The sequence below is a fragment of the Salipiger sp. D13 genome (assembly GCF_003703915.1).
Classification (GTDB): domain Bacteria; phylum Pseudomonadota; class Alphaproteobacteria; order Rhodobacterales; family Rhodobacteraceae; genus Salipiger; species Salipiger profundus.
The window spans coordinates 227,170-282,545 of the sequence record NZ_RAPJ01000008.1; the positions used below are offsets into that span (position 1 = coordinate 227,170).

A 55,376-nucleotide genomic window follows, 5' to 3' on the forward strand; every position below is an offset into this window, starting at 1 on the left:
GAGGAGCTCGACCGGGTCCGGAGCCTGTTCGACGATCTCGAGCGCAAGCGGGACATCGCCGAGTTCCTCGAACTGGCCGAGACAGGCGACGGCGTGCGCATTTTTATCGGCTCGGAGAACAAACTTTTCTCACTTTCGGGTTCCTCTCTGGTGGTCTCTCCTTATATGAACGCGGATCGTAAGATCATCGGCGCGGTGGGCGTGATCGGACCCACCCGTCTCAACTATGGCCGTATCGTTCCGATCGTGGATTACACGGCACAGCTGGTCGGCAAGCTGATTGCCGAGCGGAGCTAGAGGTGAAGAATGGCAGACCAGAAAGACGACGAGTTTCTCGATGACATCGAATCCGCCGAGGCCGAGGCCTATGCGGACGACAGCGAGGACATGGACCCCGTCGAGGTCGAACTGGACGCGCTCCGCGCTGAGCGCGACGAGCTGAAGGACCGTTTCATGCGCGCGCTCGCGGATGCTGAGAACGCCCGCAAGCGTGCCGACAAGGACCGCCGCGAAGCGCAGCAGTACGGCGGCTCGAAGCTGGCGCGGGATCTTCTGCCCGTCTACGACAACCTGAACCGCGCGCTCACCGTCGCGCGCGAGGAAAACGGCGCCGACGCGCTGATCGAGGGTATCGAGCTGACCCTGCGGGAGCTGCTCAACACCTTCACCAAGCACGGCATGACGGCGATCTCGCCGCAAGTCGGTGAGAAGTTCGATCCGCAGCAGCACGAGGCGATGTTCGAGGCGCCTGTGCCCGGCACGAAGCACGGCGAGATCATCCAGGTCTCGGCCGAGGGCTTCATGCTCTACGACCGGCTGCTGCGTCCGGCGCAGGTGGGCGTGAGCTCGACCCCGGCAAGCTGATCGCGGTCGACTTTCGGGGATGAGGGGGCTCTGCCCCCGTCTGCCTGCGGCAGACTCCCCCGAGGGTATTTGCAAACCGGAGAAGACCGGGGCGGCGCACTCGTGGAGAGGCGCCGCCCTTTTTCTATTCGCCGAGCAGGGACTTCAGCTCGTAGAGCGCCTGCAGTGCCTCGCGCGGCGAGAGGTCGTCGGGCTGGAGCGCGGCAAGCCGTTCCTCGGCCGGGGAGGGGCCGGATTTCGCCGCGGGTTGCGGTGCCGGCTGGGCGGCGGCGGAGAAGAGCGGCAGGTCGTCGATGAGCGCCTTGGGCGCGGCGCGGTCGCGCTCGCCCTTTTCCAGCGCCTCGAGCACGGTGCGGGCACGCGTGATGACCGGCGCGGGCAGGCCCGCGAGTTGCGCCACCTGCACGCCGTAGGAGCGGTCGGCGGCGCCTTCGCGCACCTCGTGCAGGAAGATGACCTCGCCGTCCCATTCCTTGACCGCAACGGTCGCGTTGCGCACGCCGTCGAGCTTGCCCGCCAGCACGGTGAGTTCGTGGTAATGCGTGGCGAAGAGGCCGCGCACACGATTGACCCCGTGCAGGTGTTCGAGCGTGGCCCAGGCGATGGACAGCCCGTCGTAGGTGGCGGTGCCGCGGCCGATCTCGTCGAGGATCACCAGCGCGCGGTCGTCGGCCTGGTTGAGGATGGCGGCGGTCTCGACCATCTCGACCATGAAGGTCGAGCGCCCCCGGGCAAGGTCGTCGGAGGCGCCGACACGGCTGAAGATCTGGCTGACGAGGCCGAGGTGGGCGCGCCGGGCCGGAACGTAGCTGCCGATCTGCGCCAGCAGAGCGATCAGCGCGTTCTGCCGCAGGTAGGTCGATTTGCCGGCCATGTTCGGGCCGGTGAGCAGCGTCACCGCCGCGCCGTCGCCGGCCACCGTCAGCGCGCAGTCGTTGGCGATGAAGGGCCCGCCGCCCTGCGCCTGCAGCGCGCGTTCGACCACCGGGTGACGACCGCCGTCGATCTCGAAGGCGCGGCTTTCGTCGACTTGCGGGCGGCACCAGTCCTGCGCCCGCGCGAGATCGGCGAGGCCGATCGCGAGGTCGAATTCCGACAGTGCCAGCCCGGTCTCGGAAAGCGTCGGGGCCTCGGCGAGGATTGCGTCCCTCAGGCTGGAATAGAGCCGTTTCTCGATCTCCAGCGCCTCGTTGCCGGCGTTCAGGATACGGGTTTCCAGTTCGGTCAGTTCGACCGTGGTGAAGCGCACCTGGTTGGCGGTGGTCTGGCGGTGGATGAAGAGCTCGTTGAGCGGCGGCGACATCATTTTTTCGGCGTGGGTGGCCGTGGTTTCGACAAAGTAGCCGAGCACGTTGTTGTGCTTGATCTTCAGAGACGTGACGCCGGCCTTCTCGGCGTATTGCGCCTGCATCGCGGCAATCACGCCGCGCCCCTCGTCGCGCAGCTTGCGGGCCTCGTCGAGCCCGGCGTCGTAGCCGGGGGCGATGAAGCCGCCGTCGCGGGCGAGCAGGGGCGGTTCGGCGACGAGCGCGGCGTCGAGCAGGGCGAGCAGCTCGTCGTGGCCGCGCAGGGTGTCGCGGGCTTCGGAGAGCAGCGGCGGAAGCGAGAGACCCTCGAGCGTGTCGGCCAGTTCCTCGGCCTGGCCGAGGGCGTTGCGGACGGCGGCGAGATCGCGCGGGCCGCCCCGGTCGAGGCCGAGCCGGGACAGGGCGCGGTCGAGGTCGGGCACCTTGCGCAGCATGTCGCGCAGCGCCGCGACCGAGGCGGAGTCCATCGCCCAGTCGATGGCGTCGAGCCTGCGGGCGATCACCTCGGTCTCGCGCGAGGGCGAGGAGACGCGGCGTTCGAGCAGGCGCCCGCCGCCGGGGGTGACGGTGCGGTCGATCACCGACAGCAGGGAGCCCTGCCGGCCGCCGTTCATCGAGTGGGTAAGCTCGAGGTTGCGGCGGGTCGCGGCGTCGATCTGCAGAAGCCGCGAGACGGCGTCGCGCTGGGGCGCCCGCAGCAGCGGCAGTTTCCCCTTCTGGGTGATCTCGAGGTAATCGACGACCGCCCCCATCGCCGCGAGTTCGGGGCGGGTGAAGGTGCCGAAGCCGGCGAGCGTCTGCACGCCGTAGAGACTGCAGAGCCGGGTCTCGGCACCGCTGGAGTCGAAGGAGGCACGCCCCAAGACCGTGGGAAAAATTCCCAGATCAGAGAGAACAGCGCGCAGCTCTTCTTCGACCGAGTCCGAGACGAGCAGCTCCGACGGCGCCAGCCGGGCCAGTTCCGCGCCGATCCGCGACCGGCCGAGCGGCATCACGTGGAAGGCGCCGGTCGAGATGTCGCTCCAGGACAGCGCCCAGTCGTCGCGCACCCGGGACAGCGCCGCGAGGAAGTTGTGCCGTCGTGCTTCCAGCAGCGACTCCTCGGTCAGCGTGCCGGGGGTGACGAGCCGCACGACCTCGCGCTTCACCACCGATTTCGAGCCGCGCTTCTTTGCCTCGGCGGGGCTTTCCATCTGCTCGCAGACCGCCACGCGAAAGCCCTTGCGGATGAGCGTCAGCAGGTAGCCCTCGGCGGCGTGCACCGGCACACCGCACATCGGGATGTCGTCGCCGGCATGCTTGCCGCGCTTGGTGAGCGCGATGTCCAGCGCCTCGGCCGCGGCGACCGCGTCGTCGAAGAAGAGTTCGTAGAAATCGCCCATCCGGTAGAAGAGCAGCGCGTCGGGATGCTCTGCCTTGATCTCCAGATATTGCGCCATCATCGGCGTGACTGCGGTCATGTCTTTCCCCGTCTGCCCGTTCCGGCGAGACATACCAAAGCCCGCGCCGGAGACGAAAGGCGAAAACCGCGCTGTTGAGTGGTCGTTGACCCTGCGCTAAGAGCAACGACGCTGCAGCGCTGGAGAGGACGTCATGGCCAAGATCAAATTCACCCGGGAAGAGGCGCTTGCCTTCCACCTGGAACCCACCCCCGGCAAGTGGGAGGTGCAGGCCACCGTCCCGATGACCACGCAGCGCGACCTGTCGCTGGCCTATTCGCCGGGTGTCGCGGTGCCCTGCGAGGATATCGCCGAGAACCCCGAACTGGCCTACGACTACACCAACAAGGGCAACCTCGTGGCGGTGATCTCGAACGGCACGGCGGTGCTGGGTCTCGGCAACCTCGGGGCGCTCGGCTCGAAGCCGGTGATGGAGGGCAAGTCGGTGCTCTTCAAGCGCTTCGCCGACGTGAACTCGATCGACATCGAGCTCGACACCGAGGACCCGGACGAGTTCATCAAGGCGGTGAAGCTGATGGCGCCGACCTTTGGCGGCATCAACCTCGAGGACATCAAGGCGCCCGAGTGTTTCATCATCGAGCAGCAGCTCAAGGAGCTGTGCGACATCCCGGTCTTCCACGACGACCAGCACGGCACGGCGGTGATCTGCGCGGCGGGGCTCATCAACGCGCTCTACCTCTCGGACAAGAAGATCGAGGACGTGAAGATCGTGCTCAACGGCGCGGGCGCGGCGGGGATCGCCTGTCTCGAGCTGGTGAAGGCGATGGGTGCGACGCACGACAACTGCATCATGTGCGACACCAAGGGCGTGATCTACCAGGGCCGCACCGAGGGCATGAACCAGTGGAAGTCGGCGCATGCGGCGGTGACCGATGCGCGCACGCTCGAGGACGCGATGAAGGGGGCCGACGTGTTCCTCGGCGTGTCGGCCAAGGGCGCGGTGACGCAGGCGATGGTCGAGAGCATGGCCGAGAACCCGGTGATCTTCGCCATGGCGAACCCCGATCCCGAGATCACGCCGGAAGAGGCCCACGAGGTGCGCGCCGATGCCATCGTCGCCACCGGACGCTCGGACTATCCCAACCAGGTGAACAACGTCCTGGGCTTTCCCTATCTCTTCCGTGGGGCGCTCGACATCAACGCGCGGGCGATCAACGACGCGATGAAGATCGCCTGTGCCGAGGCGCTCGCGGCCATCGCTCGGGAAGATGTGCCCGACGAGGTCGGCCTCGCCTACGGCAAGCAGCTCAGCTTCGGCCGCGACTACATCATTCCCACGCCCTTCGATCCGCGTCTCATCCATCGCATCCCGCCGGCCGTGGCCAAGGCCGGAATGGACACCGGTGCAGCCCGGCGGCCGATCATCGACATGGAGGCCTACGAGGAGGCGCTGAAGGGCCGGATGGATTCCACCGCGCCGATGCTGCGGTCGATCAACAACCGCGCGCGCCAGGCGCAGGCCCGGATGATCTTCGCCGAGGGCGACGATCCGCGCGTGCTGCGGGCAGCGGTCATGTACCAGCGCAACGGGCTCGGGAAGGCGCTGGTCGTCGGGCGCGAGGACGACGTGCGCCAGAAGCTCGAGGCGACGGGTCTCGGGGATGCGGTGCGCGAGCTCGAGGTGATCAACGCCGCGAACACGCGTCATCTCGATACCTACAAGGACTTTCTCTACAAGCGCCTGCAACGCAAGGGCCGCGACCTGAAGGACATCCACCGGCTCGCCGCGCGCGACCGGCACGTCTTTGCCTCGCTGATGCTGGAGCATGGGCATGCCGATGGCCTGGTGACCGGCGCCACGCGCAAGTCGGCGCATGTGATGGAGCGGATCAACACGGTCTTCGATGCCGACGCGCAGCACGGCGCGGTGGGTGTCACGGCGCTGCTCCTGAACGGGCGGATCGTGCTGATCGCCGACACGCTGGTACACGAATGGCCCGACGAGAACGACCTTGCCACGATCGCCGAGCGGTCGGCGGGCGTGGCGCGGCATCTCGGGCTCGAACCTCGCGTGGCCTTCGTGTCGTTCTCGACCTTCGGCTACCCGGTCTCGGAGCGGGCACAGAAGATGCACAAGGCGCCCGAGATCCTCGACGCGCGCGGCGTGGACTTCGAGTACGAGGGCGAGATGACCGTCGATGTGGCGCTCAGCACCAAGGCGCAGGAGGCTTACCCGTTCCAGCGCCTGACCGGGCCCGCGAACATCCTCGTGGTGCCGGCGCGTCACTCGGCGTCGATTTCGGTGAAGCTGATGCAGGAGATGGCCGGTGCCACGGTGATCGGCCCGATCCTGTCCGGCGTCGACAAGTCGATCCAGATCTGCTCGACCAACATGACCGCGAACGACATTCTCAACATGGCGGTTCTGGCGGCCTGCAAGGTCGGGTAGGGTGGGCAATATTGCCCACCCTACGGGCGCGCCACGGTAGCAACAGGAAGGACGGACCGGCATGACGATCTTCAATCTCGGGTCGATCAACGCGGACCTGTTCTACGCGCTGCCCCACATGCCAAGCCCCGGCGAGACCATCGCCGCGGCCTCGCTCGAGCGTGGTCTCGGCGGCAAGGGCGCCAACATGTCCGTCGCCGCCGCCCGCGCGGCGTCCCGGGTCGTGCACATGGGGGCGGTCGGTGCCAACGGTGGCTGGGCGGTCGAGCGCCTGCTCGAATACGGCGTCGACACCCGCCACATCGTGCAGGTGGAGGCCGACACCGGCCACGCCATCATCCTCGTCGACCAGGCGGGCGAGAACACGATCATCATTCACCACGGCGCCAACCATGCCATCCCCGAGGACCTGTTGGGCCGGGCGCTGTCCGAATCCGAGACCGGCGACACGCTCCTGTTCCAGAACGAGACCCTGCTGCAGCCCGAAGCGGCTGCCATGGCGCGCAAGCTGGGCATGCGGGTCGCCTACGCCGCGGCCCCCTTCGATGCCGAGGCCGCGCGGGCGTTGCTGCCGCTGACCGACCTCCTCGTGCTCAACGAGATCGAGATGGAGCAGCTCAAGTCAGCCAGCGGTCAGGACCTGCGCGAGATGGCCGTGCCGACGGTGATCGTGACCGAAGGTGCGGCGGGCGGACGCCTGCACCGGGTCGAAACCGGGTGGGAGGCCGAGCGCTTTTCCTCGCCCGAGGTCAAGGCGGTGGACACGACCGGGGCAGGGGACACCTTCACCGGCTACCTCGTCGCCGGGCTCGACCGCGGGATGCCGCTGCGCCAGGCGGTCGCGCTTGCAAGCCAGGCGGCGGCGCTGATGGTCACCCGTCACGGCACCGCCGATGTCATCCCCGATCTGCGCGACGTGCAGGACGCGCGCTTCGGCTGATCCTCAGCCGCCGGCGAAGGGCGCATCGCCGCCCCAGAGCGCGCGCACCCGCTCGTCCCGGCCGCAGGCATCGCGATACCTCTTGTAGGCCTTCGCCATGCTGAGCGGCCCGAAACGGGTCAGCACAAGCGACGAGCTCTTGTAGTAATCCTGATGATAGTCCTCGGCCTTCCAGAATGGCCCGGCCTGCAGGATCGGGGTCACGATCCTTTGCCCGAGCGCCGCCTGCGCATTTGCCTTTGCCTTTTCTGCAGCGGCCTTTTCCGCAGGATCAGAGACGAAAATCGCCGTGCGGTAGCTCTCGCCCCGGTCGCAGAACTGGCCGCCCGCGTCGGTCGGGTCGACCGACCGGAAGAACATGGAATAGAGCTGGTCGCGGTTCACCCGGGCGCTGTCGTAGGTGATCTTCACCGCTTCGTAGTGGCCCGTCCCGCCACGGCTCACCTGCTTGTAGGTCGGGTTGTCGACACTGCCGCCGGTGTAGCCCAAGACCGCCTCGATGACCCCGGCGACCTTCTCGAAATCGGCTTCGACACACCAGAAGCAGCCACCGGCGACGACGATGTGGCGTCGTTCTCCGGCACTGGCGCGATGGCTCTGCGCGGCGAAGCCGGCAACGATGAGGACGGTCAACAACAGGCTGCGGAACATGGTCTTTCCTCCCTTTGATGAAAGGCTGCGCGAGATCCGCTGCCCGATCAATTGGCTGCAACGCCATTTCACCGCTTGGTGAGCGTGCGTTATCCCTTCCGTCCTGTGTGAAACGGTCCTAGCGTCAGGCGCATGGACAAGGTCACGACACATCAGGCGCAGGACGACGCCCGCAACGAAGAGATCCTCATCTGGGTCAATGGAACGCTCAAGCCCAAGGCCGAGGCGCTCGTCTCGGTCTACGATTCGGGCTTCATGCTGGGCGACGGCATCTGGGAGGGGCTGCGCCTCTACGACGGGCGCTGGTCCTTCATCGACGAGCACCTCGACCGGCTGTTCGAGGCGGCGCTTGCGGTCGCTCTCGACATCGGCATGGACCGGGCCGCGCTGAAGGCGGCGATCGCCGAGACGCAGGAAGCCAACGGCATGGTCACCGACGCCCATTGCCGGCTTATGGTGACGCGCGGGATCAAGACACGGCCCTTCCAGCATCCGGCGCTGTCGCGGCAGGGGCCGACGGTGGTGATCCTGATGGAGCATTCCACGCCGTCGATCCCCCGACCGATCCGGCTTGCCACGGTGCCGCACCAGCGCGGCCTGCCGATGACGCAGGACCCGAAGCTCAACTCGCACTCCAAGCTGAACTGCATCCTCGCCTGCATCGCCGCCGAGAAGGCTGGCGCGGACGAGGCGCTGATGCTCGACGTGCATGGCTTCGTGAACACCACCAACGCCTGCAACTTCTTCATCGTCCGCAAGGGCGAAGTCTGGACCAGCACCGGCGACTACTGCATGAACGGCATCACCCGGCAGAAGGTCATCGACATCTGCCGCGCGAACGACATTCCCGTGCACGAGCGCAACTATTCGCTGGTCGACACCTACGGCGCCGACGAGGCCTTTCTCACCGGAACCTTCGGCGCGCAGACCCCGGTGGGCGAGATCGACGGCCGGGTGATCGGCAGCGGCGAGATGGGGCCTGTCACCAGGCGCATCCGCGCGCTCTACAAGGAGCTCGTCGCCGCATGAGGAGCACGCCATGAAAATCGCCATGTGGTCCGGGCCGCGCAACCTGTCGACGGCGATGATGTATGCCTTCGGCAACCGCTCCGATTTTCACGTGATCGACGAGCCTTTCTACGGCCCCTACCTGCGCCTGACCGGCCTGCCGCACCCGATGGCAAAAGAGATCATGGAGAGCCGCCCGGAAAGCGCCGATCAGGTGGCCGAGGCACTGTCGGGGCCGGTCCCGGACGGCAAGCCGCACGCCTACCACAAGCACATGTGCCAGCACATGATCGACGGCATCCCGCGCGATTTCATGGCCGATTGCGTGAACGTCTTCCTGCTGCGCCACCCGGCGCGGGTGGTGGCGAGCTTCTCCAAGGGCTACGAGAATCCCACCGCCGCGGATATCGGCTTCGAGGCGCAGGCCGAGCTTTACGAGCACGTTCTGTCGCTGGGACAGACACCCTTGGTGATCGAAAGCGCGGACATCCGCCGCGCTCCGGAGCGCATGCTCCGTGCTCTCTGCGACGCGATCGGGCTGCCCTTCGACCCTGCCATGCTGGCCTGGCCGGCGGGCGGGCACCCGCAGGACGGTGTCTGGGCGTCGCATTGGTACGCTTCCGTTCACCGATCCACCGGCTTCGCCAGTGCCGAGGGACCGCTGCCGGAGCTGTCCGGAGCGGCCGCGCGGCTCGCGGAAGAGGCCATGCCGCACTATGAAAAACTGCGCTCAGGTTCGCTCATCGGACATTGAGATCGCAGCGCGTGAAACTCCTGTCCCACGACTTGCGTGGCTTCGTTCAGGTTGGGCGGCATGTCGCTGCCCGCACCTGCAACAGATAGGAGCGACACGATGAAATACATGATTGCCGCCGCCGCACTCTGCGCCGCAACCGGTGCCTACGCCGCATCCGACAGCATGACACCGATGGTCGAGGCGTCCGACCAGAGCGTCGCCAATGGCGTGGTCAGTGCCGACATGGTCAGCGCGCCCGAGAACGGCTGGCTTGTCGTGCATCGGACCGATTCCGACATGGCCCCGGGCCCGGTCGTGGGCCATGCGCCCCTGCGCGCCGGCGAGACGAGCGACGTGGCCGCGATCCTGACCGAAGATGTCGCCTCGGGCGACATGCTGATGCTCATGGTCCACAGCGAAGCCGGGGGTTCCGAGACCGGAATTTTCGAATACACCCTCGGGGCTTCCGAGGACGGGCCGATCAAGCCCGAGGGTGACCTCGTGATGACGGTCATCACCGCCGAGTAATATCGAGATTTCCCGCCGCCCCGGCCGCCGGGCAGGGGCGGTTTCAGGCGAGGGTGTCCCGGGTGACCGGGCACCGCTCACTTTCATAAAGATGGTCAAGCACCCGCCCGAACACGGGCGGCGCCCCCGACACGGACTCGAAGAGCGTCATGCAGGACCGCACCTTGAGCGCATCGACATGGCCGAGAATAGCCTCCGGTGTCTTGCCGTCATGGGTCAGCAGGATCTCGGAGACCTCGATCAGTCGCGGACCCAGCACGGGGTGCGCAAGATAGGATGCCGCCTCGTCCAGTCCCGACAAGCCGAAATGGCGCGCCATGCCCGAGCGGCCCAGCGTCTCGAGCTGTGGAAAGACGTACCAGATCCAGTGCGTCACCTTCCGGCCGTCGCGCAGCTCGGCGAAGATCTGCGGCCAGTGGCTGTCCTGCGCCTCAACGAATTCTTGCAGTTCTGCCATGTCTGCCTCCGGATGGTTCGGGGCGCTGCCCCGTCCGCGCGGCGCGCGGACTCCCCGGGATATTTTCAGCCAGAAGAAACCGGGGTGCAATTCAGCTCCCGGGATTTCTTCTGGCCAAAAATATCCCCGCCGGAGGCTGCTCCGACGGGGACGATGTCGCTTCGGTGCGGGGCCGGGCTCAGCCTTTCAGGCGGCGGGCCCGTGCGGCGAGAAGCTTGAGGCGCAGCGCGTTGAGCTGGATGAAGCCCTTGGCGTCTTCCTGGTTGTAGGCGCCGGCGTCGTCCTCGAAGGTCACATGCGCCTCGGAGTAGAGCGAATGCTCGGACCAGCGGGCGACCGTGCGGGCCGAGCCCTTGTAGAGCTTGAGGCGGACGGTTCCGGTGACATGCTCCTGGCTCTTGTCGATCAGCGCCTGCAGCATCTCTCGCTCGGGCGAGAACCAGAAGCCGTTGTAGATCAGCTCGGCGTAGCGCGGCATGATCGAGTCCTTGAGGTGGCCGGCGCCGCTGTCGAGCGTGATCTGCTCGATGCCGCGGTGCGCTTCCAGCAGGACGGCGCCGCCCGGGGTCTCGTAGATGCCGCGGGACTTCATGCCGACGAAGCGATTCTCGACGAGGTCGAGCACGCCGATGCCGTGCTTGCCGCCCAGCTCGTTGAGCTTCGTCAGGATCGTGGCGGGCGACATCGCCTCGCCGTCGATGGCCACGGCGTCACCCTTCTCGAAGGAGATCTCGATATACTCGGCTTCGTTCGGGGCCTCCTCGACCGGAACGGTGCGCTGCAGCACGTAATCGGGGGCCTGCTCGGCCGGATCTTCCAGCACCTTGCCCTCGGAGGAGGTGTGCAGCAGGTTCGCGTCGACCGAGAAGGGCGCTTCGCCGCGCTTGTCCTTGGCGATCGGGATCTGGTTCTTCTCGGCGAAGTCGATGAGCTTCGTGCGCGAGGTCAGGTCCCAGAGCCGCCACGGCGCGATGACCTTGATGTCGGGATTGAGGGCGTAGGCGGCGAGCTCGAAGCGCACTTGGTCGTTGCCCTTGCCGGTGGCACCGTGGGCGATGGCGTCGGCGCCGGTTTCCTCGGCGATCTCGACCAGCCGCTTCGAGATCAGCGGCCGCGCGATCGAGGTGCCCAGCAGGTAGAGCCCCTCGTAGACCGCGTTGGCGCGGAACATCGGGAAGACGAAGTCGCGCACGAATTCCTCGCGCAGGTCCTCGATGTAGACCTCCTTGGCCCCCATCATCTCGGCCTTGCTGCGGGCAGGCTCGAGCTCTTCGCCCTGGCCGAGGTCGGCGGTGAAGGTCACCACCTCGCAACCGTATTCGGTTTGCAGCCATTTCAGGATGATGGAGGTATCGAGGCCACCGGAATAGGCCAGGACTACTTTCTTGGGCGCCGACATGAGGGGTTTCCTTCCGTGAAATCTGGCAGGCGAGTTATAGCGTTTTGCCGTCAGGGGCAAGGATCGGGCGTTGACCGCCGGGCGCGCTGTGCTAGCCCTTCGCGCGAGGATGCAAAATTGATCAAGGGCGGGCAGGTCGATGGGCTGGAAGATGTTTCTGCACTCGGTGCGGATGGTGCTGGACAATCTGGGTGTCGCGCTGCGGCTGTCGCTGCTGCTCTACCTCGTCCAGGTGGTCTTCACGGTCTTCCTCTTCACCTCGCCCGGCGGCGGCGATCCGATGCAGCAGACCCCGGCCGGCGCGGGCGAGATGTTCCTGCTGTCGCTTTTCGCCGTGGTTTCGAGCCTGTGGATCGCGGTCGGCTGGCATCGGTTCGTGCTGACCGGTGAGACGCCCCCGGGCTTCGTGCCGCGCTGGCACGGCAGCGAGATGCTGTCCTATTTCGGACGGTCCCTGCTGATCGGGCTGCTGCTGATCGCCATCGCCTCGGTCATCGGCGGGCTGGCGCTGGGGCTCGCGGCACAGGTGCCGGCGCTGACGGGCATGGTCGTCTTCGGGCTTGTCGGCCTGTGCAGCTACGTCTTCTTCCGGCTCGGGCTGGTGCTGCCGGCGGCGGCGCTCGGCCAGTCGTTGAAGCTGCGCGAGAGCTGGGACGCGACCAAGCGCGACACCACCGCGCTGGTGCAGCTGGCGGTCATCGTCATGGGCGGGCGTCTGCTGATCGAGATCCCGGGCATGATCGACGGCACCACCGGCGGCGTGGTCAGCCTGGTCTACAACGTGGTGCTGAACTGGTTCGTCACGATGATCGGCGTGTCGCTGCTGACCACCCTTTACGGGTATTTCGTCGAGGGGCGCCGGATCGACTAGGCTTGCCAAGCGCGGCGCGATGGCCCAACTCTCCGACATGGACAGCTTTCACGACAGGGCTCGCGCCGCGGCGGTGGCGATGCGCGATGTTTTCCCCGAGACACCGCTTTTGCGCAACGCTCATCTGAGCGAGCGCTTCGGCGCGGATATCTGGCTGAAGCGCGAGGATCTGAGCCCGGTCCGCAGCTACAAGCTGCGCGGCGCGTTCAACGCCATGCGCAAGCGGCCCGACGCGGATCTCTTCGTGGCGGCGAGTGCCGGCAACCATGCGCAGGGCGTGGCCTTCATGTGCCGCCAGTTCGGCAAGAAGGGCGTGATCTTCATGCCGGTGACGACGCCGGACCAGAAGATCCAGAAGACCAGGATGTTCGGCGGTGACGCGGTCGAGGTCGTTATGACCGGCGACTACTTCGACGACACGCTGGCGGCGGCGCAGGCGTTCTGCGCCGAGAAGGGCGGGCATTTCCTGTCGCCCTTCGACGACCCGGACGTGATCGAGGGGCAGGCCAGCGTCGCGGTCGAGATCGAGACCCAGCTCGGGCGGCTGCCCGACCAGGTGGTGATCCCGGTCGGCGGCGGCGGGCTGGGCTCGGGGATGCTCAGCTACTTCGGGAACGATACGCAGTATACCTTTGTCGAGCCCACGGGCGGCGCCTGCCTGCGCGCGGCGCTTCAGGCCGGCAAGCCGGTGACGCTGCCCAGCGTGAACACCTTCGCCGACGGCGCGGCGGTGGCGCGGATCGGGGCGCAGACCTTCGAGTGCCTCAAGGGCGTGGGGCTCGCGAACACGCTGACCGTGGACGAGGACCGGGTCTGCACGACGATGCTCGAGATGCTGAACGTCGAGGGCATCGTGCTCGAGCCCGCCGGTGCCCTGTCGGTGGACGCGCTGCGCGACATGGGGCAGGCCATTCGCGGCCGGACCGTGGTCTGCGTCACCTCGGGCGGGAACTTCGATTTCGAGCGGCTGCCCGAGGTCAAGGAGCGCGCGCAACGCTACTCGGGCGTGAAGAAATACTTCATCCTGCGCCTGCCGCAGCGGCCGGGTGCGTTGAAGGATTTCCTCGACCTTCTGGGCCCCGAGGACGATATCGCGCGGTTCGAATATCTGAAGAAATCCGCGCGCAACTTCGGGTCGGTCCTGATCGGTATCGAGACGTCGGACCATGCGAATTTCGATGTGTTCTTCGGCAAGCTCGACGAGAGGGGCTACACCTACCGCGACATCACCGACGACGAGATCCTCGCCCAGTTCCTGATCTGAGCGCTGGTCAGGCGGCGAGCCTTTCGGGCTGTTCGCTCAGGAACGTGCCGCGCGAGCGGGCGTAGAGTGACAGGATGGCATCGACGTCGATCGGGGCGGTGGAGCCGCTTCGGGCGGCAATCTCGCCCGACTGGCAGCAGTCGGCGAGCGCCGAGAAGCCGAGGTTGAGCGCGCTGCCCTTCAGGAAGTGCAGCTTCTCTTCCATCTCGGCGGGCTGAGCCATGGCGCCGGGCAGATCGGCGAGTGTGGTTTCGACCTCTTTCAGGAAGAGATCGACCACTTCGTGAAAATTCTCTGCGCCGATTTCATCCCGCAGTTCCGCGATCCGGGTCCAGTCGATCATGGCGCACCTCCTGATCGTCAGGGGTAGGCGGGAAAGATGAAGAAAGTCTTTTCTCCCGACGAGATCCGGTTTGCGCGGCGAAAGCCCGCGTTAACCTGCGCGCGCTAGACCTGCCCCGGAACAGGCTGTCGATCAGGAGCGCGCTTGCACCCGGACCCATTGGATATTCGCGCTGCCGCCCCCTCGGCAGATGTGCTTCGCCGCGTTCTGGTGGTCGATGACAGCCCCGCGCAGCTCAAGATCCTCGTGGCGATGATGCGGCACTGGGGGTTCGAGGTCTGGCAGGCAGACAATGCCTCCGACGCCCTGGAACTCTGCCACCGGATTGCCCCCGACGCCGTGCTGTCCGACTGGATGATGCCCGGCATGGACGGGCTTGAATTCTGTCGCAGGTTCCGCGCGCTCGACCGTGACAACTATGGCTATTTCATCCTTCTGACATCGAAGAACGAGAAAGGCGCCATCGCGCGCGGGCTCGACGCCGGGGCCGACGACTTTCTTACAAAACCGGTCCACGCCGACGAACTGCGCGCCCGCATCAACGCCGGCGCCCGCATCCTCACGATGGAGCGGCAGCTGGGCGACACGCTTGGTCGGCTGCAGTCGGCCTACGACGCGATCGACCGCGACTTGCGGCAGGCGCGGCACATCCAGCAGGCGCTCGTGCCCGTGCGCAGCCGCGATTTCGGCGCGGCGCGGGTGAGCCTGCTACTCAAGCCCTGCGGCCACGTGGGTGGCGATCTCGTCGGTATGTTCGGCCCGAACGGGGGCAGCGTCGGGGTCTACGGTTTCGACGTCTCGGGCCATGGCATCACCTCGGCCCTGATGACGGCGCGGGTGGCGGGGCATCTCGGCAACGATTTCCCGGCGCTCAACATCGCGCTGACCCCCGGGGGCACCGCTCTGCGCCCGCCGGAGGACGTGGCGAGGCAGCTCAACGACCGGCTCGCCGCCGATCCGGGCGTGCTCGAATACCTGACCATGGCCTATCTGACGCTCGAGCTGGCCTCGGGGCGGATCGGTCTGGTTCAGGCAGGGCATCCGCCACCGTTGCTCATCCGGGCCGATGGCGGGCTGTCCTTCGTGGGAACCGGGGGGCTGCCCATCGGCCTGATCGGCGGCGCGCGCTATGACAGGATCGGCCTTAGCCTGAAGCCGGGCGACCGGATCCTGCTCTATTCCGACGGCCTGACCGAGGCCGAGCTGACCACCGGCGGCCTTCTCGATCAGTCGGGGCTTGCGTCGCTGGTCGCGCAATGTCGCGGGTCCGAGGGGACCGAGTTTCTCGACGATCTCTACTGGCGACTGAGCCAGGTCACCCGCCGGGGCACACGGCTGGCCGACGACGTGTCGGCGGCGCTGGTGGAATACGCCGGCCCCGAGGGCTCAGCGTAGCAGGTCGCGGACAAAGGCGCGGTCGCCGGGGTTGCCGAGCAGGTCCGCCGCAAGATCGGGGGCCATCCAGTGGGCGCTGTGACCGTCCTCCGACGGCGGGCCGAGCGGACGGACCGGATGCGCGACGTAGATGATGCAGAGCTTCTCGGCCCAGAGGTCGTATTCCGGCATGAAGGTGAAGCGCCGGAACGCCCCGAGCCGCCTTGGGCGCGCGATGCGCCAGCCGGTCTCTTCGAAGACCTCGCGGTGCAGCGCCGCCAGCGGCGATTCTCCCGGATCGATGCCGCCGCCCGGAAGCTGGAACTCGGGCCATGGCTCGTCCTGGTGGGTGACGAGCAGCGCGCCGTCGCGCGGAAGCACGGCGTAGGCCCCGGTGCGCTGCGTGTAGCGACGCCCGGCCTCGGGCGGTTCTCCGTAACGAGCGATCATCAGGCCCCCTTGGTTCAAGCCTTGTCCTGCCTATATGGTGCCGGTATGCCAACGCGCGGCAGATAAGGAAACCCCATGACCATCGGCAGCAAACTCGCCTGGGATGACACTGTCCTCCCGTTCCAGCTCGATCTTTCCGACATCCGGGGCCGGGTGGCGCGGCTTGACGGGGTGTTGAATGGCATCCTGAGCCAACACGACTACCCCGAGCAGGTGGAAACGCTCGTGGCCGAGATGGCGCTGCTCACGGCGCTCATCGGCCAGACCGTGAAACTGCGCTGGAAGCTCTCGCTCCAGGTGCAGACGCGCGGCGCCCTGAGGATGATCGCGACCGACTACTTCGCACCCTCGGAAGAGGGGGAGCCGGCGCGAATCCGCGGCTACGCCAGTTTCGACCGCGAGAAGATCTCGGACATCGCCGCCTTCGATCAGCTCGAAGACGGCTATTTCGCCATTCTCATCGACCAGGGCGAAGGCACCACGCCTTACCAGGGCATCACACCGCTCGCGGGAGGGTCGCTCGCGGCCTGCGCAGAGTCCTACTTTGCCCAGTCCGAGCAGATCCCGACGCGCTTCGCGCTGAACTACGGCAAGGTGATCGGCGCCGACGGCAATGGCGAATGGCGCGCCGGTGGCATGATGATCCAGTCCATGCCCAAGGCCTCGCCCTTCGCGCAGGGCGGCGGTTCGGGCGAGGGCGGTCTCCTGCGGCCCGAGGACGTGGTCAACGGCGAGGACGAGGAAGAGAACTGGCGTCGCGTCAACTTCCACGTCGACACCGTGGACGAGCTCGAGCTGATCGGGCCCGACATTTCACCGACGACGCTGCTCGTGCGCCTGTTCCACGAGGAACAGCCGCGGGTCTTCGACGCCCAGCCGGTGCGCTTCGGCTGCACCTGCTCGGAGGATCGCGTGCGAAATTCGCTGTCGATCTACTCGAAGCGCGACATCGAGAAGATGACCACGGACGACGGGCTCGTCACCGCCGACTGCCAGTTCTGCGGTGCGCATTACGAGCTCGATCCGGCGACGGTCGGTTTCGAGGCCGACGAGTGAGCCGCTCGGGGGAGCAGATCGAGGCCCTGCGCCGGGCAATGGCGCGCGAGGTGGCGCCCTCCTCGGATTTCGATCTGAACCCCGAAACCATTCTTCCGGCGGGCCGCAAGCTGCGGCCCGCCGGTGTTCTGGCCGCCTTCATTCCCGGTGATGACGGGCTCGAGCTGCTGCTGACCAAGCGATCCTCGCGGTTGAAGCATCACCCGGGGCAGATCGCCTTTCCCGGCGGCAAGGTCGATCCGGTCGATGACGGCCCGACGGATGCCGCCCTGCGCGAAGCGCGGGAAGAGGTCGGCCTGCCCGGCAGCGCGGTCGAGATCATCGGCACCACGGCCCCGCACGAGACGGTCACGGGTTTCCTCGTGACCCCGGTTTTCGGCATAGTCAGAGACACATTCACCCCGATCCCCGAGCCGGGCGAGGTGGCCGAGATCTTCCGCGTGCCCTTCGACCATGTCACCGACCCGGCGCGCTACAGCATCCAGGGACGGCGCTGGCGCGGGCAGCGGCGGCTCTATTACACCGTGCCCTATGGACCCTACTACATCTGGGGGGCGACGGCGCGGATGCTGCGCTCGTTGACGCAACGGCTGATGGAATGACGCGCGTCCGGGGGGAGTGGATCAGCTGCGCCTCGACGCAAGAGGTGCTGGCCATGCTCGAGGGCGGTGGCCATCTGGCCTATGTCGTCGGCGGCTGCGTGCGCAACGCGCTGATGGGCGTGCCGGTGAGTGATGTGGACATCGCCACCGATGCCCGCCCCGAGCGGGTCATGGCGCTGGCCGAGGCGGCGGGACTGAAGCCGGTGCCCACCGGCATAGACCACGGCACCGTGACAGTCGTCGCCGAGGGCATCGGCCACGAGGTCACCACCTTTCGTGCCGATGTCGAGACCGACGGACGGCGCGCGGTGGTGCGCTATTCGGACGACATCTCCGAAGATGCCGCGCGGCGCGATTTCACCATGAACGCGCTCTACGCCGATGCGCGGGGCGATGTGCTCGATCCGCTGGGTGGGTTGCCCGACCTCGAAGCGCGGCGGGTGCGCTTCATCCGCGACGCTGGCGAGCGCATCCGCGAAGATTACCTTCGCATCCTGCGCTTCTTCCGCTTCAACGCCTGGTATGGCGACCCCGAGCAGGGCGTCGACCCCGAGGCGCTGGCAGGCATCGCCGCCAATCTCGACGGGCTCTCGACGCTCTCGGCCGAGCGGGTTGGGCACGAGATCACCCGGCTTCTGTCGGCGAACGACCCCGCGCCCTCGGTCGGCGTTATGGAACAGGTCGGTGTCCTGCCGCAGGTGCTGCCGGGGGCGACGGCCCGTGCGCTCGGGCCGCTCGTCGCCCATGAGGCGGCGCTGGGCCTTGCCCCCGATCCGATGCGCCGGCTAGCCGGCCTGGGCTTTTCCGATGGCCGCAGCCTGCGGCTGTCGAAGGCGCAACAGAAGCAACTCGAGGCGTATCAGAGCCTCATTTCCGCCACCGCAGGCCCCGCCGAGATCGCCTGGCGCAAGGGGGCAGAGATGGCGCGCGGCGTGGTCGCCCTGCGTGCGGCAAGCTTCGGCGCGCCGGTTTCTCCCGATGCCGCCACCGAGATCGAAACCGGCGCGGCGGCGGTGTTTCCCGTGAAACCCCGCGACCTCATGCCCGACTACGAAGGGCCGGCACTGGGCCGGAAGCTCGAGGAGCTGCAGCGCCGCTGGATCGACTCCGGCTTTGCCCTGACCCGCGAGGACCTGCTGTCGTGATGCTCGATCCGCTCTACGGCTTCGTGTTCTTCGGCCTGTTCTCGCCGGGGCCGAACGTCATCCTGCTGACCTCCTCCGGTGCACGGTTCGGCGTGCGTCGGACCCTGCCGCATCTCTTCGGGGTCGTGCTTGGGGTGGGCATCACCGCGGGCCTCACCGGTCTTGGCATCGCGGCGCTGCTGCGGCAGGCGCCGATGCTGGAACTGGCGTTGAAGATCGCGGCGAGCCTGTGGATGCTCTACATGGCGTGGGGCCTCTGGACCGCCGATCGCCGTCGCGGCAAGGCCGATCGCGACCGGCCCATGACCCTGATCGAGGCGGCGCTTTTCCAGTGGGTGAACCCCAAGGTCTGGGCGGTGGCGCTGGCGGCGGCCTCGGCCTATCCCGGGCTCTCCGGTCCGTGGGGCGAGGCGCTGCGGCTTGGCAGCGCCTTTTCGGGCATCAACCTCGGGGTCTGCCTGTTCTGGACTTCGGCCGGGGCGCTGCTGACCTTCCTGCTCACGACGCCGGCGGCCTGGCGGGTGTTCACGCGGATCATGGCCGTCGCGCTGGCCAGCTTTTCCGTCATGGTCTTCCTGTAGGGAATCGAGGACACTCCGCGCTCGCGAGACAGGAGGCTCCGTTTGTTCCGCTACTTCGAAAACCTCGTCGATCCCTACACCGATTACCCGCCGACGGACCGTCCGCCGACGCGGCTGCTGCCGTTCCTGATGGACTACGCGCGGCCGTTCCGCCGGGTCTTCGTCTGGGCGGCGCTTCTGTCGGTGGTCGTGGCCGGGGTCGAGGTCGGGCTGATCTGGGCGATGGGCTGGGTGGTCGACATCCTGTCCGGCGACCCGGCGCAGGTGTGGGACACCCACGGCACCACGCTGATCCTGCTGGGGCTTTTCGTGCTGCTCGTCCGTCCGGTGATACAGGCGCTCGACGTGCTGGTGCTGAACAACGCGATCATGCCGAACTTCGGCACCCTGATCCGCTGGCGGGCCCATGCGCAGGTGTTGCGGCAGTCCATCGGCTGGTTCGAGAACGATTTCGCCGGGCGCATCGCCAACCGCATCATGCAGACGCCCCCCGCGGCGGGCGAGGCCGTGTTTCAGGTCTTCGACGCGCTGACCTTCTCGCTGGCCTATGTCGTCGGTGCGGCGGTGCTGCTGTTCGATGCCGACCCGCGGCTGCTTCTGCCGCTGGCGCTCTGGTTTGGCGGCTACGTGCTGCTCATGCGCTGGACGATCCGGCGGGTGGGGCCGGCGTCCAAGGCCGCCTCGGACGCGCGCAGCTTCGTCAACGGCCGGGTGGTGGACGCCTATACCAACATCCACTCGGTGAAGATGTTCGCGCAGGACCGGCAGGAGCTCGACTACGCGAAAGAGGCGATCGACCGGGCGCGCGACACCTTCCAGGGCGAAATGCGGCTCTACACAGTGATGGACGTGGCGCTCGTGGTGCTGAACGGTCTGCTGATCGTCGGCGTGGTCGGCTGGGGCCTGCTGCTGTGGATGCAGGGCGCGGCCTCGGTGGGCGTGGTCGCCGCGGCGACGGCGCTTACGCTGCGGCTCAACGCGATGACCGGCTGGATCATGTGGGCCACCACGACCTTCTTCCGGCAGCTCGGGGTGGTGTCCGAGGGCATGGAGACCATAGCCCAGCCGATCACCCTGACCGACGACCGCGATGCCGAGGATCTGGTGCTCGACCGGGGCGAAATCCGCCTCGACGGGCTGAGCCACCACTACGGGCGTGACAGCGGCGGCCTCGACGACATCACGCTGACCATCCGACCGGGTGAGAAAGTCGGGCTCATCGGGCGCTCCGGCACCGGGAAATCGACCCTCGTGAAGCTGCTTTTGCGGTTCTACGATGCCGAGAAGGGCCGCATCCTGATCGACGGGCAGGACATCTCGCACGTCCGGCAGGACAGCCTGCGGAAGCAGATCGGCATGGTCCAGCAGGACAGCACGCTGCTGCACCGCTCGGTCCGCGAGAACCTGCTCTACGGCCGTCCCGACGCGACCGAGGAACAGATGGTCGCCGCCGCGAAACAGGCGCAGGCGCATCACTTCATCCTCGACCTGCAGGACCCGCAGGGTCGCACCGGCTATGACGCGCATGTCGGTGAACGGGGCGTGAAGCTGTCGGGCGGGCAGCGGCAACGGGTGGCGCTGGCGCGGGTGATCCTCAAGGATGCGCCGATCCTGCTGCTGGACGAGGCGACAAGCGCGCTGGATTCCGAGGTCGAGGCCGCCATCCAGGACACGCTCTACGGCATGATGGAAGGCAAGACGGTGATCGCCATTGCACACCGTCTCTCCACCATCGCGCATATGGATCGCATTCTCGTGATGGATGGCGGGCGCATCGTTGAACAAGGCAGCCATGACGTGCTTTTGAGGTCCCAAGGCCTATATGCGCAGTTCTGGGCCCGCCAGTCCGGCGGGTTCATGGATCCGGACACCGAGGCAGCCGAATGACGCTTTCCGATATCATCGACCCCTTCGCCCGCGCCCAGACCCCGCCGCCGCGGACGCTTGGCCGCTTCATGGGCTGGGCGTTGCGCGGCGCATGGCCTGTGCTGATCCCGGCGGCGCTGTTCTCGATCCTCGGCGGCATCACCGAGGTGATCGCCGCGAAGCTGCTCGGCGACGCCATCGACCGCGCGCTCGGCAGCGAGGCGTCGCAGATCTTTGGCGAACACGGGCTGTTCCTGATCCTCTGCGTGGCCTTCTTCATCCTGCTGCGGCCGGCGATCCTCGGGCTTTCGGCCTATGCGCAGTCGGTGATGATGCAGCCGAACGTGTTCAACCTGATCCTGAGCCGCGTGCACCGCTACACGCTTGGCCATTCCGTGACCTTCTTCGACAACGACTTCGCCGGGCGGATCTCGCAGAAGGAGATGCAGACCGCGCGGGCAATGAACGACGTTGTGACCGAGCTCGTGCACTCGGTGCTCTTCGCGCTGGCCTCGGTGGTGGGCTCGGTGATGCTTCTGGGCGCGGTCGACTGGCGCATCGCCGGCGGTCTGGTGGTCTGGATCGTGGCCTACGCGCTGCTGATCCGGCATTTCATGCCGAAGATCCGGTCGCGCTCCAAGGCGCGGGCGGCGGCGCGGGCGATGGTGACCGGGCAGCTCGTCGACACGGTGACCAACATCAAGACCGTGAAGCTCTTTGCCCATGACGAGTTCGAGGACCAGGCCGCGCTGGGGGCCATGGGCACCTACCGCGACCGCTTCATCGCCTTCGGGCATGTCTCGGCCGCGTTCCGCTTCTGGCTGATGGCGCTGGCCGGCACGCTGCCGGTGCTGCTGATCGGTGGCGCGCTGTTCTACTGGTCGGTCGGGCTGGTGAGCGCGGGCGACATCGCCGCCACCGGCGCGGTGGCCCTGCGGCTGGCGCAGATGACCGGCTGGGTCAGCTTCACGCTCATGGGCATGTATGCCAACGTCGGCGAGATCGAGGACGGCATCCGCACCATCACGCCGGCGCACACGCTGCTCGATGCGCAGGACGCCGCGCCGCTCGAGGTGACCGATGGCCGGATCGAGTTCCGCGACGTGGGCTTTGCCTATGGCCGCGAGACCGGGGGCGTCGAGCATATCGCGCTCGACATCGCGCCGGGCGAGAAGGTCGGCGTGGTCGGTGCCTCGGGGGCGGGGAAATCGACGATGGTGGCCCTGCTGCTGCGGCTCTACGACACCGAGAAGGGCGGCATCTACATCGACGGTCAGAACATCTCTGACGTGACGCAGGAGAGCCTGCGCAAGCAGATCGGCATGGTCACGCAGGAAACGGCCATGTTCAACCGCTCGGCGCTGGACAACATCCGCTACGGTCGCCCCGGTGCCACGATGGACGAGGTCATCGCCGCCGCCGAAAAGGCCGAGGCGCATGAGTTCATCCTCGAGCTCGAGGACCACATGGGACGGCAGGGATACGACGCGCACCTTGGCGAACGCGGCGTGAAGCTGTCGGGCGGACAGCGTCAGCGCATCGCGCTGGCGCGTGCCATCCTCAAGGACGCGCCGATCCTCGTGCTCGACGAGGCGACGTCGGCGCTTGATTCCGAGGTCGAGGCCTCGATCCAGTCGGCGCTGGAGCGGGTGATGGAGGGAAAGACCGTGATGGCCATCGCGCACCGCCTGTCGACCCTGTCCGAGATGGACCGGATCATCGTGCTGGATCAGGGTCACATCGCCGAGCAGGGCACCCATGATGCGCTGCTGGCGCAGAACGGGCTCTACGCGCGCTACTGGTCGCACCAGTCCGGCGGCTTCATGTCGCCCGAGAGCGAGGCCGCAGAGTAGCGGCAGAGTAGGGCTTGCCAGAATGTGCCCATGCAGGGCATGAGCGGCGCATGAAACAGGTCACGATCGAACGGCTGGGGCACCAGGGGGACGGCATCGCGCCGGGCCCCGTCTTCGTCCCCGGCGCCCTTCCCGGCGAAACCGTCGAGGGCGAGGTTGAAAGCGGCGTCATGCAGGCGCCGCGCATCGTCACGCCGTCGGAGATGCGGGTGCGCGCGCCCTGCCGTCACGCGAAAAGCTGCGGCGGTTGCCAGTTGCAGCACGCGCGCGACGATTTCGTCGTGGACTGGAAGCAGGACGTCGTCCGGCAGGCGCTGGCCGCGCACGGGCTCTCCTGCGACTTCCGGCCCTGCGCCACGTCGAAGCCGCAGAGCCGTCGTCGCGCCGCCTTTTCCGCGCGGCGCACCAAGAAAGGCGCGCTGGCGGGCTTCCACATGAAAGGCTCGGACGTGGTGGTCTCGGTCCCGGACTGCCTGCTCGTCGATCCGAAGCTCGCCGCGGCGCTGCCGCTGGTCGAGGCGCTCGCCGTGCTTGGCGCAAGCCGCAAGGGCGAATTGTCGGTGCTGGTCACGGTGAGCCTCTCGGGGCTCGACGTGTCGGTGAAGGGCGGCAAGCCGCTCGACGCGCAGTTGCAGGCCGACCTTGCCGATCTTGCCCGCGAGCATGGCGTCGCACGCGTGGCCTGGGGCGAGGACGTGGCACTGACCCGGCTGCCGCCGCTGCAACGCATGGGCCGTGCCGACGTGGTGCCGCCGCCCGGAGCGTTCCTCCAGGCCACCCCCGAGGGCGAGGCGGCGCTGCTCGCCGACGTGCGCGAGGCCGTGGCCGGTGCGGCGCGCATCGTCGATCTCTTCGCCGGGTGCGGCACCTTCGCGCTGCCGCTGGCCGAGGACGCGCGGGTGCACGCGGTCGAGGGCGACCGGGCGATGACCGCCGCGCTCGACAAGGGCTGGCGCATGGCCGAGGGGCTGAAGCAGGTGACCAGCGAGTCGCGCGATCTCTTCCGCAATCCGCTGCTGCCCGACGAGCTCGAGCGGTTCGACGCCGCGGTCATCGACCCGCCGCGCGCCGGGGCCGAGGCGCAGGTTTCCGAGCTGGCCCGCGCCGGTGTCGAACGCATCGCCTATGTCTCGTGCAACCCGGTGAGCTTTGCCCGCGATGCGGCAACGCTCGAGGCGTCGGGTTACACGCTCGAATGGCTGCGGGTGGTGGACCAGTTCCGCTGGTCGACCCACATCGAGCTGGTGGCCTTCCTGCGCCGCGTCGACCGGTAAAATCTCGCGCGGGAGGCTTATCCCTCGCTATTCCGATGCCGCGAAATGGGCTATGATGAAGCCGCAGAAAAAAACCGACAAGAACAACGAGCGGACAGATGCGGTTTCTCAGGCTGATTCTCATCCTCGCCCTGGCGAGCGGTGTCGCTGCGTGCAGCAGCAAGTTCAAGACATACCACGGCCCCGAGGTCACCCATGTGGTGGTGCAGAAGAGCGCGCGGCGGCTCTACCTGCTGCACCACGACAAGGTGCTCGAAGCCTACGATATCGGGCTTGGTTTCTCGCCCGCGGGCGACAAGAAGATCGAGGGGGACGGCAAGACGCCGGAGGGGATGTATTTCATCGACCGGCGCAACCCGAACTCGAACTTCCACCTGAGCGTCGGGATTTCCTATCCGAACCCGGTGGATCGGGCCGAAGCGGCGGACCTGGGGAAAAGCCCCGGCGGCGACATCTTCATTCACGGGCGTCCGTGGAAGAACCGCAAGGGCGGGCGCGACTGGACGGCGGGATGTATCGCCGTGACCAACCGCGAGATGGAAGACATCTACGCCATGGTGCGCGACGGGACGCCGATCACGATCCGTCCGTGACCGGCGTCGGGCGCGTCGATCAGGATGCGCCCGCGCTTGTCGAGCCGGCCGAGGCGATCGGGCCGCTTCCGGGCGTCGGCGCTAGACCTGGTGCGCCGGTCACTAGCGTCCACCAGATCTTGCCGTTGTTCTCCTGGTACCAGGCAAAGCCCATCTCGCGCGCGGCCGGGTCGAGGATCACGTCGCGGGTGGGGGCATCCTCCATCCACGCGGCCAGCGTCTCGAGCTCTGTCTCGTAGGTCTCGGAGATGTTCTCGCCGACGAGCCGGCCCGAATAGCCGACGCGGCGCACCCGGTCGATCGGCGAGGAGCCGTCCGAGCCGAAGTGCCAAGGGCGGTTCTGAACGGACATGTCGCGCGAATGGGTCGCGGCGGCGGCGTTCAACTTGGCGTTGAGTGTCAGCGGCGACACGCCACGCGCCTGGCGCAGGGCGTTGACCGAATCGAGCATGCTGTACTCGATCTCGGCGCTCGATCCCGACGGGATGCGGTATGCGCGGGGCAGCGGCTTGCCATCCGGGCCGAGAGCGGGCGGCGCGGTGGTCGCCCCGCATGAGGCAACGACAAGCGCTGCGGCAACCGTAAGGAACGAACGTCTGAGCATTTTCCTGACTGTATCCTGATATGTCGTTGCGATTTCGACTGAAGTACCTTGCCGCACGTGTCTGTTCAAACCCACAACCCCGTGAGGCAGCGCTCTCACCGGTGTTTGACTTGTGACTGATGCTTTACGGCCATATGCTGAAAACGGTATTTCCGCCAGAAACTGGACTCCCTGACCGGGAGAATTCGCTGGATCTCAGAGGAACATGAACCATGGCCAAGACAGGTTTTGATCGCCGCGCCTTTCTTGCAGGGGGCGCCGCGCTTCTCGGAACGCCCGCGCTCGCGCAGGGAATGAACGCAAACGAAACCGTCGAGATCGAGCGGAACGTCTCGTCGGTGATACGCCGCAACGTGTCGAGCTTCCGCACGATGGACTGGCAGCCGTACTTCGACTCGCTCAACAATGGCGCGATCCTGGTCGACATCGACTCGCGTGCGCTGCACTTCTGGGAGCAGAACGGCGCCTACCATCTCTACCCGTGCTCGGTGCCGCTGACCGAGGATCTTACACGCCGTGGCCGCACCCGTGTCGTGCTCAAGGATCCCGAGCCCGACTGGCGGCCGACGCCCTCGATGAAAGAGCGCAACCCGGAGTGGCCCGACTACGTCGGCCCCGGCCCGGACAACCCGCTTGGCACCCGCGCCATGCACCTCAGCTGGACCTACTACCGGATCCACGGCACCCACGACACGCGCAAGATCGGGCGCCGCTCTTCGAACGGGTGCATCGGTCTCTACAACGAGCACATAGAGGCACTTTACGACATGTCGAAAGTCGGCACGCAGGTGTTGCTTATTTGACGAAAGCGTTGTGGCGGCGCGACACCCCAAGGCGAGTCTCGTTGCAATCGGGGCAAATTGTTGCTTAGACAGACTCACGAGGTAAGTCTTGGGTGCTTGACACGGAAAATCTCTCCGCGTCAGGCGATTATCTGGAGGATAACATGAAAAAACTCGCTCTCGCCGCCGTGCTCGCCGCCACCGCTTCGACCGCAATGGCCGGTTCCTACGCGAAGGACGACGTGGTCATGGAGCCCGTCGTTGTCGTGGAAGAAGCTCAGCAAAGCTCGTCGTCCGCCGGCATCCTGATCCCGCTGCTGCTCATCGCAGTGGTGGCAGCTGCCGCTTCGGCCGACTAAGCTTCGCGCTTCGGACTGAACAGGAAAAGGCGGTGCCTCGGCACCGCCTTTTTCTTTTGCCCGTTGATGTCTCGGGCTGACAGGCGGCCCTCGGGGGCCGCCTGATGGGGTGGTATCAGACCCAGCCGCCGAGGTTTTCCTCGATCACGGTGGTCAGCGCATCCACATGCGCGGGCTCGTCGTTGAGGCAGGGGATATAGGTGAACTGCTCGCCGCCGGCATGCTCGAAGGCTTCCTTGATTTCCTCGTTGATCTCTTCGAGCGTCTCGATGCAGTCGGCCGAGAAGGCCGGCGCGATCACCGAGATCTTCTTCTTTCCCTGTTTCGCCAGCTCGGCGACGTGCTCGACCGTGTAGGGCTTGAGCCATTCCTCGGGGCCGAAAACCGACTGGAAAGTGGTGGTGATCTGCGTCTCGTCCCAGCCGAGCCGCTCGCGCAGAAGGCGAGTCGTCTTCTGGCACTGGCAGTGATACGGATCGCCCTGCCGCAGGTAGCGCTGGGGCATGCCGTGGTAGCTGACCACGAGGATGTCGGGCTTGTCCTCGATCCCGGCGTAGCCCCGTTCGACCGACTGGGCGAGCGCCTCGATGTATTTCGGGTGCTCGAAATAGGGGTCCACCACGCGCGCCGTGGGCTGCCAGGTCTCTTCCATCAGGGCGCGGAAGAACTGGTCGTTCGCCGTGGCCGAGGTCGCCCCCGCGTATTGCGGATAGAGCGGGAAGAACAGGATCTTGCGGCAACCGGCCTTCACCATCGTCTCGACCTTGGACTTCGTCGAGGGGTTGCCGTAGCGCATGCAGAAATCGACCATCACCGCGTCGCCGTGGCGCTCTTTCACCTTGGCGGCGATGGCGGCGGTCTGCTGCTTGGTGATCGTCATCAGGGGGCTTTCGTTCAGCTCCTCGTTCCAGATCGACTTGTAGGCCTCGCCCGAGGCGAACGGCCGCTTGGTCAGGATGATGCCCTGCAGGATCGGCTGCCATTTCCACTTGGGGTAGTCGATGACGCGCGCGTCCGAGAGGAACTCGTTCAGGTAGCGCCGCATCGGCCAATAGGAATAATGGTCAGGCGTGCCGAGGTTGGCCAGCAGGACGCCCACCTTGGGCGCGGCGATCTTGGGGTGGTCCTCGGGCGCGTGTGCCGGCCGCTGGGCAGAGTTGGTGGCGTCGAGCATGGTCCTGTCGTCCTGTCCTGAACTGTATCCCTGATTGATTTACCTAGGTATCGCGTCCTTGGAATGATTCAATCGTCCAAAGACGTTTCCCGTGTATTCAGGGCGTCGGCGAGACGTTGCGCCGCAGACCCGGGGCGCAGCGGCTTCTGCTGGCTCTCGTCGGGGCTCCAGCCGGTGAGCGTGACGATCTCGAAAGACGCGGGCACCCGGCCATCGTCGCCGCCGTAGGTCTCGGCGTAGAGCTCGGCAGCACGCAGGATCACCGCGCGCCGCGTCGGGTGACGCAGCCGGCCCGTGAGCGCGTTGGTCTCGCCCATGGCGCGCAGGTCGCGCATCAGGTGCAGCGCCGAGGTGTAGCTTGCATTGATCGGGAAAGAATCGGCCACCGGCAGCGCCAGTCCCGCGCGCTGCAGCAGCGCGCCGAGGTCGCGGATTTCGCCCATCGGAACGATGCGCGGCGACAGGCCCCCGGTCACCTCGATCTCGGCCTGCCCGAGGGCGGCGCGGAGCTCCTGCAGGGTCTGACCGCCGAAGCACATGCCGAGGAACAGGCCGTCGGAGCGCAGGGCGCGGCGGCTTTGCACGATCTGCCCCACCGGATCGTTCGCCCAGTGCAGCGCCATCGCGTGAATGACAAGGTCATGCGCACCCTCGTCCAGCGCGAGGGTCTCGTCGTCGGCCACGATCGTGGCGTCGGGGAAGACCGGCTCCCAGACCTGAGGAAAGGGTGTGATGACGGCCGGCGCCGTAAAGCTTCTGTTAACCACCATGAGCCGATCCTGCACCTCGTCGCGGGCGGCTTCATGCAGGAAGAGCGCTGGGTCGCGGCTGGCGCGGGCGCGGTGGCGCAGCAGCGCCGGGCGGTCGGTGAGGGGGGCAGGGCTCGACATGGCGGATGATTAGAATGCTGCGGACGAGTTTGCAAACCTTGCTCCGCGTCGTCTACCCGCCACGCTGCCTGCTCTGCGGCGGATTGGTGGAAAGCGACTTCGGCCTGTGCGGGACCTGCTGGCGCGACACGCCCTTCCTGTCGGGTCTGGGCTGCGCCACCTGCGGCACGCCGCTGCCCGGCCAGTCGGACGAGGCCGAGTTCTGCGACGCCTGCCTTGCGATGCCGCCGCCGTGGAGCCAGGGCGCTGCGGCGCTGCTCTACCGCGACAACGGCCGCAAGCTGGTGCTGCTGCTCAAGCACGCCGACCGTCACGACATCGCGGCGGCGGCCTCGGTCTGGATGGCGCGGCAGGCCCGGCCGATGCTGCGCGAGGGCATGGTCGCGGTGCCGGTGCCGCTGCATCTGCGGCGGCATTTTTCCCGGCGCTTCAACCAGGCCGCGCTGCTCGCCTCGGGTCTGGCGCGGGCGCTGGAGATCGGGCACTGCCCCGACGCGCTGCTGCGGGCCCGGCACACGCCCCCGCTCGACGGCAAGAGTCGCGAAGAGCGCTTCGCCATGCTCGGCGAGGCGATCCGGCTGTCGCCCGCACGCGCCGCACTGATCCGCGACCGGCCGGTGCTTCTGGTCGATGACGTGATGACCTCGGGCGCGACGCTTTCGGCGGCGGCGGATGCCTGTCTTGCCGGTGGCGCGAGCGAAGTTTGCGTCTGCGTGCTGGCGCGCGTTGCAAAGGATGCCTAGATCCCCTGTGATACCTCGAACGTTCAGAAGGGATTGCCGATGCAACCGATCGAAATCTACACCACGCCCTACTGCGGTTTCTGCCATGCCGCCAAGCGGCTGCTGAATTCGAAGGGCGCCGCGTTCACCGAGATCGACGTGGCGGAAGAGCCTTCGCGCCGGCCCGAGATGGTGCAGCGCGCCAACGGCGGCCGGACGGTGCCGCAGATCTTCGTGGGGGAAACGCATGTCGGCGGCTGCGACGAGCTTTACGCGCTCGAGCGCGCGGGCAAGCTCGACACGCTGCTGGCCGGCTGACCGACCACCTCCGATCATGGTAACGGTTGACCTCGCGGGGTCTGCCGTTCAGAAAACCCGAACCCCGCTTTACCCCAGCAAACAGACCGAAGATTTCGCGGCCCCGAATGACTGACACACAAGATGCGCTTGCCATTTCGCTCTTCAGCGAGTTGCTGATGGCCGATCAGCTTCTGCGCAACCGTCTGACACGGGTGCTGCCGAACCGGATGGAAATCTCGCATTTCTCGGTGCTGAACCACCTTGCGCGGGTGCAGGAAGAACGGACGCCGGCGCAGCTCGCGCGGAGTTTCCACGTCACGCGCGGGGCAATGACCAACACGCTCGCGAAGCTCGAGGTGGCGGGATACATCCACATCCGGCCCGACTGGGACGATGCGCGCCGCAAGATGGTGGCGATCAGCCCCGCCGGTGTCCGCGCGCGGGAAGCGGCGCTTGCCGCCATGGCGCCGGTGATCTCCGAGACGGTGCGCGAGCTGGGCTCGGACAAGGTGCGCGCGGCACTGCCGGTGCTGCGCGACCTGCGGCTGAAGCTTGAGGTGAAGTAGCCGGGGCGGGCGCCGTGCGCGCCAAGGCGCTTTGGGTCGGGCTCAGCGTCAGGCCAGCGCCGGGTGCCGGTTGGACGCCGAGAAGGGCGTGATCGTTACCGTCACCACCCCGGCCTCGACGAAGGGATCGCGGGCCATCAGCGCCTCGATCTCGTCGCGCGACGGGCCGGTCGCGATGACGATGCCGCCGGTGCGGGGGTCTTTCGGGCCAGAGACGAGGAAACGACCCTCGGCGTAGCACTGCTTCACGAAGTCCATGTGCGGTGCCAGGACCGGCTCGATCTGCTCGAAGGGGACGGTGTACTCAATGTCGATCACGAACAGGCCGTGGCCCTCTGGGATAAGGCTCATGCCGCGGTCCCGGGGTTCAGCGCGGCCGTCACGTAGTTCACCGACAGGTCACGGTCCGAGATGTGCCACGACCAGCTCACCGGGTTGAAAACGTAGCCCTTGCGGTCGACCGGCTCGAGCCCAGCCCTGCGCATGAGGTCGTAGAGCTCGTCGGGCGTGATGAACTTCGACCATTCGTGCGTGCCCTTCGGCAGCCAGCGCATCACCCACTCGGCCCCGACGATCGCCATCGCGAAGCTCTTGGAATTGCGGTTGATGGTCGAGCACAGGTGCAGCCCGCCGGGCTTCAGCAGCGCGCGGCAGGCGGTGAGATAGGCGAGCGGATCGGCGACGTGCTCGACCACCTCCATGTTCAGCACCACGTCGAAGCGCTCTCCGGTCTCGGCCAGCGCCTCGGCGGTGGTGTGGCGGTAGTCGATCTCCAGCCCCGACTGCTCGGCGTGCAGCTGCGCCACGGGAATGTTGCGCTCGGCCGCGTCGACCCCCACGACCTCGGCGCCGAGCCGTGCCATCGGCTCGCAAAGAAGTCCGCCGCCGCAGCCGATGTCGACGATGCGCAGCCCCTCGAAGGGACGCTCGGACGACAGGTCACGCCCGAACTCGCCCGCCACCTGCCGGGTGATGTAATCGAGCCGCACCGGGTTCATCATGTGCAGCGGCTTGAACTTGCCGGTGGGGTCCCACCACTCGGCGGCCATCGCTTCGAACTTGGCGATCTCGGACGGGTCGACGGTTACGGTCATCGGTCACTTTTCCCCATGGTCATTCGGGTGCCCCTGAACATATAGATGGGACATGGACAAAATCCCGGGCCAGAAGCGCGCAGTGCAATATCTCTACCCAGCCCTGGACCCGTTCGATCAACGCATGATCGACATGGGCGATGGGCACAAGATCTATATGGAGCAGTGCGGCAACCCGCGCGGGATCCCCGTGATCGTGCTCCATGGCGGCCCGGGCGGCGGCTGTTCGCCCGCCATGCGCCGCTATTTCGACCCGCGCGTGTTCCGCGTGGTGCTGTTCGACCAGCGCGGGTGCGGCCGGTCGCGGCCCCACGCCAGCGTCACCGACAACACCACCTGGCATCTCGTCTCGGATATCGAGCGCATCCGCGAGATCCTCGAGATCGACCGGTTCATCGTCTTCGGCGGCAGCTGGGGCGCGACGCTGGCGCTGATCTATGCGGTCAGCCATCCCGAGCGCGTGCGACATCTCGTGCTGCGCGGCGTCTTCATGATGACCCGCACGGAGCTCGACTGGTTCTACGGCGGCGGCGCCGGGCAGTTCTGGCCCGAAGCCTGGGCACGGTTCAGCGAGCTGATCCCGGAGGACGAGCGCGGTGACCTGATCGGCGCCTATCACCGGCGGCTGTTCTCGGGCGACATGCAGGAAGAGACCCGCCACGCCCGGGCCTGGTCGGGCTGGGAGAACGCGCTGGCCTCGGTCTACTCGAACGGGCAGGGCGGCGAGGCCCCCGGCGACTACGCCCGGGCCTTCGCCCGGCTCGAGAACCACTACTTCGTGAACGAGGGCTTCCTCGAGGAAGACGGCTGGATCCTGAACAACGCCGACCGCCTCCACGGCATCCCCGGCGTGATCGTGCAGGGCCGCTACGACATGATCTGCCCGCCGCGCCGCGCCTGGGAGCTGGCGCAGGCCTGGCCCGACGCGAACCTGCGGATGATCCGCAACGCCGGCCACGCGCTCTCCGAGCCCGGCATCAGCGCCGAGCTGGTGCGCACCATGGACCAGATCGCCGAGGCCGAGGGTTTACAGGACGGGACCGGCCTCTAGTCTGGACCGGCTGCCGGATCGCGCCGGCACGGAGGAGGACGCGCCGCGATGAACGCCGAGACCGGATGCGATGCGCAGCAGGCACGGCTGTTCACGGTCTCGCCGCTGCGCACGTCCCTGAACTTCTACAGCCTTGGCAGGACCCAGGAAGAGTCCGCGCGGCTCGTCTCGGCGATGCGCCGGATCGACGCGGTCACCGAGATGTTCGATGTCGAGTATCCCGACTGGTCCTTCGGCTACGGGACCGTGCAGCACGACGCGCTGCCGGTGTTCTTCCAGCCGGTCGCGATCCTGCGCATGAGGCTGGGCTCCGGCCTGCCGGTGGTGCGCGACGACCGCAGCTTCACCGCCATCGGCGCCGAGATCCACCTATACGACGATTGCGTGGCCATTCTGTTCGTCGAGTGGGCGACCGACGTCGATGCCTGCCCGCGCGAGGATTTCGACAGCGCCTTGACCGGGGCCACCAAGAGCCTGTTCCGGCGCCACGTGCTGGGCTGTCTCGAGACAATGCAGGAGGCGTTGTCCCGCGACGACACGGCGCTGAAGGTGCTGCGGGCGCGCGACGAGTTTTCCGTCTTCACCCCGCTGCACGCGCTGCCCGACGCCCCCGACTGGACGGCGCGTTCGGTCCTCGTGACCGGCGGTCCGGAAACCGCCGTCATGCTGTCGGGCAAGCTGGGCGGCCTGCCGCCCGTGCCCGAGGAGTTCGACGGTGCCCGTGCCTGGGTCGGATCGGGCAACAGCCTCTTCGCGGTGACCTCCGGCCGGCTTGAGGCCTTCACGCAGGACTGGATGCGCTGCATGAGCCTCTGCCAGTTCTACGCGACGCTGCTCTCGCGCTACCAGGCCATGCTTCTGGGCGACCTGCGGCTGATGGAGAACGCCGGGGACCGCGAGATCAAGAAGACGATCCTGCGCACGCTGGAACGCAAGCTCGATCACCTCGATTTCATACGGCTGCAGCACGAACGGGCGCTCTACGGCTTGCAGGGCATCCGGCGCCCGCTCTGCCGCTACATCCACGAGGCGTGGGAAAGCGCGCTGCAGTTCGGCAATGTCGAGGGCTGGGCGGCCTTCCTGCGCAAGCAGATCGACCGCTACTACCGCCGCCGTCAGCTGGCGCAGACCCGCATTCTCAAGAGCATCGTTGCCGCCATCGGGAGCTTTTCGCTCTTCGATCTCTTCCTCGTGCTGCGCCATGAAAGCGACGAGCAGGAGGACGGAGGCCTGCCGGGCATTCTCGACATCTTCGCCGGCCATTCCGCCGATACGGTGCTTTACGGGGCGCTCGCGATCCTGCTCTTCCTCATGCTCATCACCTACCTGAACGAGAAGTAAATGACTGCAGACCAGACCCTCCCGGCCCGGCGCTGCCGGATCATCGTGCTCATGGGCAGCGCGTCGGACCGGCTGGAAGAGGCCGTCCCGCGCATCGCCCGCACGGTCTCGGAACGCTACGGGGGGCTCACCACGAGCTTTGCCACCGGTCACTGGACCCCGGACGGCGAGAACGCCAGCGGCCCCTACGACGTGTCCGCGCTGATGACCGAGCGGGTCCTGCGGCTCGACCTTCTTGTGATGCCCGAGCAGAAGGCAGAAGCGCTCGATCTGCTGCAGGAGGCCTGCCGCGAGGTGAACAGAACTCTTGCTTTGGGCTGTGTCCATCTTCACATAGAATGTCTGGAGGCCGAGGCGCATCATCGTCTCATCGCCTGACCCGGCGCGCGCCGCGTCGCCACACGGACCACGATCCGGCGGGCCACCGCCCGCCGCGCAAGACAGGGACACCACGCTGCCATGACGGCCTTTCGCCGCCGCCGCCTGATCCAATCCGCCCTCGCCGCCGCGGTGCTGGGGGCGTCGGGTCTTGCCGCCGCTCCGGCGCGGTCCGGCGGCACGTTGCGCGCGGGTCTCGGCGGGGCGCATCGCTCCGACAGCTGGGATTCGCGCACCCATTCCGATTTCTTCATGATCGCCGCCGCGCAGGGCGCGGTCTTCGACACGCTGACCGAGGTCGCCGCCGACGGCAGCCTGCGCGGCGAGCTCGCCACCGGCTGGGAGGCCAGCCCCGACGCCCGCGTCTGGACGGTGACCCTGCGCGAGGGCGTCCGATTCCACAACGGCAAGCCCTTCGTGGCCGAGGACGTGCTTGCCTCGCTCAAGCTCCATCTCGATCCGGCCGCCGCCTCGGGCGCGCGCCCGCTGGTCGAGTCCATCGCGACGATGGAGCGGCTCTCGGATCACCGCGTCCGCTTCACGCTGGAAGCCGGAAACGCCGATTTCCCCTACCTGCTCGCCGACTATCACCTGCTGATCTACCCCGCCGGCCAGATCGCCGAGGCGATGGCCCGTGGCATTGGCACCGGCCTCTACCGGGTCGAACATTTCGAACCGGGCGTGCGCTTCCTCGGCCGCCGGGTCGCCGGACACTACAAGGACGGGCAGGCGGGCTGGTTCGACGAACTTGTCTTCACCGCGATGAACGACGGCGCGGCGCGGGTCGCGGCGCTGCGCTCCGGGCAGGTGGACGCCATCAACCGGGTCGCCCCGCAGCGCGCGGCGCGGCTTCAGGGCGTCGCCGGTGTGCAACTGCAGGACATTCCCGGCAACCAGTATTACGGCTTCGCCATGCAGACCGGGGCGGCGCCCTTCGACGCGGTGCACGTGCGGCAGGCGATGAAGCATGCCATCGACCGGCAGGCGATCCTCGACCGGGTGTTGCTCGGCCACGGCCGCATCGGTGCCGACAGTCCGCTGGGACCGGCGAACCAGTTCGCCGCCGATCTCGATGCGCCGGGCTACGACCCCGACCGCGCCCGCTACCATCTGCGGCAGGCCGGGCTCGCCTCGCTGACCGTGCCGCTGTCGGTCTCCGACACCGCCTTCGAGGGGGCGCCGCAGGCCGCCGGGCTGTTCCGCGACACCGCCGCCGCAGCGGGGCTCGACATCCAGCCGGTGACAGAGCAGTCCGAGGGCTACTGGTCCGAGGTCTGGCGCAACCGACCCTTTTGCGCCTGCGCCTGGTCGGGCCGCGTGACCGAGGACTGGATGTTCTCGACCGCGCTGCAGCACGGTGCGCCGTGGAATGACACGCAGTGGGGCATGGAGCAGAGCCCGCGCTTCCAGTCGCTTCTGACCGAGGCCCGCTCCGAGCTCGACAGCGCCCGCCGCCGCGCGTTCTACGGCGAGATGCAGCAGATCCTGCGCGACGAGGGCGGGCTGCTCATCCCGGTCTTCGCGAACCACCTTCAGGCGGTCGGAGAGGGCATCGCGACGCCCGCCACGGTGGGCAATCTCTGGGCGATGGACAACGCGCGCTTCGCCGAGCGCTGGTGGCGCGCCTGAGCCCACCCGGTCGGGACCGATGATCCGGGATCGCCGCCGCAAGGGGCAACCCACCACCCGTCAGAGCTTGTCGTCGTAATCCGAGACCAGCAGGTGCAGCGGCGGCTCGTCCTCCTCGACGGTCGAGAACCGCCCGATGTCCATCTCGAAGATATTGTCGGTATGGTCGTCGTTGACCGTCGAGACCTCGCCGATCAGCACGTCGCTGCCCTCGCCCCAGAACGCATGCCACGTGGTCGGGAAAAGCGTCACCGACTCGCCGGGATCGAGCCTCAGGTGCCCCCCCGCCGGCAGAGTCCGGTCGATGCCGTCGCACATCACCGTCACCGGCGCCTTGCGGTCGATGTCGCCCTCGGGCGTGGCCGCGAACAGCTCGAGCACCAGCGTGCCTCCGCCGCGGTTGATGATGTCCTCGACCTTTAGGTCATGGCGATGGTTCGGGCTGAGCTGATCGCGCCGCGAGATCATGATCTTCTCGGCGTAGAGCATGGCGCTGCGCTTGCCGAGATCGGCATTCAGCCCGTTCCGTGTGGTGAACAGGAACAGGCCCATCCGGTCGAAATCGCCGCCGCCGTAGTCGGTGATGTCCCAGCCCATGCCGCGCCGCTTGATCTCGGCGTGATCGGCCGCGCGCAGCTCGTCGGGGCTCAGGTAGGCGAAGGGCGGCAGGCAGACGCCGTGGCCGCGGATGAAGGCATCGCCTTCGCGGATGATCTCGTTGATGCGCGAGCGTTTCATGGCATTTCCTCCCGTGGCCGGTCGCGGCGACGTTAGCGGGAGGTCTGCGCCGGTGGTAGGGGCCGGATGCCTCCGGCGGGGATATTTATGGCCAGAAGATGCCCCCGGGTGTGCCCGGCATGGGCATCTTCTGGCCTCAAGTATCCCGGGGAGCGCGAGGGGCTGGCCCCTCGCTGTCGTCCCGGCTCAGAGCACGTAGCGGCTGAGGTCGGCGCTGCGGGTCAGCTCGCCGAGGTAGGTTTCGACGAAGGCCTCGTCGACGGTGATCGTCTCCCCGGTCCGGTCGGGCGCGTTGAAGGAGAGCTCCTCGAACACCCGTTCCATCACCGTGTAGAGCCGCCGTGCACCGATGTTCTCGACGCTCTCGTTCACCTGCGCCGCGATCTTCGCGAGCGCGTGGATGCCCTCCTCGGTGAACTCGACGGTGACTTCCTCGGTCGCCATGAGCGCCGTGTACTGGCGGGTCAGCGCGTTGTCGGTCTCGGTCAGGATGCGCACGAAGTCCTCTTCGGTGAGCGCCCGGAGGTTCACCCGGATCGGCAGGCGGCCCTGAAGTTCGGGCAGCAGGTCCGACGGCTTTGCGATGTGGAAGGCGCCCGAGGCGATGAACAGGATGTGGTCGGTCTTCACCGGGCCGTGCTTGGTGCTGACGGTGGTGCCCTCGATCAGTGGCAGCAGGTCGCGCTGCACGCCCTCGCGGCTGACGTCGCCGCCGCGGGCTTCCTGCCGCGCGGTGACCTTGTCGATCTCGTCGAGGAAGACGATGCCGTTCTGCTCCACCGATTCCAGCGCCGCGGCCTTGACCAACTCGTCGTCGAGAAGCTTGTCGGCCTCTTCCTGGATCAGCACATCGTAGCTTTCGGAGACTCTCATCTTCTTGCGCGTGGTGCGGCCGCCGAAGGCTTTCCCGAACATCTCGGAGAGGTTCATCATCCCCATGTTCTGGCCCGGCTGGCCGGGCATTTCCATCATCGGGAAGGGGCTTTGCGTCTCGGCCACGTCGAGCTCGATCTCGGTGTCGTCCAGCTCGCCGTTGCGCAGCTTCTTGCGGAACATCTCGCGGGTCGATTCGCGCGCGTCGCTGCCGGCGATGGCCTCGATCACACGTTCCTCGGCGGCCTTGTGGGCGGCGGCCTTGACGTCTTCGCGCATGTGCTCGCGGGTCATGGCGATGGCACTGTCGATCAGGTCACGGATGATCTGCTCGACGTCGCGACCGACGTAGCCGACCTCGGTGAACTTGGTGGCCTCGACCTTGATGAAGGGCGCGCGGGCGAGCTTCGCCAAACGGCGCGAAATCTCGGTCTTGCCGACGCCGGTGGGCCCGATCATCAGGATGTTCTTGGGGTAGACTTCGTCGCGCAGGTCCTCGGAGAGCTGCTTGCGGCGCCAGCGGTTGCGCAGTGCCACGGCCACGGCGCGCTTGGCGTCCTTCTGGCCGATGATGAAGCGGTCGAGTTCCGAGACGATCTCGCGGGGGGTCAGGTCGGTCATGGTGGTCCTTTCGCGGCGGCTCAGGCCGAAATGCTCTCAACCGTGAGGTTGCCGTTCGTGTAGACGCAGATGTCGGCGGCGATGGCCATGGCGCGGCGGGCGATCTCCTCGGCGGAGTGGTCGCTCTCGTAGAGGCCGCGCGCGGCGGCCAGCGCGAAGTTGCCGCCCGAGCCGATCGCGGCGATGTCGTGCTCGGGTTCGAGCACGTCGCCGGCGCCGGTGATGACGTAGAGATCACGCCCGTCGGTGACGATCAGCATCGCCTCGAGCTTCTGTAGGTACTTGTCGGTGCGCCAGTCCTTGGCGAGCTCGACGCAGGCGCGCTGGAGCTGACCGGGGGTCTTTTCCAGCTTCCCCTCGAGCCGTTCCAGCAGGGTGAAGGCGTCGGCGGTGGATCCCGCGAAGCCGCAGACCACGTCCGAGCCGCCGGGCGAGAGGCGCCGCACCTTGCGGGCGGTGCCCTTGATGACGGTCTGGCCGAGGCTCACCTGCCCGTCGCCCGCGACGACCACCTGGCCGCCCTTGCGGACGCCGATGATCGTGGTGCCGTGCCAGCCGGGGAATTCCTGATCGGCCATGTCTGTCATCTCCTTTTCCGTGCTTGCCGCCATATGGGGGCTGGACATTGCCGCGACAAGGCGATGCCCTTTGGAGGTGGACATAGGGCACCGCGCGGCGGATGGAAATGCGTCGGCCGGGGCCCTTGCAGGCAACGGAGGGCGCCACATGGACGACACCGAACTCACGCGGTTGCATGACGCGGCGGCAGGTCTTCCGGCCGGGGAATTCCACCTGCCCGAGCTCTACGGCCCGGACTGGGACAGGCTCTGGATCGGCGACAAGGTGAAGACCGGGCGGGCCTTCCTGCAGGCGGTGCGCGCCGGCCGGCTTCCGGGGATCGAGGACACGGGCCGCAAGGCCGGCGGCGGTCGGATCTACCGCAAGCTCTGAGCCCGCCGCGCCGGGGGCTGGCGGTCAGGCAGGGGCGCAAACTAGGGCGCAAAGAAAAATGCGCCCCCGGATGGAGGCGCATTTCTGTCCGAAAGATCGGGCGTGGTTCAGATGGATTCCTTGATCCAGCTTTCCAGCGAGGCCTTGGGGGCGGCGCCGGTGCGGTTCGAGATCACTTCGCCGTCCTTGAAGATGAACAGCGCCGGGATGCCGCGCACGCCGAGCTGTGCCGCCATCGCCTGATCCTTGTCGACGTCGACCTTGGCGACCTTGATCTTGCCGTCATACTGTTCGGCCAGCTCTTCGAGCGCCGGGCCGATCTGCTTGCAGGGGCCGCACCATTCGGCCCAGAAATCGACCACGACGGGAACGTCGGAGTTCTTGACTTCCTCGTCGAAAGTCGCGTCGGTCACGTGAACGGTGGCCATGATACTCTCCTTGCGGGTTTGGCAGCTGAAAACTTGAGGGCCGAACGTAGGTAGGGGCCGCAGAATCGTCAAGCCGTTGTAGCGCGCGCCAGCGCGGCAGACACAAGATCGTGTGGCAGGGCCATGTAACTGCTGCGCTCGGTCCACAGGATGCCCGTCTCGATGGCACGGCCCGGCCAGATCTTTGCCAGCGCGGCGGCATAGGCGCCCATCTGCCGCAACAGCCCCTCGGGCACGTCCTCGGGGCGCTCGGGCACGGTGCGGTTGGTCTTGAAATCCACCGCCACGACCCGCTCAGGGGTGACCTGAAGCCGGTCGATGATGCCGTGGATGCGGCCAAGGCCGTCGATCTCGGCGGTCACCGGGACCTCGGCCAGCGTCTCGGGCGCGAAGATCGGGCGCAGCGCCTCGGCCGAGAGCACGTCGAGCGCGCTCTGCACCAGAGATTCCGTTTCCTCGGGCAGCTCCTCGGCGATGGCGAGCACATGCGGCGCGGCGGCGGCGCGGGCCTCCTGCGGCAGCGCCGAGAGATGTTCGAGCAGCAGGTGCAGCACCGTGCCGCGCAGCATCGCCTCGTCCTGGTCGAGCCCGTCCTCGCCGCCAAGCGCCTTCGCGCCACCAAGGTCCGAGGGGCTGACCGCGCCGGGCAGAGCCTCGGGCGGCGTGGCGGGGGTCTTGTAGACCTCGGGCAGCACCGGGGCGCTGCGGGCGTCTTCGGAGACGGTTTCGAGCGGCAGAGCCGACCAGTCGGCATCGCCGAGCCGCAGGCCTTCGTCGGCGCCCCAGCCGCCGAAATCGAAGCGGGCGGTCTCGGCACCCGAGCGCTCCATCCCGGCCTTCACCTGTTCGTACCAGGACAGCCCGTCCTTGCCGAGCTCGCCGGCGGCGGCGACCACGAGCCATTTCTCGGCCCGGGTCAGCGCGACGTAGAGCAGCCGGTCGCGCTCGCGGGCATCTGCGTCCTTGGCGGCCTGCAGGGCCTCGGCCTGAACCCTCGGTTGGGCCTCGGCGCCGGTCTTCCAGACTGTGCCGGTCTCGCCGTCGAGCAGCTGGTCGCGGATGTCGGTGCGGGGCTGGGCGCAATCGGGCAGGATCACGATGGGCGCCTCGAGGCCCTTGGCGCCATGCACCGTCATCACGCGGATGCGCTGCCCGGCGCTGTCCGGGGCGCGCTTGATCTCGAGATCGTCGGTCTGCATCCACTCGAGGAACCCGGTGAGCGAGGGCACCTCGGTCTGCTCGTAGGCCAGTGCCTGCCCGAGCAGCGCGTTGATGCCGTCCTCGGCCTCTTCCCCGAGCCGGCCCAGAAGCCGCGCCCGGCCGCCGTGCCGGGTCAGGATGCGCTCGATCAGGTCGTAGGGCCGCAGGAAGTCGGTCTGGCTGCGCAGGTCGTCGAGCACCGCCATCGCCTGCGGGAATGCGTCCCTGTTTCCGCGCAACGCGGCCCAGAGATAGCCCTTGCGCGGATGCGCGAGGGTGAAGAGATCCTGCTGCGACAGGCCGAACAGCGGCGAGCGCAGCGCCGTGGCAAGCGACAGGTCGTCCTCGGGCGTGGCGAGAAAGGCCAGCAGGGCGCCGATGTCCTTCACCGCGAGCTCGGACATCACCTTGAGTCGGTCGGCGCCCGCGATGGGCAGGCCGCGCTGCTTGCAGGCGCGGATGATCTCGGTGAAGAGCGTGCCGCGTCCGCGCACGAGGATCAGGAAGTCTCCGGCATGGGCGGGGCGCGCCCGGTAGGTGCCGCTGTGGCCGATCTCCTCGGGCAGCGGGGTGCCGATGGTGTCGTCGATGAAGCCGGCGATGCGGTTGGCAAGGATCACCGAATGATGCTGCGCACCGACCCGGTCCACCGGCTCGAACCAGTCGCCCTCTTCGCCTTCGTCCTTGGTCCGGTCCACGTGTGGCCAGAGGTCGACGCGCCCCGGCATCTCGCTCTTGAACGCCCGGTGGGTCTGGTCCGGCGAAAATCCGGCGGCCTCGCGGCCCTCGAAGGTGTTGTCCACGACCCGCAGGATCGGCGCGGCCGAGCGGAAGCTGTATTCCAGCATCATCCGCGACAGCGGCGCCTCGGTGCGCTTCAGCCGTTCCGAGAACTCGTCGCACATGCGGTCGAACTCGCGCGGGTCGGCGCCCTGGAAGCTGTAGATCGACTGCTTCTTGTCGCCCACCACGAAGATCGTGCGCCGCACGTCGGCGCGCGCGCCCTCGCCGCTGGTGAACTCGTGTGCCAGCCGCTCGATCACCTGCCATTGCACTGGCGAGGTGTCCTGCGCCTCGTCCACGAGGATGTGGTCGATGCCGCCGTCGAGCCGGTAGAGCACCCATTCCGCGACCCGGTCGTCCGACAGCAGGTCGCGCGCCCGCGTCACGAGGTCGTCGAAGTCGAGCCAGCCCCGGCGCTGTTTCTCGTCCTCGTAGGCGGGCAGGAAGACCTGCGCGAAGCGGTGCAGCGCCAGCTCGCGCCGGGCCGAGACCAGTGCGAGACGGGTTTCCCGCGCGGCTTCGACCCGCCGCATGAAGTCTTCGAGCCGGGGCATGAGCGGTTCGAGCGCGCCGGTGCGCAGGCCCTTGGTGGGGAAACTGCCCAGCTTCGCGGTGAACGGCTCCTTGGCGGACTTGCCGGTCAGGAACACCGACTCGAGGATCTCGAGCGCGGCGAAAGACGGCTCTGTCACGGCGGAAAGCGCGGCGCCGGCCTTGGAATCGTTGGCCCCGGAGCCCCGCAGGTGTGGCACGATTTCCGCGATGAACTCGATTTCGCCCCCAAGGAAGACCCGGTCGAGCAGGGTTTCGGCGTCGTCTTCGGGAGCAAGGCCGTAGAGCGCCAGCACCTCCTCGGGCGCGCGGGGCGGCAGGAACGCTTCGCGGGTGGCGCAGAGCTCGGCCAGCAGCGGATCGGGGTCGGCGGTGAGCCAGGTCGACAACTCCGCGACAAGGTGCCCGTGCGGACCCTCGGACAGCCGGTCGAGCACGTCGGCCCGCAGAAGCTGCGCGGCGCGGTCCTCCATCTCGTGGAACTGCGGCGACACGCCGGCCTCGAGCGGGAAGCGCCGCAACAGGCTCGCGCAAAACGAGTGGATCGTCTGGATGCGCAGCCCGCCCGGCGTCTCGATGGCGCGGGCGAAGAGCGTGCGCGCGTCGGCCAGCCGTTCCGGCGGCAGCGGACCGTCGAGGCCAAGCGTGCGCAGTTCGTCGCGCAGTGCCTCGTCGTCGCGCATGGCCCAGTCGCCAAGCCGCCGGAACAGGCGGTTCTGCATCTCGGTCGCCGCCGCCTTGGTGTAGGTCAGGCAGAGGATGTGCTCGGGCAGCACCCCGTCGAGCAGCAGCCGTGCCACCCGGTCGGTCAGCACACGCGTCTTGCCCGAGCCCGCGTTGGCCGACAGCCAAGTCGAGCTGTCGGGCCGGGCCGCGCGGACCTGCGCTTCGCTCGCCTCGTCGCGTTTCATTCCAGTTCCTCGCGGTCGGCCGGGTCGATCACGTCCCACTCTCCGAAACGGGCAAGGTGATCGTAGTCGGACACGTCCTTTTCCTTCAGCAGCGCGGCGCGGGCGGTGTAGCCCCGGTCGCGCTCGAACCAGCGGGTGATGAGCGTCTCGAACTCGGCCCAGACCTGCGCCGCCGGCACCTCGTCGAGCGGCGCGGGCACCTCTTTCGGGGTGCTGCCGAGCGCGACGAAGACCGCCCGTTCGGTGTGCCGAGGCTGCAACTCGCGGAAGGCGCCGCGTTCGACCATGGCGGCCTCGAGCAGAAGCTGCTTGTCGAAGTGCCGCTGTTCCTTGGCGCTGGGCGCGTTGCCGGTCTTGTAGTCGTAGAGATGCGCGTTGCCCCGCTCGTCGATGTCGATCCGGTCGGCCTTGCCGCGCAACGTGAAGCCAAGCGCCGGAATCTCGCCGTATCCCATCTGTTCGAAATGGGTCGGGTGCGCGATGGCCTGCCGCGCGCGCTCGGTCTCTACGAACCACTCGGCAACCCGGCCGATCCGCGAGGTCCACAGGTGGCGCGTGGTCGGGTAGGGCACGATCGCGGGATCGCCGAGGATCTCGCCGGCCATGCGCATCAGCTCCGAGACCTCGAGCCGGGCCGGATCAGAGACGCTTTCCTTGACGAACTGCTCCAGCACCTCGTGGATCAGCGTGCCGCGCAGCAGCGCGTCGGGGGCGCGTTGCAGCGGGTTCAGCTGCCGCAGCCGCAGCACCCTCTTGGCGTAGATGTGGAAGGGATCGCGGATCAGTGTCTTGATCTCGGTCACCGAGAGGCTGCGCGGCCGTGCCTCGACCGGCGGGGCGGGCGAGGGGCGCGTGGCGGGCGGGCTCGGTTCCGGTGTCTCGAGCGCGCGCACCAGCCCCAGCCAGTCGGCGCCACGGGTTTGCATCGCCCTGAGGGCCTGCGGGCCGTTCTGTCCGGGCAGACCGTTCATCAGGTTCATCAGCCGGTTCACCCAGCGCGAGGGGACGGTCTCGGCATCGTCCGACTTGAGCGCGCGGGTCAGCCAGACCTCGGGGGCGGCCACTGCCTGCTGGAAGTCATGCGCGGCCAGACCGATGCGGCGCTCGGGCACGAGCAGACCCGCCTTGTGCCGCATCCGCCGGTTGAGCCACGGATCGGCGCCGGGCAGCTCGGGCCACGAGCCTTCGTTGAGCCCGCCGAGGATCAGCAGGTCTGCGCCCATCACGCGCGCCTCGAGCGTGCCCCAGATGAGGATCTTCGGGTGCGGCGCATCGCGGTCGCGCAGCTCTTCGCGTGACAGGACCGCGTTGAACAGGTCGGCGTAGTCGCGGGCATCGAGATCGGTGCCGAAGCCCGCCTCGGCCTGCAGCCCCTCGACCACGGCGCGGGTCTTGCGTCCGGCGCGTTCCTTCCACAGCTCCGAGTCGGTGCCCTCCGGACCTGTGGCGATGGACTCGGCGCGGGCGACATGGGTGTCGAGCCAGTCGGACAGGGAGCGCGTGCCCGGCACCGGCGGCTGGCAGAAACAGTCGGCGACCCAGTCGGCCCAGGCACCCATCTCGTTGGCATTGCCCCATTCGCGCAGCTTCTCGGGCTGCGGATAGGGCCATGACTTGTCGCGGATGTGCAGCTCGAGCTCGCGTGTGGCGCGCAGGTGTGCGCCGCGATCGTGGCCGGAGTGGGTGAGCGGATGCTTGAGCAGGGTGAGCAGCGCCTCGGCGGAAAGATCCTGCTGGAACAGGCTCGCAACATGGCGCAGGAAGCGGCCCGGCGGGGTCAGCTGCAACGGCGTGCCGGCGCTGTCGTCGGGCAGGATGTTCCACCGGTCGAGCGCCGCCGTGACCTGCCGTGTCAGCATCCGGTCGGGTGTGATCAGCGCGGCGGTCACACCCTCTTCGGCGGCCTTGCGCAGGCGCATGGCGATGGCCGTGGCCTCGTCGCGCTGGGTCGGCGCCTCGAGCAGCGTCAGGTCATCGGTGGCGGCCACGAGATCGGGCAGTTTCGGTCCCTCGTCGCGCCACTGGTCAGTGACCGGCGCGGGCCGCAGCGCCAGCGAGACCAGCCGGTTGCGCCCCGGGTTCGGTTCGGGCGTGTCGGACCAGCGCGGAAGCGTGTCCGCGGTGAAGCCGAGATCGTGCATCAGCCGGGCAAAGCGGAACTGCGGGTGATCCTCGCCCGAGAGCGCGTCGGTCAGCCCGTCCCAGACCGCTTGCGGCGTGTCGAAGTCGAAGCCCGGCAGCACCAGCGCGCCCTGCGGCAGCTTCGAGACCGCCTGCATCAGCCGGTTGGTCATCCCCCGCGATCCGGTCGAGCCGGCAAGGATCACCGGGTGCTCGGGCGGCTGCTCTTCCCAGTCCCTCAGTCTCTGTTCCAGCGCAAGACGCCGAAAGGCGTTCACGTCGGGCGCCTCGGGCGTATCGCCGAAATACTGCTGCACGATGTTGAAAAACGTGAGCGCGCGCTGCCAGTGGCCGGATTCGTCGCTCACGTCGAGCGCGGCGATATCGTCGGGAAAGACGCCTTCGTCCTGCATCTCGTCCATCAGCGTGGCGAGACTGTCGGCCAGATCGAACAGCGCCGTGCGCGGGGCGAGGTCCGGCTGCGCGTCGAGCAGTTTCGACACCAGTCCCGTCAGCTCGAGCCGCCGGCGCAGCGGTGAGACCGGTGGCGGCAGGTGCGACAGCGAGATCGGGTCGGCGACATTGCCGAGCATCCGCATCCGCGGCATCAGGGTCGCCGGGCCCTCGTCGAAGATCTGCCGGATGCGCCGTGCCATGCGGGTGGTGTTCACGATCAGCTCGACGCGGGCCATTGCCTCGGGCGGCTGCCCGGCCATGCGGGCCCGCAAGCCCTCGACCAGCGCGGCGGGGAAGTCGACGCCGGGGGCAAGCGCGAAGACGCGGGGGCGGTCGGACGGCTCAAACATCGGCGCGGAGCATGTCTTCGGCCAGCGTGATCCCCTCGGGGTGGCCCACGTCGCACCATTGGCCGGGGTAGGGCAGGCCGTAGAGCCGGTTCTCGGTCGCCATGGCGTTCCACAGAAGGTTGAGCGAGAAGACCGGCTCCGGGACGCTGGCAAGCCCGTCGGTCCTGATGATCTGCGCCCCGGTGTAGACCGCATCGCCGCCCCGGCTGAGCCGGCCATCGGTGCCGACGGTGAAATCGCCGCCACCCTTGCGGCCGATGGCGCGGGCGACCGGCACGCAGAGGAGCAGCGCGTCCATGCGCTCGGGATCCCATGCCTCGGCCAGCAGCCGCAGCGGATTGGGGCCGGACCAGACGGCATCTGTGTTGAGCGCGAAGACCGGGTCGGGGCCGAGCAGGGGCAAAGCGGCGCGAAGGCCACCGCCGGTATCGAGGATCTCGGGCTCCTCACGCGAGAGGGCCACGTCGCGGCCGTCGAGATGGGCGGCAAGCTGGTCGGCGCGGTAATGCGCGTTGGCGACCCGGCGCAGCGGCCCGACCCCCTCGGCAAGGTCGAGCGCGTGGTCGATGAGCGGCTTGCCAGCGACCTCGACCAACGGCTTGGGCCGGTCGGCGGTGAGCGCGCCCATGCGGGTGCCGAAGCCGGCGGCGAAGAGCATCAGCGCGTCGGGCATGGAGATTTCAGCCTTTGCAGAACGTCAGGAGTTGGGGCGGGCAGGGCGCCGCGCAGCAGGCCGGCGACCTCGGAGAGTGCCGGGTGCTGCAGGTCCGTTTGCAGGTGCCGCCATACACGGGGGACCAAGTCGATGTAGCCGGGTTTGCCACGCGCGGCGGCCAGCCGCGCGAACACGCCCAGGATGCGCAGGTTGCGCTGGGCGCCGAGCACCGCAAGCGCGGCGCGGAACGGTGCCTCGGGCAGGCCGGTTGCGGCGAGATAGTGTCGAATGGCCGCCTCGGCGGTCTCGGGCGACACATCGCGGCGGGCGTCCTCGACCAGTGACACGAGATCGTAGGCGCGGTGCCCCTGAAGCGCGTCCTGGAAGTCGAGCAGGCCGGCGCGGGCGGCGCCCTCGCGGTCGGGCAGCCAGAGAATGTTCTCGGCGTGATAGTCGCGCAGGATCATCACGTCGGTTTCGGGGGCATGGGCGAGCAGCGCCCGCTCGAAGGCGGCGGCGCATTCGTGCATGATCTCCGGCGCGATGGGCGTGCCGGCATTGGCCGCGTAGACCGAGAAGGCGAGGTCGGTCATCGCCGCCAGCCGTGCCGGGTCGGCGACCGGAAGATCGGAGGGCGGCGGGTGGCGGTGCAAGGCGACAAGCGCGTCTGTTGCGCAGAGATAGAGCCGCTTTTCGCTCTCGGCATCCGTGGCAAGACGCGCGATCAGCCCGTCACCGAGGTCTTCCAGAAGCAGCAGCCCCGGCGCCTCGGCAAGGATCTCCGGCGCGCTGAGACCGAGCCCGCGGAGGTGCCGCGCCAGCCGGGCAAAGAGGCCGGTGTCACCCTCGGGGTCGTCCATCAGGATGGCGGTGTCATTCCCATGGTGCAGCCGGCTGTAGCGCCGGGCCGAGGCATCCCCGGCAAGTGGCGTGAGGGCGGCATCGCCCCAGCCCGCCGTCTTCAGGAAATCGTCGATCATGCCGCGAGCGACCCGGCGCGCGTGTCCCAGCGCGGATCGGTCCAGCGCATGGCAAGGTGGCGCACGGTCTCGCGCTCGTCCGTCGTGAAGTCGAGCGAGAGCGCGTTTCCGGGCGCCAGATCCTCGAGTCGGTCGGGCCATTCGACAAGGCAGATCGCGTCTTCGAAGGCGTCGGTCAGGCCGAGTTCGACGCATTGGTCCGGGTCCGAGAGGCGGTAGAGGTCGGCGTGCCAGAGCTCGCCCGCCCCCGTGTCGTAGACCTGCACCAGCGTGAAGGTGGGCGAGGGCACGTCTTCGGGAGCCTCCTGCAGCGCGTGGATCAGGCACCGGGCGAAATGGGTCTTGCCCGCGCCGATTCCACCGGACAGCAGCAGCACATCCCCCGGCCGCAGGCTGGCCGAGAGCCTTTCGGCCAGGGCGCAGGTCTCTTCGGGCGAGTGCAGGGTAAGCTGGGCGCGCGGCGACGTCATGGCCGCAAGATACCTTGCGACTGCGGCGGCGCAAGCGGGTTCAGGCGTGGGATTGCAGGACGTTCCTGCACTGGCGGACGATGCCGCAGGGCATCGGGCTGAAGCGCACCAGCGTCGCACCGCCGGCCAGCGGTTCGGCCCGGCAGAACAGGCGCTCTCCGGCGATCGTGTGGATCTCGGCGTCCCAGCCGGCGCGGTCGCGCAGCGTCAGCACGAATTCGCGCAGGTCGCCCCAGATCGGGCTCGGATGGCAGGACGATTGCCACGAGCGCGTCGCCTCGGCGATGTCGGTGGCGGAGATGGTGGCCTCGGTCTCGTCGCCCCAGAGCGCACGGTAGGCCGCGTTGCAGAAGGTCAGGTGCCCGAGCTGCGAGAAGACCACCACCGCATCCTCGAGCGTTTCGAGGACCGACTGGGTGATCTCGATTTCCTGCCGGTAGCCACGGGTCAGCGAAATCTCGGCCGAGATGTCCTCGATCAGGAAGGCGATGCCGGCGTCGGGATGCGGTCGCCCGGTGATCCGGTAGGTCAGCCCCGAGGGCAGGTTCCAGGTCTCGACATAGTGGTCGCTGCTGGCCGCGTTGATGACGTCCTGCAGGTGCTCGCGCCAGCTTCCGTAGTCCTTGGGCTCGGGCATCATGTGCTGTTCGCGCAGCATGTCGAAGAAGGTGAGCAGGTTGGGCCGCCCGCTCAGGAACTCTGCGGAGAGCCGGGTCAGGTCGATGAGCGCGGGGTTGAACAGGACCAGCCGGTGCTTGCGGTCGAACACGGCGAGCGCGATGGGCAGATGGGCGAAGATCTTGGTCAGCGTCTGAAGGAAGGTTCGCTGTGCGGTCTCCGCCTCGATCGCGGCGTCGATGTTCTGGGCGAAATGCAGGCGACCGTCCGGAATGCGGCAGGACTGGATCTCGTACCAGCTGAGCGCCGTGCCCTCCTGCGTCGGGATGCTGGCGCGGGTGACCCTGTCCTCGAGGTCGTCGCCGGGCAGAAGGGTGAAGGGCGGCGTGGCTGGGTCCGCGCCCTGTTGCGTGCAGAGGTCGGTATAGGCGGCATTGCTCCAGATGACCCGGTTTTCGTCATCCGAAAGCCAGGCGGGCGCAGGGGTGCGCGTCATCACCTGACGTAGCAGTGCAAGCTCGCGCGCCCCGACGCGCCAGCGCAGCCGGTCCCCGGCGCCGACCGGTGGCGCGGAAATCGAAAGATGCCGGCGCCCGCCCCCGCTGGTGATCTCGAGCCGCGTTTCGGGGTCGTCTGGCGCAGGAAGAATCATCTGCGAAGAGTCGGGATCTGCTGGAATAGGGCCGAAGAACGGCCTGAGCGCCGCGCGGACCTCTTCCCAGGCAAGGGTTTCATGCGGGCCGATGTCGAGCAGCGCTCGTGCCTGCGTGGTGGTGTCGACCAGCACACCATCCCGCAGGACCATTTCCGTCGGAGCCGCAGCCTGTGCCACGGGATCTGGAGATCGCCGCTCACTGCGCTGGCTCATGCGAAAGAGATATCCGCTCACAACTCCGGCGATCGCGGCACCGAGGCCGATCGCAAGTGCAGTTACATGGTCCACTCGTCCAACCAGTCTTCCGTCATTCCGACGTTCGTAGTTATGAGCAGATAGTTAATTATTCGTTAACACATGTCTTGTGACATATCCGGTAGATGGCGGAGGGCGTGAAAATATATTGGTTTCAGGCCTCGATACGGGGGTTCTCGCCGACGGGATCGCCCGGAGCACGCCGCGGCGGTTCGATGGCCGCGCGAGGCCAGGTGACCTCGACGATGGCGCCGCGCCGCTCGCCCTTTTCGGACCCGACGAACGGGTCGGCGCCATTGGCAAAGCTCAGCTCGGCGCCGCTGCGTTCCAGCAGCGTCTTCGCGATGAACAGGCCCAGCCCCATGCCCTCGTACTCGGGTCGGCTGCGCCGCTCGCTCTCGCTGCGCCGACGCCGCATGAGCGGGTCGCCGAGCCGTCCGATGAGATGTGGCGGAAAGCCCTGCCCGTCGTCGAGGATGCGCACGGTGATGCGTGCCTCGGTCCAGATGACCTCGACCCAGACCTGGCTGCGGGCGAAATCCACCGCGTTCTGAATGAGGTTGCGCAACCCGTGGATGACCTCCGGGCGGCGCAGGATCTGCGGGTGGGGCGCCGAGGCGGGTTCGGGGCGTTCCTCTATGGTGATCTGCTTGCCGCGGTTCTCGTGCGGCTCGGCGGCTTCCCGGATGACCTCGGCCAGCGGTGCCTGGTGCATGTGCAGGTCGTCCTTTCCGGCGCGCCCCATGCTGCGGAGGATGTCGCGGCAGCGGTCGGCCTGCTCGCGAATGAGCCGCGCGTCGTCCTGCAGGTCGGGATGGTCGTCGAGATCCTCGATCAGCTCGGCCGAGGTCAGCTTGATGGTGGCCAGCGGCGTGCCCAGTTCGTGCGCGGCCGCCGCAACGACCCCGCCGAGATCGTTGAGCTTCTGCGCGCGCGCCAGCGCCATCTGCGTGGCGATGAGCGCGTCGGACATGGTGTTCATCTCGGTGGTGATCCGCCGCGCGTAGACCGAGATGAAGACCAGCGCGATGGTGATGGCGACCCACTGTCCGAAGATGAACACGCGCGGAAGTTCGAGCGTCAGGCCGTCGTCTGTCTGCAGCGGCACGTGCAGGAAGGCCATGAGCGAGATGAAGACGAAGGCGGTGACGTTCAGCAGCACGGTCGAGCGCCGGGACAGTACCGCCGCCGACACCGTGACCGGCGCGATGACCAGCAGCGAGAAGGGGTTGTTCAGCCCGCCCGTCAGGAACAGCAGGAAGCACAGCTGCAACAGGTCGAACATGACCATCAGGAAGTTCTCGGTTTCCGAGAGCCGCTTGTTCTCGGGAAAGACGAACATCGCCACGAGGTTGCCGGCCACCGCGATGCCCACGGCAAGATAGCACATGCCGAGGTCGAGCTGCAGGTCGTAGAGCTGGCGCGCGACCGAGATCGCGATGAGCTGGCCGGCGATGGCCACCCACCGCAGGAGAATCATGGTGCGCAACCGGATGAAGTTGCTGCGCTGGCCCTCGTCCAGCAGTCCGAGGTCGGTCTGGCTCATCTGCGCGCTTTCGTCACTTGTGATGGTGGCGCCCCAATTGATAGGTCTGCGCCGTCGCTTTCGCAATCGCATCTCCCGGAGTCAGCTCATGCGCTGGATCATCGCCGTCGCCGCCACCCTCGTTCTCGCCGTCGCGGTGGGGGGCGTCTGGCTCTATACCCGCGCGGCCAGCACCGCGACCGATCCGTTCGAGCCCTGCCGGGCGAGCACCATCGCCGGCGGTGCCGACCAGATCGGCGGCCCGTTCGAGCTGCTGAACGCCGAGGGCAAGACGGTCACCGACGAGGACGTGATCACCGAGCCGACGCTGCTCTACTTCGGCTACACCTTCTGCCCCGACGTCTGCCCGCTCGACACGGTGCGCAACGCCGACGCGGTCGATGTGCTGAAGGGGCGCGGCTACGACGCGCAGACGGTCTTCATCTCGATCGACCCCGAGCGGGATACGCCCGAGGTGGTGGGCGATTTCGCCGCCAACATCAGCGAGGACATGATCGGTCTCACCGGCTCGCCCGAGCAGGTGAGGGCGGCGAGCCAGACCTACCGGACCTACTTCAAGAAGCAGCCCGCCGACGACGAGTACTACCTGGTCGATCATTCGACCTTCACCTACCTCGTGCTGCCCGGTCATGGCTTCGTCGAGTACTTCCGCCGGGACATGCCGCCAGAGCAGCTGGCCGAGCGCGCCGCCTGCTACATCGACCGTATGTGAACGCGTCCGCGCCATTGCAGGTTTGACCGCTAGGCGCCCGCGGGATAATAGAAACATCCAGTGCGGCGAACAGGATTTGGGGATCTCTCAGTGGCGGAACAGACGTATGAAGAGCTTGGCGACGACCGGTCGCTGCTTCTGGTCGACGACGACGAGCCCTTTCTGCGCCGGCTTGCAAAGGCCATGGAAAAACGTGGTTTCGAGGTCGAGACGGCGGACTCGGTCGCCGGGGGCACCGCCATCGCGACAGCGCGCCCGCCCGCCTACGCCGTGGTCGACCTGCGGCTCGAGGACGGCAACGGGCTCGACGTGGTCGAGGTGCTTCGTGAGCGGCGGCCGGATTCCCGGATCGTCGTGCTGACGGGTTACGGTGCCATCGCCACCGCCGTCGCCGCGGTCAAGATCGGCGCGACCGACTACCTGTCGAAGCCCGCGGATGCCACCGACATCACCAACGCGTTGCTCGCACGGGGCGATGACCTGCCGCCGCCGCCCGAGAACCCGATGAGCGCCGACCGTGTCCGCTGGGAGCACATCCAGAGGGTCTACGAACTGTGCGACCGGAATGTGTCCGAGACCGCGCGGCGGCTCAACATGCACCGCCGCACCCTTCAGCGCATTCTCGCGAAACGCTCGCCGCGCTGACGCCGGCGCGCCGTTCGGAGCCTGCCCCGAACTACAGGTCGTAGCGTTTCAGCACCTTGTCCACGACCTGCCCGTTGGCCATCAGCTGGCCCTCGACACGCCCGTAATCCTCGAAGCCGCGGCTCTGGTAGTAGATCAGGCCACCCTCGTTGTCGGCGCGGATCTCGGCGTTGATCCAGGCGTAACCGGCCACGCGGGCGGCTTCCTTCGTCGCCTCGAAAAGCTTCGTCCCGATCCCGAGCCCGGTCTTGCCGTGCTTCGCGAAGGTCGCGATCTGGCCGACCTGCGCGCCGTGGTCCCGATGCGGCGCGATCCACTGGAAGCCGAGGATCTCGCCCGCCGGGTCTTCGGCGACATGCCAGATACTGCGCGGGTCGGCCTCCATCCAGCGCATCAGGTCCTCGCGGCTGACCGGCTCGGTCATCGCGGTGGTGCCGCCGACCTCGATGATCTCGTTGAGCAGCTCGGCCATGGGGCGCGCATCGAGCGGTCCGGCGCGGCGGGTGGTGACGGTCATGGCAATTGCTCCAGCAGTTCCTGATGGCGGGCGGTGAAGGCGCGGCGGACCTCGACCGGCGGGCGGAGGTGGATGTCGAGCCCCTCCATGTGTTCGGGCGCGGGACGTCCGAAGAAGCGGCGCGCCTCCTCGACACGGAAGCCGGCGATCTGCGTCGCCTCCATGAAGGCGGAGACCATATCGGCCTTCTTGATCCGTTTCTTCAGCGCCGGGGGCGTGATCGCGGGCAGGCCGAAGCGGATGTGGATCGCCGCCTCGAGCCGCTTGTCGAGTTCCTTGTATTCCGGTCCCACCGCCGCCTTCACCGGAGAGATCATGTCGCCGATGACGTATTCCGGCGCGTCGTGCAGCAGCGCGGTCAGTTGCTGCGCCGGGCTGGCGCCGGGATACATGCGCGAGAAGAGCGCCTCGACCAGCAGCGAGTGTTCGGCCACGGAATACGGAAAGTCGCCCTCGGTCTGGCCGTTCCAGCGCGCCACGAAGGCGAGCCCGTGGGCAATGTCCTCGATCTCTATGTCGACCGGCGTCGGGTCGAGAAGATCGAGCCGGCGGCCGGAGAGCATGCGTTGCCATGCGCGGGTCTGACGTGCCATGCGGATCGCCTCAGGTCTGGGGAAGGAAGAAGGCGTTGCGTTCCATCGCGCCGCAGAGCCGGTAGCCCTTGTCGGGGAACTGCTCGGCGAGGAAATCGGCGTACATCTGCCGCTGCCATGGCCGGCCGGCCTCGAGCACGATCATCGGGGCGCAGTGCTCGACGATGCGGCGGGCCCCAAGCAGCGCCGGGCGCTCGTGCCCCTCGACGTCGAGATGCAGGATCGAGACGCGCCGACCGGCGGGCACCAGCGTGTCGAGCGTCGTCACCTCGACCGGCAGGGTATCGCCCTCTGCCTCGGGCGAGACGATCCGGGCGCGGGCGGCCATGGGGTCGCCGCCGGGGCGGGCCAGCTGCAGTTGCAGGGTGCCCGGGGTCTCTCCGACCGCCACGGGGGCGAGCGTGACATTGGCCAGATCGTTGAGCGCGATGGTCTCGCAGGCGGCCGAGAAGCTCAGGGGATTGGGTTCGAAGCTGAAGATTTGAGCGCCCGGAGAAAGCGCACGGGACAGCGCCGGCAGGAAATCTCCGATGAAGGCGCCGCCTGTCACGATGTCGCCGCCTCCGGTGCGCCGCTGCATGAGCCGCAGCGTATTGGGTTCGTAAACCTCACCGTTCGCTAGGATTTTCGGAATTTCGCGCTTCACGTAGTCGGCCGGGACGCAGTAGAACCCGTATTCGTTTACCGAGATGCGATGTTCGAAATCCATGGAGCCCTTCCTGCCCGGCGGTACGGAATTGCACAAGGCATCCCTGTTGTTGTCGTTCATGGCAAGCTTTAAGACGAGAGCATCCCGCAGGAGCCCCAACAGGAGTGCAGGCATATGACAAACGACTATATCGTCAAGGACATCTCGCTGGCGGAGTTCGGCCGCAAGGAGCTGGACATCGCGGAAACCGAGATGCCGGGCCTGATGGCCTGCCGCGCCGAGTTCGGTGAGGAGAAACCCCTGAAGGGCGCGCGCATCGTGGGCTCGCTTCACATGACGATCCAGACCGCCTGTCTCATCGAGACGCTGGTCGCGCTGGGCGCCGAGGTGCGCTGGGCGTCGTGCAACATCTTCTCGACACAGGACCACGCCGCCGCCGCCATCGCTGCGGGTGGCACGCCGGTCTTCGCGGTCAAGGGCCAGACGCTCGAGGAGCACTGGGACTATCTCGACAAGTCGTTCCAGTTCGAGGACGGCCCGAACATGATCCTCGACGATGGCGGCGACGCCACGCTCTACGTGCTGCTCGGGGCCCGTGCCGAGGCCGGTGAAGACGTCATCCCGGTGCCGCAGTCCGAGGAAGAGTCGGTCATCAAGGCGCAGATCAAGAAGCGGATGGAGGCTTCCCCCGGCTGGTTCACCAAGGTGCGCGACCAGATCAAGGGCGTGTCCGAGGAAACCACCACCGGCGTGCACCGGCTCTATGAGCTGCACAAGAACGGTCAGCTGCCGTTCCCGGCAATCAACGTGAACGACAGCGTCACCAAGTCGAAGTTCGACAACAAGTACGGCTGCCGCGAGTCGCTGGTCGACGGCATCCGCCGCGCGACCGACGTGATGATGGCGGGCAAGGTCGCCGTAGTCTGCGGTTACGGCGACGTGGGCAAGGGCTCTGCCGCGTCGCTCGCCGGCGCGGGCGCCCGCGTCAAGGTGACCGAGGCCGACCCGATCTGCGCCCTGCAGGCCGCCATGGACGGCTTCGAGGTGGTGCTGCTGGAAGACGTGATCGCGGATGCCGACATCTTCATCACCACCACCGGCAACAAGGACGTGATCCGCATCGAGCACATGCGCGAGATGAAGGACATGGCGATCGTTGGCAACATCGGCCACTTCGACAACGAGATCCAGGTCGC

General features: G+C 67.5%; 56 protein-coding genes (2 of these 56 only partly in view). 31 read left to right on the forward strand and 25 right to left on the reverse strand.

The annotated features are described in order from the left end of the window. Together hrcA and D6860_RS18950 are read left to right on the forward strand one after the other, a co-directional pair. Positions 1-297, forward strand: partial view of a heat-inducible transcriptional repressor HrcA gene (hrcA, locus tag D6860_RS18945; RefSeq protein WP_076622960.1) — the final stretch only. It extends 768 nt beyond the left edge of the window; 297 of the gene's 1,065 nt are visible here — the last part of the coding sequence; the start codon falls outside the window, past its left edge; its stop codon occupies positions 295-297. 9 nt (positions 298-306) lie between these two features. Continuing rightward, positions 307-864, forward strand: coding sequence for a nucleotide exchange factor GrpE (locus D6860_RS18950; protein ID WP_017467955.1), 558 nt, complete (start codon positions 307-309; stop codon positions 862-864). Between the two features lie 124 nt (positions 865-988). Here D6860_RS18950 and mutS read toward each other — a convergent pair whose 3' ends face one another. Continuing rightward, complete coding sequence (gene mutS, locus D6860_RS18955; protein WP_076622961.1) at positions 989-3,631, reverse strand: DNA mismatch repair protein MutS; 2,643 nt, start codon at positions 3,629-3,631, stop codon at positions 989-991. Between the two features lie 133 nt (positions 3,632-3,764). Between mutS and D6860_RS18960 the strand changes: the two genes are divergently transcribed. Beyond that, on the forward strand, positions 3,765-6,020 hold the full coding sequence (locus tag D6860_RS18960) for an NADP-dependent malic enzyme (RefSeq protein ID WP_076622962.1): 2,256 nt from the start codon (positions 3,765-3,767) through the stop codon (positions 6,018-6,020). Between the two features lie 61 nt (positions 6,021-6,081). Continuing rightward, positions 6,082-6,960 (forward strand): PfkB family carbohydrate kinase, encoded by an 879-nt coding sequence (locus D6860_RS18965; protein WP_076622963.1) that lies wholly within the window; start codon positions 6,082-6,084, stop codon positions 6,958-6,960. A gap of 3 nt (positions 6,961-6,963) precedes the next feature. On the opposite strand, the gene msrA is transcribed toward D6860_RS18965, so the two are convergent. Further along, complete coding sequence (gene msrA, locus D6860_RS18970; RefSeq protein WP_017470005.1) at positions 6,964-7,611, reverse strand: peptide-methionine (S)-S-oxide reductase MsrA; 648 nt, start codon at positions 7,609-7,611, stop codon at positions 6,964-6,966. A gap of 132 nt (positions 7,612-7,743) precedes the next feature. Here msrA and D6860_RS18975 point away from each other — a divergent pair, with 132 nt between their 5' ends. The 3 genes from D6860_RS18975 to D6860_RS18985 all read left to right on the forward strand — a co-directional run bounded on the left by D6860_RS18975 (position 7,744) and on the right by D6860_RS18985 (position 9,883). Then, positions 7,744-8,640: a D-amino acid aminotransferase gene (locus D6860_RS18975; protein WP_076622964.1), complete on the forward strand. Its 897-nt coding sequence runs from the start codon at positions 7,744-7,746 to the stop codon at positions 8,638-8,640. Positions 8,641-8,650: 10 nt separating this feature from the next. Further along, on the forward strand, positions 8,651-9,373 hold the full coding sequence (locus D6860_RS18980) for a sulfotransferase-like domain-containing protein (RefSeq protein ID WP_076622965.1): 723 nt from the start codon (positions 8,651-8,653) through the stop codon (positions 9,371-9,373). Between the two features lie 99 nt (positions 9,374-9,472). Further along, a complete protein-coding gene (locus D6860_RS18985) occupies positions 9,473-9,883 on the forward strand; it encodes a DUF7282 domain-containing protein (protein ID WP_017468472.1) in 411 nt (136 codons plus the stop codon). Between the two features lie 43 nt (positions 9,884-9,926). Here the strand turns inward: D6860_RS18985 and D6860_RS18990 are convergent, their stop codons facing one another. Together D6860_RS18990 and D6860_RS18995 are read right to left on the reverse strand one after the other, a co-directional pair. Beyond that, complete coding sequence (locus tag D6860_RS18990; protein ID WP_017468473.1) at positions 9,927-10,340, reverse strand: DUF1810 domain-containing protein; 414 nt, start codon at positions 10,338-10,340, stop codon at positions 9,927-9,929. Between the two features lie 178 nt (positions 10,341-10,518). Further along, positions 10,519-11,739, reverse strand: coding sequence for an argininosuccinate synthase (locus D6860_RS18995; protein ID WP_076622966.1), 1,221 nt, complete (start codon positions 11,737-11,739; stop codon positions 10,519-10,521). Positions 11,740-11,878: 139 nt separating this feature from the next. Between D6860_RS18995 and D6860_RS19000 the strand changes: the two genes are divergently transcribed. Both D6860_RS19000 and ilvA read left to right on the forward strand, forming a co-directional pair. After that, positions 11,879-12,610, forward strand: coding sequence for a hypothetical protein (locus D6860_RS19000; RefSeq protein ID WP_076622967.1), 732 nt, complete (start codon positions 11,879-11,881; stop codon positions 12,608-12,610). Between the two features lie 37 nt (positions 12,611-12,647). Further along, the gene (ilvA, locus tag D6860_RS19005; RefSeq protein ID WP_076625307.1) at positions 12,648-13,874 is read left to right on the forward strand and encodes a threonine ammonia-lyase IlvA; all 1,227 of its coding nucleotides are present in this window, start codon (positions 12,648-12,650) and stop codon (positions 13,872-13,874) included. Between the two features lie 7 nt (positions 13,875-13,881). Here the strand turns inward: ilvA and D6860_RS19010 are convergent, their stop codons facing one another. Further along, entirely contained in the window at positions 13,882-14,217 is a 336-nt protein-coding gene (locus tag D6860_RS19010) for an Hpt domain-containing protein (protein WP_076622968.1), read from the reverse strand. A 144-nt stretch (positions 14,218-14,361) separates the two neighbouring features. Between D6860_RS19010 and D6860_RS19015 the strand changes: the two genes are divergently transcribed. Next, positions 14,362-15,612, forward strand: coding sequence for a PP2C family protein-serine/threonine phosphatase (locus D6860_RS19015; protein ID WP_076622969.1), 1,251 nt, complete (start codon positions 14,362-14,364; stop codon positions 15,610-15,612). On the opposite strand, the gene D6860_RS19020 is transcribed toward D6860_RS19015, so the two are convergent. Then, positions 15,604-16,041, reverse strand: coding sequence for an NUDIX hydrolase (locus D6860_RS19020; protein ID WP_076622970.1), 438 nt, complete (start codon positions 16,039-16,041; stop codon positions 15,604-15,606). The genes D6860_RS19015 and D6860_RS19020 overlap by 9 nt on opposite strands. A gap of 75 nt (positions 16,042-16,116) precedes the next feature. Here D6860_RS19020 and D6860_RS19025 point away from each other — a divergent pair, with 75 nt between their 5' ends. From D6860_RS19025 to D6860_RS19060, 8 genes are all read left to right on the forward strand, one after another. Next, a complete protein-coding gene (locus D6860_RS19025; protein WP_076622971.1) occupies positions 16,117-17,097 on the forward strand; it encodes an Hsp33 family molecular chaperone HslO in 981 nt (326 codons plus the stop codon). Between the two features lie 38 nt (positions 17,098-17,135). Then, positions 17,136-17,699, forward strand: coding sequence for a CoA pyrophosphatase (locus D6860_RS19030; RefSeq protein WP_076625308.1), 564 nt, complete (start codon positions 17,136-17,138; stop codon positions 17,697-17,699). Next, on the forward strand, positions 17,696-18,844 hold the full coding sequence (locus D6860_RS19035; RefSeq protein ID WP_076622972.1) for a CCA tRNA nucleotidyltransferase: 1,149 nt from the start codon (positions 17,696-17,698) through the stop codon (positions 18,842-18,844). Before D6860_RS19030 ends, D6860_RS19035 begins: the two co-directional genes overlap by 4 nt. After that, positions 18,844-19,425 carry a LysE family translocator gene (locus D6860_RS19040; protein ID WP_017468314.1) on the forward strand — a complete coding sequence of 194 codons (582 nt, stop codon included), beginning with the start codon at positions 18,844-18,846 and terminating at the stop codon, positions 19,423-19,425. The genes D6860_RS19035 and D6860_RS19040 overlap by 1 nt, the downstream gene beginning before the upstream one ends. 42 nt (positions 19,426-19,467) lie before the next feature. Continuing rightward, positions 19,468-21,312, forward strand: a complete 1,845-nt coding sequence (locus D6860_RS19045; protein WP_076622973.1) for an ABC transporter ATP-binding protein — start codon at positions 19,468-19,470, stop codon at positions 21,310-21,312. Then, positions 21,309-23,144 carry an ABC transporter ATP-binding protein gene (locus D6860_RS19050; protein ID WP_017467432.1) on the forward strand — a complete coding sequence of 612 codons (1,836 nt, stop codon included), beginning with the start codon at positions 21,309-21,311 and terminating at the stop codon, positions 23,142-23,144. The genes D6860_RS19045 and D6860_RS19050 overlap by 4 nt, the downstream gene beginning before the upstream one ends. 50 nt (positions 23,145-23,194) lie before the next feature. Next, positions 23,195-24,418: a class I SAM-dependent RNA methyltransferase gene (locus tag D6860_RS19055; RefSeq protein ID WP_076622974.1), complete on the forward strand. Its 1,224-nt coding sequence runs from the start codon at positions 23,195-23,197 to the stop codon at positions 24,416-24,418. A gap of 98 nt (positions 24,419-24,516) precedes the next feature. Then, entirely contained in the window at positions 24,517-25,011 is a 495-nt protein-coding gene (locus D6860_RS19060) for a L,D-transpeptidase family protein (protein ID WP_076622975.1), read from the forward strand. Between the two features lie 19 nt (positions 25,012-25,030). Here the strand turns inward: D6860_RS19060 and D6860_RS19065 are convergent, their stop codons facing one another. After that, positions 25,031-25,615 (reverse strand): divisome-associated lipoprotein DalA, encoded by a 585-nt coding sequence (locus D6860_RS19065; protein ID WP_017467283.1) that lies wholly within the window; start codon positions 25,613-25,615, stop codon positions 25,031-25,033. A gap of 212 nt (positions 25,616-25,827) precedes the next feature. On the opposite strand from D6860_RS19065, the gene D6860_RS19070 reads away from it, so the two are divergent. Both D6860_RS19070 and D6860_RS19075 read left to right on the forward strand, forming a co-directional pair. Then, positions 25,828-26,418 (forward strand): L,D-transpeptidase, encoded by a 591-nt coding sequence (locus D6860_RS19070; RefSeq protein WP_017467282.1) that lies wholly within the window; start codon positions 25,828-25,830, stop codon positions 26,416-26,418. A gap of 143 nt (positions 26,419-26,561) precedes the next feature. After that, positions 26,562-26,756 (forward strand): hypothetical protein, encoded by a 195-nt coding sequence (locus D6860_RS19075; protein ID WP_017467281.1) that lies wholly within the window; start codon positions 26,562-26,564, stop codon positions 26,754-26,756. Positions 26,757-26,871: 115 nt separating this feature from the next. Here D6860_RS19075 and hemH read toward each other — a convergent pair whose 3' ends face one another. Further along, positions 26,872-27,930, reverse strand: a complete 1,059-nt coding sequence (gene hemH, locus D6860_RS19080) for a ferrochelatase (RefSeq protein WP_076622976.1) — start codon at positions 27,928-27,930, stop codon at positions 26,872-26,874. Positions 27,931-27,998: 68 nt separating this feature from the next. Continuing rightward, positions 27,999-28,820: a methyltransferase domain-containing protein gene (locus D6860_RS19085; protein ID WP_076622977.1), complete on the reverse strand. Its 822-nt coding sequence runs from the start codon at positions 28,818-28,820 to the stop codon at positions 27,999-28,001. A 14-nt stretch (positions 28,821-28,834) separates the two neighbouring features. Here D6860_RS19085 and D6860_RS19090 point away from each other — a divergent pair, with 14 nt between their 5' ends. The 3 genes from D6860_RS19090 to D6860_RS19100 all read left to right on the forward strand — a co-directional run bounded on the left by D6860_RS19090 (position 28,835) and on the right by D6860_RS19100 (position 30,408). Beyond that, positions 28,835-29,563, forward strand: a complete 729-nt coding sequence (locus tag D6860_RS19090) for a ComF family protein (RefSeq protein ID WP_076622978.1) — start codon at positions 28,835-28,837, stop codon at positions 29,561-29,563. 39 nt (positions 29,564-29,602) lie between these two features. Continuing rightward, entirely contained in the window at positions 29,603-29,860 is a 258-nt protein-coding gene (gene grxC, locus D6860_RS19095; RefSeq protein WP_076622979.1) for a glutaredoxin 3, read from the forward strand. 107 nt (positions 29,861-29,967) lie between these two features. Beyond that, positions 29,968-30,408, forward strand: a complete 441-nt coding sequence (locus D6860_RS19100; RefSeq protein WP_017468961.1) for a MarR family winged helix-turn-helix transcriptional regulator — start codon at positions 29,968-29,970, stop codon at positions 30,406-30,408. A gap of 48 nt (positions 30,409-30,456) precedes the next feature. On the opposite strand, the gene D6860_RS19105 is transcribed toward D6860_RS19100, so the two are convergent. Both D6860_RS19105 and ubiG read right to left on the reverse strand, forming a co-directional pair. Continuing rightward, entirely contained in the window at positions 30,457-30,759 is a 303-nt protein-coding gene (locus D6860_RS19105) for a YciI family protein (RefSeq protein WP_083697775.1), read from the reverse strand. Then, entirely contained in the window at positions 30,756-31,502 is a 747-nt protein-coding gene (ubiG, locus tag D6860_RS19110; protein WP_076622980.1) for a bifunctional 2-polyprenyl-6-hydroxyphenol methylase/3-demethylubiquinol 3-O-methyltransferase UbiG, read from the reverse strand. The genes D6860_RS19105 and ubiG overlap by 4 nt, the downstream gene beginning before the upstream one ends. Positions 31,503-31,554: 52 nt before the next feature. On the opposite strand from ubiG, the gene pip reads away from it, so the two are divergent. The 4 genes from pip (at position 31,555) to D6860_RS19130 (ending at position 35,901) form a co-directional block, all read left to right on the forward strand. Further along, positions 31,555-32,553, forward strand: coding sequence for a prolyl aminopeptidase (gene pip, locus D6860_RS19115; RefSeq protein ID WP_076622981.1), 999 nt, complete (start codon positions 31,555-31,557; stop codon positions 32,551-32,553). A 48-nt stretch (positions 32,554-32,601) separates the two neighbouring features. Next, positions 32,602-33,894, forward strand: coding sequence for a hypothetical protein (locus tag D6860_RS19120; RefSeq protein ID WP_017468554.1), 1,293 nt, complete (start codon positions 32,602-32,604; stop codon positions 33,892-33,894). Continuing rightward, on the forward strand, positions 33,895-34,272 hold the full coding sequence (locus D6860_RS19125) for a hypothetical protein (RefSeq protein WP_076622982.1): 378 nt from the start codon (positions 33,895-33,897) through the stop codon (positions 34,270-34,272). Between the two features lie 81 nt (positions 34,273-34,353). Beyond that, on the forward strand, positions 34,354-35,901 hold the full coding sequence (locus D6860_RS19130; RefSeq protein ID WP_076622983.1) for an ABC transporter substrate-binding protein: 1,548 nt from the start codon (positions 34,354-34,356) through the stop codon (positions 35,899-35,901). Positions 35,902-35,961: 60 nt separating this feature from the next. Here D6860_RS19130 and D6860_RS19135 read toward each other — a convergent pair whose 3' ends face one another. The 3 genes from D6860_RS19135 to hslV form a co-directional block, all read right to left on the reverse strand. Beyond that, positions 35,962-36,639, reverse strand: a complete 678-nt coding sequence (locus D6860_RS19135) for a D-lyxose/D-mannose family sugar isomerase (RefSeq protein WP_017469601.1) — start codon at positions 36,637-36,639, stop codon at positions 35,962-35,964. A 186-nt stretch (positions 36,640-36,825) separates the two neighbouring features. Further along, positions 36,826-38,133, reverse strand: coding sequence for an ATP-dependent protease ATPase subunit HslU (hslU, locus tag D6860_RS19140; RefSeq protein WP_017467827.1), 1,308 nt, complete (start codon positions 38,131-38,133; stop codon positions 36,826-36,828). Between the two features lie 20 nt (positions 38,134-38,153). Further along, positions 38,154-38,711, reverse strand: a complete 558-nt coding sequence (gene hslV, locus D6860_RS19145) for an ATP-dependent protease subunit HslV (protein WP_076622984.1) — start codon at positions 38,709-38,711, stop codon at positions 38,154-38,156. Between the two features lie 148 nt (positions 38,712-38,859). On the opposite strand from hslV, the gene D6860_RS19150 reads away from it, so the two are divergent. Continuing rightward, entirely contained in the window at positions 38,860-39,084 is a 225-nt protein-coding gene (locus tag D6860_RS19150; protein WP_017467829.1) for a DUF1413 domain-containing protein, read from the forward strand. Between the two features lie 107 nt (positions 39,085-39,191). Here the strand turns inward: D6860_RS19150 and trxA are convergent, their stop codons facing one another. The 8 genes from trxA to regB all read right to left on the reverse strand — a co-directional run bounded on the left by trxA (position 39,192) and on the right by regB (position 51,064). After that, positions 39,192-39,512 carry a thioredoxin gene (trxA, locus tag D6860_RS19155; protein ID WP_076622985.1) on the reverse strand — a complete coding sequence of 107 codons (321 nt, stop codon included), beginning with the start codon at positions 39,510-39,512 and terminating at the stop codon, positions 39,192-39,194. 68 nt (positions 39,513-39,580) lie between these two features. Continuing rightward, the gene (gene addA, locus D6860_RS19160; protein ID WP_076622986.1) at positions 39,581-42,958 is read right to left on the reverse strand and encodes a double-strand break repair helicase AddA; all 3,378 of its coding nucleotides are present in this window, start codon (positions 42,956-42,958) and stop codon (positions 39,581-39,583) included. Further along, positions 42,955-45,885, reverse strand: a complete 2,931-nt coding sequence (gene addB, locus D6860_RS19165; protein WP_076622987.1) for a double-strand break repair protein AddB — start codon at positions 45,883-45,885, stop codon at positions 42,955-42,957. The genes addA and addB overlap by 4 nt, the downstream gene beginning before the upstream one ends. Then, positions 45,878-46,558: a nucleotidyltransferase family protein gene (locus D6860_RS19170; RefSeq protein WP_076622988.1), complete on the reverse strand. Its 681-nt coding sequence runs from the start codon at positions 46,556-46,558 to the stop codon at positions 45,878-45,880. Before D6860_RS19170 ends, addB begins: the two co-directional genes overlap by 8 nt. Next, positions 46,543-47,520, reverse strand: a complete 978-nt coding sequence (locus D6860_RS19175; RefSeq protein WP_076622989.1) for an aminoglycoside phosphotransferase family protein — start codon at positions 47,518-47,520, stop codon at positions 46,543-46,545. The genes D6860_RS19170 and D6860_RS19175 overlap by 16 nt, the downstream gene beginning before the upstream one ends. Next, a complete protein-coding gene (gene tsaE, locus D6860_RS19180; RefSeq protein ID WP_017469810.1) occupies positions 47,517-47,990 on the reverse strand; it encodes a tRNA (adenosine(37)-N6)-threonylcarbamoyltransferase complex ATPase subunit type 1 TsaE in 474 nt (157 codons plus the stop codon). The genes D6860_RS19175 and tsaE overlap by 4 nt, the downstream gene beginning before the upstream one ends. A 40-nt stretch (positions 47,991-48,030) precedes the next feature. Beyond that, the gene (locus D6860_RS19185) at positions 48,031-49,476 is read right to left on the reverse strand and encodes a PAS-domain containing protein (RefSeq protein ID WP_083697776.1); all 1,446 of its coding nucleotides are present in this window, start codon (positions 49,474-49,476) and stop codon (positions 48,031-48,033) included. A gap of 196 nt (positions 49,477-49,672) precedes the next feature. After that, positions 49,673-51,064, reverse strand: a complete 1,392-nt coding sequence (gene regB / locus D6860_RS19190; RefSeq protein WP_017467142.1) for a sensor histidine kinase RegB — start codon at positions 51,062-51,064, stop codon at positions 49,673-49,675. An 88-nt stretch (positions 51,065-51,152) separates the two neighbouring features. Between regB and D6860_RS19195 the strand changes: the two genes are divergently transcribed. Together D6860_RS19195 and D6860_RS19200 are read left to right on the forward strand one after the other, a co-directional pair. Continuing rightward, positions 51,153-51,776, forward strand: coding sequence for an SCO family protein (locus tag D6860_RS19195; RefSeq protein WP_017467143.1), 624 nt, complete (start codon positions 51,153-51,155; stop codon positions 51,774-51,776). A 90-nt stretch (positions 51,777-51,866) separates the two neighbouring features. Beyond that, positions 51,867-52,421: an ActR/PrrA/RegA family redox response regulator transcription factor gene (locus D6860_RS19200; RefSeq protein ID WP_017467144.1), complete on the forward strand. Its 555-nt coding sequence runs from the start codon at positions 51,867-51,869 to the stop codon at positions 52,419-52,421. A 31-nt stretch (positions 52,422-52,452) separates the two neighbouring features. Here D6860_RS19200 and D6860_RS19205 read toward each other — a convergent pair whose 3' ends face one another. Genes D6860_RS19205 through D6860_RS19215 form a run of 3 tightly spaced genes read right to left on the reverse strand, consistent with a single transcriptional unit; the run spans position 52,453 to position 54,240 of the window. Continuing rightward, entirely contained in the window at positions 52,453-52,938 is a 486-nt protein-coding gene (locus tag D6860_RS19205; RefSeq protein WP_076622991.1) for a GNAT family N-acetyltransferase, read from the reverse strand. Then, a complete protein-coding gene (locus tag D6860_RS19210) occupies positions 52,935-53,531 on the reverse strand; it encodes an HD domain-containing protein (protein ID WP_017469609.1) in 597 nt (198 codons plus the stop codon). Before D6860_RS19210 ends, D6860_RS19205 begins: the two co-directional genes overlap by 4 nt. Before the next feature lie 10 nt (positions 53,532-53,541). After that, the gene (locus D6860_RS19215; RefSeq protein ID WP_076622992.1) at positions 53,542-54,240 is read right to left on the reverse strand and encodes an FkbM family methyltransferase; all 699 of its coding nucleotides are present in this window, start codon (positions 54,238-54,240) and stop codon (positions 53,542-53,544) included. 114 nt (positions 54,241-54,354) lie between these two features. On the opposite strand from D6860_RS19215, the gene ahcY reads away from it, so the two are divergent. After that, positions 54,355-55,376: the 5' portion of an adenosylhomocysteinase gene (gene ahcY, locus D6860_RS19220; RefSeq protein WP_076622993.1), read on the forward strand. It continues 367 nt past the right edge of the window; 1,022 of the gene's 1,389 nt are visible here — the first part of the coding sequence; its start codon is at positions 54,355-54,357; the stop codon falls past the right edge of the window.

Coding starts and splice junctions, on each gene's coding strand:
- D6860_RS18950 (WP_017467955.1), top strand. CDS start 307: ATGGCAGACCAGAAAGACGACGAGTTTCTCGATGACATCGAATCCGCC.
- mutS (WP_076622961.1), bottom strand. CDS start 3,631: ATGACCGCAGTCACGCCGATGATGGCGCAATATCTGGAGATCAAGGCA.
- D6860_RS18960 (WP_076622962.1), top strand. CDS start 3,765: ATGGCCAAGATCAAATTCACCCGGGAAGAGGCGCTTGCCTTCCACCTG.
- D6860_RS18965 (WP_076622963.1), top strand. CDS start 6,082: ATGACGATCTTCAATCTCGGGTCGATCAACGCGGACCTGTTCTACGCG.
- msrA (WP_017470005.1), bottom strand. CDS start 7,611: ATGTTCCGCAGCCTGTTGTTGACCGTCCTCATCGTTGCCGGCTTCGCC.
- D6860_RS18975 (WP_076622964.1), top strand. CDS start 7,744: ATGGACAAGGTCACGACACATCAGGCGCAGGACGACGCCCGCAACGAA.
- D6860_RS18980 (WP_076622965.1), top strand. CDS start 8,651: ATGAAAATCGCCATGTGGTCCGGGCCGCGCAACCTGTCGACGGCGATG.
- D6860_RS18985 (WP_017468472.1), top strand. CDS start 9,473: ATGAAATACATGATTGCCGCCGCCGCACTCTGCGCCGCAACCGGTGCC.
- D6860_RS18990 (WP_017468473.1), bottom strand. CDS start 10,340: ATGGCAGAACTGCAAGAATTCGTTGAGGCGCAGGACAGCCACTGGCCG.
- D6860_RS18995 (WP_076622966.1), bottom strand. CDS start 11,739: ATGTCGGCGCCCAAGAAAGTAGTCCTGGCCTATTCCGGTGGCCTCGAT.
- D6860_RS19000 (WP_076622967.1), top strand. CDS start 11,879: ATGGGCTGGAAGATGTTTCTGCACTCGGTGCGGATGGTGCTGGACAAT.
- ilvA (WP_076625307.1), top strand. CDS start 12,648: ATGGACAGCTTTCACGACAGGGCTCGCGCCGCGGCGGTGGCGATGCGC.
- D6860_RS19010 (WP_076622968.1), bottom strand. CDS start 14,217: ATGATCGACTGGACCCGGATCGCGGAACTGCGGGATGAAATCGGCGCA.
- D6860_RS19020 (WP_076622970.1), bottom strand. CDS start 16,041: ATGATCGCTCGTTACGGAGAACCGCCCGAGGCCGGGCGTCGCTACACG.
- D6860_RS19025 (WP_076622971.1), top strand. CDS start 16,117: ATGACCATCGGCAGCAAACTCGCCTGGGATGACACTGTCCTCCCGTTC.
- D6860_RS19030 (WP_076625308.1), top strand. CDS start 17,136: ATGGCGCGCGAGGTGGCGCCCTCCTCGGATTTCGATCTGAACCCCGAA.
- D6860_RS19035 (WP_076622972.1), top strand. CDS start 17,696: ATGACGCGCGTCCGGGGGGAGTGGATCAGCTGCGCCTCGACGCAAGAG.
- D6860_RS19040 (WP_017468314.1), top strand. CDS start 18,844: ATGCTCGATCCGCTCTACGGCTTCGTGTTCTTCGGCCTGTTCTCGCCG.
- D6860_RS19050 (WP_017467432.1), top strand. CDS start 21,309: ATGACGCTTTCCGATATCATCGACCCCTTCGCCCGCGCCCAGACCCCG.
- D6860_RS19055 (WP_076622974.1), top strand. CDS start 23,195: ATGAAACAGGTCACGATCGAACGGCTGGGGCACCAGGGGGACGGCATC.
- D6860_RS19060 (WP_076622975.1), top strand. CDS start 24,517: ATGCGGTTTCTCAGGCTGATTCTCATCCTCGCCCTGGCGAGCGGTGTC.
- D6860_RS19065 (WP_017467283.1), bottom strand. CDS start 25,615: ATGCTCAGACGTTCGTTCCTTACGGTTGCCGCAGCGCTTGTCGTTGCC.
- D6860_RS19070 (WP_017467282.1), top strand. CDS start 25,828: ATGGCCAAGACAGGTTTTGATCGCCGCGCCTTTCTTGCAGGGGGCGCC.
- D6860_RS19075 (WP_017467281.1), top strand. CDS start 26,562: ATGAAAAAACTCGCTCTCGCCGCCGTGCTCGCCGCCACCGCTTCGACC.
- hemH (WP_076622976.1), bottom strand. CDS start 27,930: ATGCTCGACGCCACCAACTCTGCCCAGCGGCCGGCACACGCGCCCGAG.
- D6860_RS19085 (WP_076622977.1), bottom strand. CDS start 28,820: ATGTCGAGCCCTGCCCCCCTCACCGACCGCCCGGCGCTGCTGCGCCAC.
- D6860_RS19090 (WP_076622978.1), top strand. CDS start 28,835: ATGCTGCGGACGAGTTTGCAAACCTTGCTCCGCGTCGTCTACCCGCCA.
- grxC (WP_076622979.1), top strand. CDS start 29,603: ATGCAACCGATCGAAATCTACACCACGCCCTACTGCGGTTTCTGCCAT.
- D6860_RS19100 (WP_017468961.1), top strand. CDS start 29,968: ATGACTGACACACAAGATGCGCTTGCCATTTCGCTCTTCAGCGAGTTG.
- D6860_RS19105 (WP_083697775.1), bottom strand. CDS start 30,759: ATGAGCCTTATCCCAGAGGGCCACGGCCTGTTCGTGATCGACATTGAG.
- ubiG (WP_076622980.1), bottom strand. CDS start 31,502: ATGACCGTAACCGTCGACCCGTCCGAGATCGCCAAGTTCGAAGCGATG.
- pip (WP_076622981.1), top strand. CDS start 31,555: ATGGACAAAATCCCGGGCCAGAAGCGCGCAGTGCAATATCTCTACCCA.
- D6860_RS19120 (WP_017468554.1), top strand. CDS start 32,602: ATGAACGCCGAGACCGGATGCGATGCGCAGCAGGCACGGCTGTTCACG.
- D6860_RS19125 (WP_076622982.1), top strand. CDS start 33,895: ATGACTGCAGACCAGACCCTCCCGGCCCGGCGCTGCCGGATCATCGTG.
- D6860_RS19130 (WP_076622983.1), top strand. CDS start 34,354: ATGACGGCCTTTCGCCGCCGCCGCCTGATCCAATCCGCCCTCGCCGCC.
- D6860_RS19135 (WP_017469601.1), bottom strand. CDS start 36,639: ATGAAACGCTCGCGCATCAACGAGATCATCCGCGAAGGCGATGCCTTC.
- hslU (WP_017467827.1), bottom strand. CDS start 38,133: ATGACCGACCTGACCCCCCGCGAGATCGTCTCGGAACTCGACCGCTTC.
- hslV (WP_076622984.1), bottom strand. CDS start 38,711: ATGGCCGATCAGGAATTCCCCGGCTGGCACGGCACCACGATCATCGGC.
- D6860_RS19150 (WP_017467829.1), top strand. CDS start 38,860: ATGGACGACACCGAACTCACGCGGTTGCATGACGCGGCGGCAGGTCTT.
- trxA (WP_076622985.1), bottom strand. CDS start 39,512: ATGGCCACCGTTCACGTGACCGACGCGACTTTCGACGAGGAAGTCAAG.
- addA (WP_076622986.1), bottom strand. CDS start 42,958: ATGAAACGCGACGAGGCGAGCGAAGCGCAGGTCCGCGCGGCCCGGCCC.
- addB (WP_076622987.1), bottom strand. CDS start 45,885: ATGTTTGAGCCGTCCGACCGCCCCCGCGTCTTCGCGCTTGCCCCCGGC.
- D6860_RS19170 (WP_076622988.1), bottom strand. CDS start 46,558: ATGCCCGACGCGCTGATGCTCTTCGCCGCCGGCTTCGGCACCCGCATG.
- D6860_RS19175 (WP_076622989.1), bottom strand. CDS start 47,520: ATGATCGACGATTTCCTGAAGACGGCGGGCTGGGGCGATGCCGCCCTC.
- tsaE (WP_017469810.1), bottom strand. CDS start 47,990: ATGACGTCGCCGCGCGCCCAGCTTACCCTGCACTCGCCCGAAGAGACC.
- D6860_RS19185 (WP_083697776.1), bottom strand. CDS start 49,476: ATGAGCCAGCGCAGTGAGCGGCGATCTCCAGATCCCGTGGCACAGGCT.
- regB (WP_017467142.1), bottom strand. CDS start 51,064: ATGAGCCAGACCGACCTCGGACTGCTGGACGAGGGCCAGCGCAGCAAC.
- D6860_RS19195 (WP_017467143.1), top strand. CDS start 51,153: ATGCGCTGGATCATCGCCGTCGCCGCCACCCTCGTTCTCGCCGTCGCG.
- D6860_RS19205 (WP_076622991.1), bottom strand. CDS start 52,938: ATGACCGTCACCACCCGCCGCGCCGGACCGCTCGATGCGCGCCCCATG.
- D6860_RS19210 (WP_017469609.1), bottom strand. CDS start 53,531: ATGGCACGTCAGACCCGCGCATGGCAACGCATGCTCTCCGGCCGCCGG.
- D6860_RS19215 (WP_076622992.1), bottom strand. CDS start 54,240: ATGGATTTCGAACATCGCATCTCGGTAAACGAATACGGGTTCTACTGC.